We start from the raw sequence: 57,671 nt of genomic DNA on the forward strand, positions 1-57,671 counted from the left end.
TTCAGACATCCTGTTTCACAGCCTCAATAACCGCCTGAACGATATGTCCATCGTGCTGGCAGGCTGTGAGCGTATCGCCAATACGCCAGTCCCGTTTGCCTATACGCTGATCCTGCACCGGACGGTGTATTTGTTCTGCATCATGCTGCCGTTTGCGCTGGTTGTTGATCTGCATTACATGACGCCCTTTGTCTCTGCGCTGATTTCCTACACTTTTATCTCGCTTGATACGCTGGCGGAAGAGCTGGAAGATCCGTTTGGGACGGAAGATAACGATCTGCCGCTGGACGCCATCTGCAACATGATGGAGCGCGATCTGTTGCAGATGAACGATGAAGAGAACATCCCTGAAAGGCTAATGCCGGATAAGCATTATCAGCTGACCTGACGGGCATTCCACTCGTCGCGGGTGATTTCCCACAGCTCCGAATCCAGCAGGCCGCTGACATAGGCTTTCTTCTCTGTCCTGATGAGTCGCATGCCGCTGCTGTCTGAAATACGTCGGGAGCGGCTGTTGGCCGCCGCTTTCGGCGCGCGTAACACCGCTTTGTTAAGCGTATTGAACCAGTAATCCGTTGCCGCGATACTCGCCTCACGCATAAATCCCTGTCCCTGAAATTCCGGCGCGAGCCAGAAGCCCCGGTTGTTGTCTTCGACGTCGTACAGGCAAATTAACCCCATCAGTTCATCAGGCGCTTCACGGCTGCGAATCGTCCAGAACCACGCAATCCCTTTGGCCATATCGGGCAGTGCAACGTTGTTGACATAATTTTCTGCACCGTTTTCCGGGTAGGGCCAGGGGACTGAAGCCACCATATAGCGGACAATCTCCCAGCGCGGATAGCGTTGCTGGATCTGGACGGCATCTTCTGCAATCAGGGGGCGTAATATCAGGCGCTCGGTGGTAAGCGTGGGTATGGTCATCCGCTGATCTCCATAATTAAGCGTTATGCTTTTGTTTGGGTTCTGGTATTTTCATCTTAATAACATTCTGTTGCGATGTACTGTACTAAAACGATGTTGAGTTAACGTAATCAACCTGCTTGAAAAGGAGAAGGGTATGGTTTTACCTGGGATAAACCTTGATAAAAACTTACCGGGCTACGATTTTGCGAAAATGTCGGGAGTTGGGGCTGCGGATTTCGATTTTAAAGCGCTTGGTGCCGCCATGGACTGTCATCGTGAATTTGCTCACGCGGGTATCATTTACTCTGACGGCCCCCAACGCTTCCTGGTGCGACCCGGCAAAAGACATCCTCAAGGGCAAAGTGGAATAGTAACGCATGTTATCGTGACCAAAGCCTCCTCGTTTCCGTCTGCTTCCACAGCAGGAAAAGTATTGAGTGATGCAGTTTCATCTACTTCCATGGGAACTGAAATTGCCTCAACCGTTCTGTCATGTGGCGCGATGATCATAACTGGCGGAGTGATGCTCGCTGGAACAGCAGCAACTCCCCTTACCGCAGGCGGGGGAAGCGTACTGGTCGCTATTGGCTACGCCGGAACGGCTGCCACCGGTCTGCAATGTGTGAATGGCCTTTATCGAATTTATGATTTGGTTGAAAATGACGGTGCCAATGTCGCCTGGCTGGATACTCAGGACTGGTATGTCGCGACATCCACTTCCTTAGATGTCATTTCTCTGGCAAGCGCAGGCGGTGCACTTAAAGAGGCTGTTACTACCTGGCGCGCTATGAAATCCGTTTCGTCCTTGAAAGCAACCGAGTGGCTAAAAAGTTATCCTCGTCAGGACCGTGCTCGACTGACTGAATTAATTATTCGCGCTCAAAACCCCGGTATAAGCAATAAAGAAGTCAAAGCGCTTATTCGAGCAGGCTTTTATCCAAAACGATTCCCATCGGGTCCTGTTCAGGTTGAGCTCACCAGGCAATTAAGTCAAGTTGTAACGAGTGCCGCGGCGCTTGCAGGAAGCGCTGTAAGCGGAGTTATTGCCGCTCCGGGGAACATACCTCGCACCAGTAAATACATTATCGGTACTATCCAGTCACTGGCGGTTTTCTGATGAAAATTCTGCACTTGTTAACCGGACACGTTTCTTACGAGCTCCTGCAACACGGAAAACGGATTGAGGACGCTATTGCCCGTCATGACAATGATTTATTAAACCATTCCACACCCGAACTGGAGCGGTATTTTTCACGCCCGCTTAGTGAGCTGCCACGGCAAAATGCTTATCCGGTAGCGATATTATTACCGCTATTTCTGGTGATTTTTGCGTTTAATTTGCTGCCATTTCTCCAGACAATATCCAGTATGCCGCCAACGCTACATGCACTCAGTTTTTTTGTCCCATCGCTAGCGATACTTATCTTCCTGATGCTCGCGAGTGCCTTCCTTGCCCGGGGATACACTTCAGGACTAACAGGGTTTTTAGCGCTTTTCATCATCCTGCTGACATTAACGGTACTGCAATGGCTTCACTATCTGACCATTTCTGACGGCAGTAGCTGGCAGCTGATCATTGCAACGATCGCTTTGGTAATTAGCCGTATGGTGTTAAACAGTCGAGGCTTTGTGCTGTTCACGCTATATTGTCGTTCGAAGCGTCTTGCCACGCTGGCTCGCATCATGCGCCTGAAGAGCAGTAAGGATAATGTGAGGAACACATGACACTCATCGTACGCCCGTTACAGGCAGAAGATTACCCACAATGGCGACCGCTGTGGGATGGCTATACCCATTTTTATGAGTGCTACCTTGACGAGTCCGTTACCGCGGCCACCTGGGACAGGGCGCTCGCAGATTCATCACCCCTGATTTGCCGGGTCGTGGAGAAAGACGGCAGCGTCATCGGCTTCGCCATGTGTGTCCTGCATGAAGGGACCTGGTCAACCGAGCCCGTTTGCTATCTGGAAGATCTATTTGTTGACGCTGCCGAACGTGGCGCAGGGGCGGGTAAAGCGCTTATCGACGCCCTGATCGATGAGGGTAAGCGGGAAGGGTGGTCAAAACTCTACTGGGTAACCCGCATGCACAATCCGGCGCGTAAGCTGTATGACCACTATGGTGAAGCCGACGATTACGTCCGGTACCGAATCACCCCTTAACCGGGTTTGTATCACACTGTATCTGCGTCTGTGATACATACACAGGTATGCAATAAAACCGCATCCGCACACATCCTTTATACAAACGCATGGTGTTATATCTCCGTCAACTGAACTCACCCGGAGATAACATCATGTTTAACAAACTCGCATACTCAGCAGTCGCCCTGACCGTTTCGCTTGGCACCGTGATGTCCTGTCAGGCGGAAGCGATGGGCAAGGATTACGCGTCGGCCTTCAACCAGGTAAAACAGATTAACGCTGGCGATCTTAACGTCGGTTATGTCGATATCGGGCCGAAAGAGGGGCAACCGGTGATCCTGCTGCATGGCTGGCCGTACGACATTCACAGCTACGCTGAAGTGGCCCCCGCGCTGGCCGCGAAAGGGTATCGTGTCATTGTGCCGTCCCTGCGCGGGTACGGCACCACGCGCTTTATTTCTGATAAAACGCCGCGAAACGGCCAGCCTTCGGCAATGGCGAAAGACATCGTCAACCTGATGGACGCCCTGGATATCAAACAGGCGGTGTTTGCCGGTTATGACTGGGGTGCACGTACGGCGGATATCGTTGCGGCGCTCTGGCCGGAACGGGTGAAATCGCTGGTCTCGGTAAGTGGCTACCTGATCAGCAGCCAGGCGATTGGCAAACAGCCTTTACCGCCGAAGGCAGAAGTTCAGTGGTGGTATCAGTTCTACTTCGCCACGCCGCGCGGGGCGGAAGGCTATGCTAAAAATACGCACGATTTTGCCCGGCTGATCTGGTCCCAGGCTTCGCCGGACTGGAAATTCAGCGATGCCACCTTCAATGCCAGCGCCAAATCCCTCGATAACCCGGACCACGTTGCCGTCACGCTCAGTAATTACCGCTGGCGTCTGGGTCTGGAAAAAGGGGAGCCTAAATATGACGCCTATGAACAAAAACTGGCGACGCTGCCGAACATTACGGTGCCGACCATCACCATCGAAGGCGGTAATAACGGGGCGCCACACCCTGCACCTGCGGCCTATGCCGGGAAATTTACCGGAAAATATGAGCACCGTACTTTCGGCGCAACGGTGGGCCACAACCCGCCGCAAGAAGATCCGCAGGACTTTGTTAAAGCAGTTGTCGACGCGGATAAGCTCTGATATGTGCTATTTTCAATCCGTTACCTCTTAATCAGGAGCCTGCGGTGGAGCATATTGATCACATCCTTGTCGTCGATGACGACAGGGATATTCGTGAACTGATTGTCGATTACCTCGCGAAATCCGGCTATCACGCCTCTGGTGCGGCGAACGGAAAAGAGATGCGCATGGTGCTCGACAAACAGCATATCGACCTGGTGGTGCTGGACGTGATGATGCCCGGTGATGATGGCCTGAGGGTGTGTCGACAGCTGCGCAGCAGCAGGCATAAGGATCTGCCGATCCTGATGCTCACCGCGCGCAACGAGGACATGGACCGGATCCTGGGGCTGGAGTTGGGCGCCGACGATTATGTGGTAAAACCGTTTGTGGCCCGCGAACTGCTGGCGCGTATCAAAACTATCCTGCGCCGTTTTCGTACTATGCCGCCTAATCTTCAGGTGACCGAGGCAGGGCGCCTGGTGGTGTTCGGTGAATGGCAGCTGGATACCGTGGCGCGTCATCTGATTGATAACGAGGGGATGGTTGTGGCGCTCAGCGGGGCGGAATATCGCCTTCTGCGTGTATTTCTCGATCATCCTCAACGGGTGCTGACCCGCGATCACCTGCTGAACCTGACGCAGGGACGTGATGCCGAGCTGTTTGAGCGTTCGATTGATCTCCTGGTGAGCCGCGTGCGACAGCGCCTGAATGAAGATGCCCGCTCGCCAGCCTACATTAAAACCGTTCGCAGCGAAGGCTACGTTTTTACTATGCCGGTGACCATCGTCGAGGCCAATGAATGACGCTGTGGCCCCGCACCTTACTGGCCCGGCTGCTGATCATTGTGCTGCTTGGACTCTTGCTGGCTAACGCGCTCAGCCTGACGCTGGTCATGGTTGAGCGAATGCACAGCGCGCGCACGGTTATGCTGGGCAATCTTGAGAATGACGTGGCGACCAGCGTGGCCATTCTCGACCGGCTTCCGGCCAAAGAGCGGCCAGAGTGGCTGGAACGGCTCGGTCGCGGTAATTATCGTTATATCCTTGGTCCCGGCGAGGCAGGCGCTGCGCCAACGGACAAGCGCTCGCGGGATGCGATTCGCACCCTGAAAGAGACGCTTTCAGCCCAATATCCGCTCCAGTTTACGGCGGTGCCAGGGCCGATCTCCCATATTCAGGCCCATCTGACGCTCCGCGACGGCGCACCGCTCACTATCGATCTGATCCCGCGCATGCCGCCTGTCGCCAGCTGGTTACCCGTGGTGCTGGTTCTTCAGTTGTTACTTGTCGCGCTCTGCTCCTGGATTGCCGTACGCCAGGTTGTCCGGCCTTTCCTGCAATTCACGCGTGCGGTTGATTCCCTCGATCCTGCGGCCCATTCACCGATGACTGAAAAAGGACCGGTTGAAGTGCGCCAGGCTGCACACGCTTTTAATGAGATGCAGTCGCGGATACAAACGTATCTGCGTGAACGCGCGCAGATTCTGGCGTCCATTTCTCACGATCTCCAGACGCCCATTACGCGCATGAAGCTGCGGATCGAAATGGCAGATCAGCCCGAACTCCACGATAAGTTGCTGAGCGACCTGGATAATATGTCGCGCCTGGTACGGGAGGGGATTGCCTATGCCCGGTCATCAGAATCACTGGAAGAGACCACGCTGAAGCTGGAGCTGAACGCGTGGGTTAACAGCATCGCCAGTGATTATCAGGACATTGGTAAAAACGTGCAGTTTCATGCGCGCAATGCGCGTCTGCCGATCGTTACTCGTCCACAGGCATTACGCAGGGTAATGACCAACCTGCTGGATAATGCGCTGAAGTTTGGCGATAGCGCGGTAATAGAGATTGATGAAGATGAAAGGCAGGTCGCGATCCACATTATGGATAACGGCCCCGGCATCCCGGAGGCAGAACTGGAGGCGGTGTTACAGCCGTTCTACCGGGTTGAAACGTCGCGCAACCGCGAAACGGGCGGCACCGGGTTAGGCCTCGCCATTGCCGCGCAGCTCACCGCCCAGCTTGACGGGAAATTGCATCTTGCAAACCGGGCAGAGGGCGGGCTGGCCGTAAGCGTGACTCTTCCGCGCGTTTAATTGTACGCCTGTGTATCTGCGCGCCGTGCGGATACGAAGGCAGACAAAATTCAGTTTTTTGCACACGGCCTGAACACATTCGCAGGGTGAAATGACCTCACTGCACCTTCGCAGCAACTGTATCGTGAGGTCGTTATGTTTCTGATAATCGCTTTTTTAGGCGGCATGATTAGCCTGCTCAGTCCGTGCACGCTTCCCGTTATTCCTCTGCTGTTCGCCGGCTTTCAGGGGCAGCGCAAACACATTCTGGCGCTTCTGGCGGGAATGATAGTGATGTTCACGTTGGTGGCGATGGTAGTAACGGTTGCCAGCGAGTGGATCGCTGACGCCACCGTTATCGGTCGCTGGATTGCGCTGCTGATACTGAGCATTGCCGCCCTGGCCCTGATCTTCCCGCAGTTCGCTCAGTGCATTGCCCGCCCGGCGGTCAGCGCGGGAAATGTTCTCAACACCCACAGCATGCAGCGACACGGCCTGGTTTCGGCTTTTCTGGCAGGGCTGGCCGTTGGGCTGCTGTGGTCCCCCTGTGCCGGACCGATTCTCGGGGCGATCTTCGGCATTAACATTACTGGCCACTCGGCCATCGCAACCGGAGCGCTGTTAGCCGCTTACGGCAGTGGGTGCGCGTTGATGCTGGGGCTGCTTGTCGCGGGGGGCCGTAAGCTGATAACCCCTCTGAGAGCCAAATCCGCATTGATGGAGCGTCTGCGTCAGGGCGCAGGGGTGATGATGTTAGCCGCCGTGGCTTTCAACGCCTCAGGAATGACGTCGGTCCTGAAAGGCGCCAGCGGTATTACCGACCAGCTGGAAAACGCTCTCTTGAGCCTTGCGCAACCAACCTCCACGCAGGTGAAACTGCGACCGATCGCTGACGCAATGCCGAGCAGCCAGCTACCGACATTAAGCGGCGGTACGGGCTGGGTAAACGGTGACCCTGTCACGTCTAAGGCCTTGCGGGGGAAAGTTGTGCTTATCGATTTCTGGACCTGGGACTGTATCAACTGCCAGCATACCCTTCCGCATGTTCGAGACTGGGCGAAGAAATATGAGTCACAAGGTCTGGTGGTGATTGGCGTCCACACCCCTGAATACCCCTGGGAAAAGCCGTTATCATCGGTGAAAAACGCGGTCAACGAATGGCAGTTGCCGTACCGCGTAGTGACGGATAATAACTACAAAATCTGGAGCGCGTTCGGTAATCAGTACTGGCCAGCACATTACTATTTCGATGCGAAAGGGCAACTGCGTTACACCTCGTTTGGCGAAGGCAACTACGATAAGCAGGAGGCTGTAATTCAGCATTTGCTCAAGGAAGCGCGTTCCTGATTCGGCTTACGGAACCCGCTGAGCAACCATAAACAGGCGCGGAAAAGCCAGCAGTATCTGCCCGTTCTCCTGGAGCGGATACTGCTCTTCCAGCAGCTCGAGGTAGCGTTTCAGAAAGTTTTGCTGCTCGCTCTCGTTGAGATCCTGTAGCCACGGCCGTAAACCCGTCGCGCTGACCCAGTCAATAATCGCCTGATGAGAGCTCATCTGATGAAAGTAGGTGGTGCGCCAGATATCCACGTCGCATCCCGCGTCCGTCAGAATATCATAGTAGGCATGAATACCCGGCAGCTGCTCGCGGCCACGATCGGGGTAGCCCTGTTCCCAGGCAACTTCACGCATCAGGGCGTGCGTCGGCTCAAGCCAGTTGTCAGGCATTTGTATCGCCAGCACGCCGTTTAACTGGAGCAGTGAAACCAGATGCGGCAGAAGGTGGTAATGGTCCGGGATCCATTGCAGGGAAGCGTTGGCGTAGATCAGGCTGAGAGGCTGGTCAGGTTTGTAGTGACGGATATCCGATTCAACAAAGTGGCAGTCTGGCAGGGCCTGTCGGGCTTCCTCCAGCATCGCCGGGGAGTTATCCACACCGGCTATCTGCGCTGAAGGCCAGCGTTGTTTCAGCAGCGCGGTGCTGTTGCCTGGCCCGCAGCCCAAATCCACGCCAGAGGTTATGTCAGCAAGCGGCACCTGGGCCAGTAACTCAGCGGCGGGACGTGTGCGTTCTGCGCTGTATTGTAGATACAGAGAAGGATCCCAGTCGGCCATTTTCGCATCTCCATGTTGAGGTGTTCAGCAAGAATAGCACAGGCAAATACCTGCGCAGGGGCAGGTATCCGGATAAACGTGATATTATAAAATGCCTTTCAGGGCCACGTGATAAAGCAGCATGATGGTTTTACCGTCGACGATCTGGCCATTCTCGATGCCACGAAGCGCGTCGTCCAGCGTCATTTCCAGCACGTCGATATCTTCCCCCTCTGCTTTAACGCCGCCGCCCGCACTGGTCCGATCCTGCGGGTGATATTCCGCCAGATAGAAGTAGAGTTTTTCGGTAACGGAGCCCGGGCTCATATAGGCCTCAAAAATTTTCTCTATGCGCGTCACCTTATACCCGGTTTCCTCTTCCGCTTCGGCCTTAATCCGGCTTTCCGGGTCAAGGTTATCGAGCAACCCGGCAGCCGCCTCAATGAGATCCTCTTCGTGACCATTGATAAACACAGGGAAACGAAACTGACGTGTAAGAATGACTGTTTTGCTGTCGCGATTATAGAGCAGGATCGTCGCGCCATTCCCGCGGTCATACACTTCACGCTCTTGCCGCTGCCAGTCACCATCGCTGCGCTGGAGGTCAAAAGTGTATTTTTTCAGGTTATACCAGTTGTCGGACAACGTTTCGCTGTTGATGATGCGTATATCTGCACGTTTTGATTGCACGTTTGGCTCTCCTCTCGTAGAGTATGCATCATAAACAGCATTTTCGTGTAATTACAATAATTATCGTGCAACATCAGGAATAATTCATGCTCACAAGTCAGCGTAAACAGTTGATTCTGGAAAAGCTGGAGGCGGAAGGCCAGGTCCAGTCAACTGCGCTCAGCCTCTTTTTCTCGGTGTCTGAGGACACTATCCGCCGGGATCTACGTGAACTGGCGGCAGAAGGGCGTTTGCAGCGTGTCCACGGCGGCGCGCTTCCGGCATCTTCAGCGATTGCGCCTTTTGCCGAGCGTCAGTCCGTTAAAATGGATGCAAAAAAACGCGTGGCACGTCGGGGCGCGCAGCTCATTTCACCGGGGCAGGTGGTGATCATTGATGGCGGGACGACCACCTCAGAACTTATTACGTTCTTACCACCCGATTTACGGGTAACCGTGGTGACGCACAGCCCGGGTATCGCTTTGGGGCTGGTCGACCATCCATGCATAGAGGTGATCCTGATTGGTGGTCGTTTGTATAAACACTCCATCGTCACGGTCGGCGCGGCCGCTATTGAAGGCATCAATAATATTCATGCGGATCTGTTCTTCATGGGGGTCACCGGCGTCCATCCTGAGGCCGGGCTGACCACCGGAGATTATGAAGAAGCATGCATCAAACGTGCATTTTCCGGCAGAGCGGCGGAAACGGTGGTATTGGCCTCACCGGAAAAGATCAACACGGCCTCGGCGTTTGTGATTGGCGACGTGTCGCTGGTGAATACGCTGGTTGTTGAAAACACGACGGATGAACGCTGGGTGAGCGCTCTGAAAGAAAAGGGCGTTGCGGTGATCGCAAGCCAGTAAATATCTGCTTTTTTGCCAGCCTGACCGCGTGGCTGTCAAACAGACAAAGGTTATCCATCACGCGGATTCCTAGACTAAGGCTTTCATCTGTTTAAGGAAAAGCCATGAAAGCGATCTCCATTCTGGCGTATGGCGCGGACCCAAGCGCGCAACGCCTGGCAACGTCCGCCATTCAGCAGGCCATAAATAGTGCTCAACAGAACGATGTCATCGTTATTCCGCAAGGCCGTTTTCTGACCGGAGCGTTGTTTCTGAAAAGCGGTGTTTCACTTCGACTGGACGCTGGCGCACAGCTCGTTGGAAGCCAGGATCTGGCTGATTATCCCCTGATAAATACCCGGGTGGCCGGCATTGATATGCGCTGGCCGGCAGGCATTATTAATATCATCGATTGTGAAAACGTCAGCATTACCGGTACAGGCACGATAGACGGGCAGGGTGCAATTTGGTGGCAACGCTACTGGGGCGATGACGAGCGCAGCGGCATGGTTGGCGATTACAGCGCAAGAGGATTGCGCTGGGTTGTTGATTATGACTGTCAGCGCCCGCGCAATATCCTGGTCTTTGAAAGCCAGAGCATTCTGCTGCGTGATTTTACCAGTCGTGAGTCCGGATTCTGGAACATGCACCTCTGTTATTCGCGCCATATCGCGGTTGAGGGCGTGCAAATCAGCAATTCTGCGGGGCCGAGCACCGACGGGATTGACGTCGACTCCTGCGAACAGGTGCGGATTGAACGCTGCATAGTGTCCTGCAATGACGACAATATCTGCATCAAATCAGGACGAGGACGCGAAGCGGCGCAAAAAGCTCGTGCCGCGCGGGATATAGTGATTCGAGGATGTACGCTGAATAAGGGATCCGGGATCACACTGGGGAGTGAAACTTCAGGTGGCATTGAACGCGTCCTGATAGAAGATAACGCGTTTAACGGAACGGGCGTCGGGTTTCGCATTAAATCTGCTCGCAACCGGGGCGGATTTATCCGTGATATCACCGTACAAAATCTACGGCTTACGGACGTGCGTTTTCCGGTGCTGATCCAGCTGAACTGGTTTCCGCAGTATAGCTATGGCGACCAGAACAATTTATCTGATAAACCAGAACACTGGCGCAAACTGGCTGAAGGTGTTGAGGACGAAACCGGTCTTACTGCGGTCAGTGGACTGACAATTAAAAAAATGACGGCGCGTCGATCAGACAGCAAATGCTTTTCGCGGGCATTTTTCATCGAGGGATATCCGGAGCGTCCTGTGGTCGGGTTAACGCTGGAGGGTATTTTGATTGACGCGTCAGAGTTCGGGAAAATTTCTGGTGTGGATGGGCTGCGCTTTAAGGATGTACAGGTGACTGCCGTGGAGATCACGCAAGACCGTAACGACAGTTATGAACGTTGATGGCATAGAACAGAGGGACATGATGCGCGGAATGAGCAGAACAAGGATGGGTCTGAACTGGCTGGATTTACTCGTATTCAATCTAAGTGCGCATAATGTATATTATGTTAAATGCTGTGGGTTTATTCTTTAGTTCATAAGTTCCTCTCTTTCAGGAACTTACCGATGAATCAGTCGATTGCCTAAATTTAGTTGTGGACTTACGATGACTTCATAACGCAAAAATTACGGGGCATCCGCAAAGTTCATGGCATATTCCATCTAACATTTATCGAGGAACAACCAGAGAACTCATCTCATAGTTGATGATGTGACTACCCTACCGGTTATGTTCGCCACAATTTATGGAATGAATGAACTGAGCAAGAAACATCTGGGGATTCAAGAAAACATTCTGTGTTCGCTGCGTTTCTTTTACGTCTATTACTATAAGAAGCACATACGAACATTTGACTACGATTTCTATCGGTCAGGCTACAATATCTCCTGTTTTATCACGCAGCTTGATGGCTTCTTTACCTACCTGCTCGGGAAGCAGCACTTTGTTGATGGCAAGAAAACTGAAGACGTGAAGTCATGGCGCGCAACTGCAGTATTTGAGCCTGGCAGGCTAATGACTTCTCGTCCTGACGACACATAAGGAATATGTAATGGATATCGCGCTTTTTCCCGGACAAAGTCGGCGTCAGTGGGCTGATACGATGATCAATCTGGAAGCCCGGAAGCTTGTTAATACCGCAAATATGGTCGCGGCCATGCATCTCAGCGATTCACTGACCCGACTGAAATTCGTGGATGAAATAAGACAGGTTGTAATGCAACAGTTTGACGTGGCGAGGCGAGCAAGGAACGATGAAGAATGCATTATCTGCCTGAAAAACCTTAGAGCTGAGAATGAGTACCTGCTTGAACAGTCGCGCATGCTGAAAACAGGCTATGCCCGGATCTACGCTGATATTCAGTATGTAACAGAGCAGAATAAAATAGTCGGGTATTTCATATCCGGAATTAAGGTCGTTCTTGCCGGCGTTCAGGCAGTGTTTGGCGGTGTTATGATCGCCACCATGACGCCTGCTGGTATGCTTGCCGGTGCCGTTCTGGTCGGTGATGCTCTTAATACGGTATCACGGGAGGCAGCCCGTCAGTTCCTGAATGAACCGGCTTCTGAGGGGATAATAGCGGACGGCGCTATGTCCATAGCGGAATTTATGGGGTTCAGTCGCGATGTTGGCCTGGGGATCTTTAATGCAACCACGCTTGCAGCCAGCGTTTATGGGGTGTTTGGTATGACTGGTAAAGCTGAGGCCTGGCGTCTTTTCCGTTATCTTCCCGGAGACTATTACCGCAAGGTGGAAACCATGTCTCCGGGCAAACTGACGATGAAGGTTATGGGATGGGGGGTCAGCGCGAAGGTGGTACTGGAACTCCTTACCCGTGATGACCGGAGTCGCTGATCTGTGTTCTCATCAGCTTCCATGATTTATAGCCAAGTCTGACCGGCATCACCAGAAGCAGAACAATTAGCAAAAAGACGACGGCAACCACACAGGAGATAACATGGCTGGCGCTGCCAAAGATCGCGGTGACCAAGGTAATGATGGCCATCCCGCCGGTGATCCAGGCTACCGACAGAAAATAACCGGCCAGATCCTTCAGAACCTTTTCCTGCGATTCCCCCGTCGCCTGGTGACGTTTGATTCGCTCGATATCCTTACTGGTGAATCCTGCCGCTATAAGTTCCTGGTTTTTCACTGTCATTCACGTCTCCTTTAACCTGATAAAAAGAATACACTATTTAAAAGATCGGTTCCTTGCTGCTTTTGTTTTAAACTTTCCGGATTGTTGTACTGGGGGGCAGTTTGGATCTAGAAAATAAACGCCGAGTATTCAAATGTTTAAAGTTTTAACCCGTCGCCTGCAATATTGTAATGAGGTGTCCGCCAGCATAAAAAATGCCGCCCCGATACAGTTGCAGCAGCTGAAGACGCAGTTGGCTGATGATATGGTGAAGCCCGTGGGGCTTCATACCATGGGTATTCCGGCAGCGGTTAGTACGCTCGGGGTGATTGTCAGTGTCGCCATTCCGCAACTGTGGCTGGGGTATGGCGTACTCACCGCGCTCGGCCAGCCAGCAGAGCGCGTTTTCGTGTGGGTTGTGCTGATCGCCCTGCTCTTTGCCGGCATCAACGGAGTGACGATGTTTATGATTGGCAAAGGTAGCATGCGCGCCGTGCGGTTACATCTTACGCTGGCGGTGCTAAGCCTGGTATTAACGGCAGCCTATCTGCTGGCTGCGCTGAGCGGTACTTCTTCTCCGGGCGTCAGCCTGACCGCGGCACTGGTAAGTATTGTCATGCTTGGGCTTAGCGGCAGCTGTATCCTCTCTACCGCTTTCTATAAGATGCTGCTATTTACTTTGCATAACAGAGTCTGGCGCAAGCTTATCAGCCAGACGGGCTGAACATTCATTCCATAAAATCCCGCCGCTACTGAGGGAGCCTGAGAAACAGTGTCCGTTCCTGAGTCTGCGATGCTTTAAAACCATGGTGGATATAAAACGCTTTGGCGTCCTCAGTGAGTGCATGAACCATGATCGCCCGCACCCCAATATTCTCTGCTACCCGATAACAGCGTAAAACCGCATCCTGGAGTAAATCGGCTCCCAACCCATTTCCGCGTATTGAGACATCAACAGCCAGACGGGCAAGTATAATCACGGGAATGGGATCCGGCATGTTACGCCGCAGATTACCTGTCGCTTCCGTATGGTTAACGCTGCCGGTAGCCAGAGAGTAAAATCCCGCGACCTGCTTTGTGCCCGTTTTACAAACGACAAACGTTCGGGCTGCGCCAAGCGCCTGGTTTTTCAGACCTCTTTGTTTTAACCATTCGTCAAGTACGGCCTCTCCACTGACGAACTCCGCCAGTTGATGGACGCTGGATAAGGGCTCTGGGGGGGTTACACGTCCCACTGAGGTTTCCTTGCCAGCAGTTTTTCTATGGCAGGATCGTCGGCGACCGGGGCATCAAGCATATCAATGAACTCTGCATACTGTTCATCGTTAAAATTGAATACACGCCGATCGAGGATCACATTTTCGGCTGCCTGACAGGCCATCTCCAGAATGAAGTCAGTACGTGATTTATGGAGGATCTCTGCGGCGGCATCGATAAGCGCCCGCTGGGATTCTTTGGCTCTAAGATTGAGTTGAACATCTGATTTCATGGGTATACCTCTTGTATAGCAATTGCTTTACAAGCATAGCATAAGCGGCGCGTATAGCAATCGCTATACAGGTCCCTTAATCATGTCTGACCTCTTCACTCTGCATATCGCGAGAATTTGTTCTCTCAGCCAGCGGTGCGCGGGATCGCGTTCCATTCTTGGGTGCCACATCTGTGATACCGTAATTTGACGGCTTTTGAACGGCAGCTCGAAAACGTGTACCTGGTCCGTTACCTGCTGATTGAGTAAATAGAGCGCGGGTATCATGGCGATAAGATCCGATGCCACCGCCACGGACAGCGCCGTCGGAAATCCCGGTACGACGCTCGCGATTTTACGTTTTGTTCCGAGTTCGGCCAGCGCATCGTCAACGGATCCGTGCAGTGCACCCTCGGGTGACGCTACCACATGGCCCCAGGCGACATAATCCTTCACCCCTATTTCTGCCTGCTTAGCCAGCGGATGCCCCTTACGCACGATGCCCACAAACCGATCCTCAAACAGTCGTTGCAGCCGTATTTCAGGCCCCATATTACTCTGGACGCCAATCTCCAGATCAACCAGCCCTTCCCGAAGATAGCGCGACGTTTTTTCCGGCTTAGGCGCAAAGCGTATACAGACGTCCGGCGCGGCGTCGGCCACAGCCGCTATAAGCGCAGGCCCAAACGCCACCACAAAACCATCGTTTGCCCTGATGGTAAAAAGTCGCGCCAGACTTCGCGCGCTGAACGTTTCAGTTGAGGGCTGTAATACCGCCCTGGCCTCGTGCACTGCACGCCTGGCACGGTCCCGGGTCGCTTCGGCCCACGGGGTCAGTACCATGTTACGTCCGGCGCGCACCAGAATCGGATCGCCAGTGACGTCGCGTAACCTGCTTAATGTCCGGCTCATTGCCGAGGTGCTGAGGTTCAGACGACGTGCCGCGCCTGCCACGCTCGCTTCGCTCAGCAATATGTCGAGTGCTATCAGCAAATTAAAATCGGGTTCGGACATCTCCTTCCTCCCTGCATATTCAGATAAGGCGTTTCATGCAACGATAAAGTGTAAATGGTGCGCCTTCCGCCCTGCAAAAGCCATCTTTATAGTTTTGTCATCCACACACTCTTCTCTAAGGACAACAAGATGATGCTTTTTTCCAGCCAACCCGGGGACGATGGACTGCCTGGCCCGACGCGCGCACGGGTGATGGCCGCGATAATGACCACCACGTTAATGGGCGTGTTTGATGGCACCATGATCAATATTGCCCTGCCCTCCATGGCTCAGGAGATGCAGGTGCCAGCCAGTTATGCCATCTGGTTCGCCAATGGGTATCTGCTGGCGGCTGCAATGACGCTGGCGATATTCGCGGCGCTTGCGGCCCGCCAGGGTTATCGCCCCGTATTTCTGGCAGGCCTGACGACCTTTACCCTGACATCGCTGGGTTGCGCGCTGGCGAAAACGCCCGAAGTGCTTATCGGTATGCGCGTGCTTCAGGGGATCGGCGGCGCAGCGACGCTGAGTATTGCTCCCGCGATACTGCGGTCCGTATTTCCCGGACGATTGCTTGGCCGCATTCTGGGTTTGCACGCCCTGCTCATCGCCTCCAGCTCCGCTATCGGCCCGGTATTGGGCGGTACGATCCTTCACACCCTGAGCTGGCAATGGCTTTTTGCGATAAACGTTCTTCCCGGCACCCTCGCCTTGCTGCTGGCGGTCAAAGCGCTGCCGCGGGATGCGGTTCGAAAGCAAGCGCCCTTTGACACCCTGGGCGCCATATTGTCGGCGCTGCTGTTGGGTTCGACGATCATGGCGGCGAACAGCCTCCAGGATGCTACTTATCACACAGGTAGTCTTTGCTGGACGGTTCTCGCTGCGCTGAGCGGCATGGCTTTTATCTGGCAGATCCGCCGCACGGATAACCCCTTACTGCCGCCAGCCATATTCAAAAATGAACGTTTTACCCTCGCGGCCTTAACGTCGATGATTGCTTTTGTCAGCCAGGGTATCACCTTTATTGCGCTACCCTTCCTGTTTCAGAGCGAATACGGCTACAGTCCGGTGATTTCTGCCCTGCTATTTACGCCGTGGCCGCTCGGGATCGTGCTGATTGCGCCGCATGCAGGCCGGTGGGCGGACACGATTTCAGCCCCGGTGATTTCAACCCTGGGGCTGATGATTTTTGTCGTCGGTTTGATTCTGCTGGCAACGTTACCCGCCAGCCCTTCGATGTGGGATATCTGCCTGCGAAACCTGGTTTGCGGGATGGGATTTGGCTGCTTTCAAAGTCCCAATAACCGGGAAATGCTCTCAAACGTTAGTCGTGACTATGCGAGCTATGCATCCGGTGTGTTATCCATTATGCGCACGTTCGGGCAGTGTCTGGGGGCCGCCGCTGTGGGCGTACTGCTGGCGACAAATGAGAGAGCAATTCATGCTGCACTGTGGATCGCTGCGGCGGCTTCTGCGATAGCGGTCATCGTCAGCGCGAGCCGACTGCGTAAAATCACTCATCCTGCGGAAACAGGTTGAGCGAGCAAAAGCTCCCGGGTCGCATCTTCAAAATTAGGGCGCGGCCCGTACACCACTTTTACATGCTGTAATTCATTAATGATTTCATTACTGATGTCGTGACCATAATCCACTGTAGAGGCGCTATCTTTATTGAAAACGACCGAATAGTGATGATCTATTCTGTATTTTTCAACGGTATCAGATATGACTCGCTGGCTTATATGCCGCAGGCGACCCTGCTCTGCCCGCAGTTGCGTGTTTTTACTCATATCATCGATCGCTTTCATTTCACGGCGCAAGGGTTCTGGCAGAGCGTAATATTTTTTCTCAACTTCAAGCGCGGATTTTTTAGCTAATGCGAGAAGTATTTCGTTCTGCTTTTTTTCCTGTGCCAGTAACGGTGATTCACGCAGGATCCGCTTGTAAGAAATACATGCAACCCCTTTTTGTCCGGCGTGAGGCTTAAGGTGACCGTTAAAAGAATATAATCCTACAAGACACACAAAAATTAACAGAATGAATGAAAAGCGTGGCTCAGACCGTTTAGTAATCATTGTCAGTTCCACCGAATAAATAGGGTCGCAGAGGAAATGTACACGACAGAAACACATAACGGTAGCGCAGAGGTGTACAAAAATAAACCGCAGCGCTACCCCCTGTCATGATCAAAGGTATCAATTATATTTAAGTGTGATTGTCCCGGTGGCATTTGCTTGCCCTGGCGTGACAACGTCACTGGTTTTGTAATACCACGCTTTAAAACGTAAGGTTTCAGACTCTCCGGCTCCGCCTGCATTTGCCGGATCGCTATAGGTTGTTGCGGAGCCGATATCAGCAATCGCGGTACCATCGGCAGCCAGCCCACTGCCTTGTGATGCGGCTTTTACACGACTGGAATTAAAAGCTTGCACCTCCTGACCAATGGCCCAGTAGGTAAAACTGCGTAGCGCCGGTTGATAGGCTGATATCACGACCCCCACACCGGTCGCCGTCGTACCCGATTCAGACTGGTCTAAGGCAATCACCGAGCCATTATCATTGTCGCCCTCGGCAAGCGGCCCGTTGATGGTCATGGTCACGTTGGTGCCTGGCTGACAGCTCAGACCAACATCCTGTTCGGGTCCTTCCACCATCTTAAGATTATCAAACGCAGAGGTATCCACATCGCCCATATTAAACAGCAGGGAAGAAACGGATGCTGAGCATCCCATCGCATAGACTTCTATCTGCGTATTTGACAAATAGACTTCTGACGCATTATCACCGTTATCCGAACTGCTTTGCCCTTCACGAAATTCCACCGTCGCCAGTTTGCCGCTCTCAAGGGCCAGATTACCGCCCGGGATTGTACCCCCCGTCGCAATCAACTGCACACGATAGGCCGAGCCCGCCAGCGTATGGCTGCTCTCGCCATCGCCGGACTGCCATGAGTTATCAACCGCACGTTCATAATCATACGGACCGGCCTGGTTAAGCGTGTAGGTCTTAATGCCGATACCCGGTATCGTGGTCGGGTAGATATTATCTCCCACCGGCGACGCCGATGCTAAATGAGTCGGGTTATAATGAAATCCTACGTAATAATCCCTGCTACAGTTTTTAATCGTGACATCCCCATCCGTCCCGCTGATATATCCAGAATCGTATAACACTTCGCCAAAGGTATAATTTTTCGCACTGACCAACAGTTTCGAGGGTAATGGGATCGTTGTAACGGTAACATCATCGCCGTTATCCCGGTTACAGGCTGCATGACTTAATAGTGGGACTGTCCCCAGCAATAACACCAGATAATATAAATATTTTGACATGAAATTAGTCTGCTCACTTAAGCTCAGTTATAAACAACATTCAATGTAATCGCACTGCTGAATGCACCCGGTGTTGGGGTCCCATGTGGGGTATACATTCGGGCAGTAAAAGTCATCGCGCCGGTTTGGTTTTCGAGCGCAACCGGGTAGCTCACGCCGTTGGCCAGCGCGACACCGCTGATGGGATGTTCGTGGTCACGGATAAACAACTGAAGGCCGACATCGGTCGCGCCGCCTGCATCTGCCGCCACCTGATTGGCGTAAATGACAGAAGCATAAGCCGGATCTTCAGCGTAAGGTGCGCCTGTAAAGGTAACCGTTGCCTGGCTTAACCCTGCGGTGCAACTGTCAAACGCGATGGTCACTGGCACATTTCCTGTGTTCCCCCCCGCTACGGCAAAGTCTTTCCAGTAATATTTCCCGAGGTCGACTGCCTCCGGTTTGGTGACGTTACATGAGCCATCAATAATGTTTCCGGTGACATGGAACTCAATATCATTGCGATCGGTGTACGCCATTGCCGGCGACACGCTCAGCATGAATACCATTCCCGGGCCGATGAGCGATTTAAGGCCGGAACGGAGAATAATGAAGCGTGACATTAATTTGCTCCCGATACGGGATGGCAAACCCCGTTGATGAATAAAATATCGGCCTCTGTTTTAGCGCCGGCAAGTGTGTAATCAACGGCGCACTGCTTGTTCGCCGTCTCCCCCCACTTAACAATTAACCGCCCTTTCCCGGCGAGCCCGACGAGATACACTTCCCCGCCGTCGCCAACAATACTGCTGCGCGTGTCATCCGACTCGCCGCTGGTTTGTGTTACTACTGCGCCAAACGGCACCGGTTTACCGTTGTAGGTCAGCGTCATCATCGCCTTTTGTCCAATCCAGGTGTTGTACTTCACGCGTACTACCGCCCCTTTGGTCGGCACCACGGTTTTGGCGATGTTATCAATGGCCGCAGAAGTATCGCTGGCATCCACTGTGTTGAGTGAGATCGAATTGCTGTGATACGGACGAACGTACGGCACAATGGCGTTACCGAAATAATCGGTATGAACGTTCGTCTGCCCGTTGATCGGCATACCGGAAACACCCGGTGTTTCAACCAGCGCTACGCTATCGTTGAGCTGACGCGCCAGGGTGATACCGTCGCGATGCAGCACCATGCCCCCGCGCAGGCTGTAATTCACTCGTCGGCTGTAATCGTCGTAGCTATAGCCTGCGGACATATCGGCATAAGTACTTTGATAACCCACAGTGACATTGCCGTTAGTAGCTTCAGAATCGGCGTTATAGCCTTCTGAAACCTGCCAGTTCAGCTGGTTTTCCTGCATCGCGGTACCGGAAATTCCGATGTTGTGCGTGGTATCGCCGTTTTTACTACTGTTCATCGAATAGTTAGCCGAAACAGACCGGGCCGCTTCACTGTGGCTGAAGGCGCTGAACGGTACGCTCAGGTTAAGCGAGAAGACGTTATCGTCGTCGTAGTTATCGGAATCGTTATTGTAACCGCCATTGACGTTTTTAGAGTGGGCATAGTTCAGCGAGTACGACACCGGTCCAAGCGTGCTGCTGAAGCCCAGGTTCATGGAGTCCGCATGTTCACTGTTCCAATAAGAGGCGTCGTACATGCTCAGTGACAGGGTGCCGAAAGGCAACGTCTGTGAGATTGTCACATCAAAACGGTTTCGCTCGCGGCCATTATCAATAGTGCTATTGCCCGGATCCCAGTCATTGAGGAAGTCCTGAAACGAAAGATAACCCCGGGTTGAAAATTTATAACCGGCGACGGCAATATCGGTGTTGGTCTGCTGAAGCGTCTTACTGTAGCGCACGCGATACGACTGGCCGCTATGGTGTTCCTGTTGTCGCATGTTGTCCGGCTGCGGGATATCCGCCCACGACTGGGAAATATCAAATGAGAGCGCTCCGGCGCTGCCCATATTAAAACCGGTTCCGGCAATCAGGTTGGAATAATTGTCTTCCGCCTGAATATAGCCGCCGTAAAGCGTGATCCCTTTTCCGACGCCCCAGGCCGCTGATCCCTGAATAAAGTTAAAATCCTCTGCACGTGAACCCGACCCGTCCTGACGGGTTTTGCCCGCCACCAGGCCATACTGCACCTGACCTTCACGTTGCAATACCGGCAGCGTGGCGTAAGGCACAATAAAGCTACTTTGCGTACCGTCGGACTCTTTGATCACCACCTGCAGATCGCCGGAGCTGCCGGTCGGATACATATCGCTGAATTCAAACGGTCCCGGCGGCACGGTAGCCTTATAAATGCTGTGACCGTTCTGGTATACCGTCACTTCGGCATTGCTGCGGGCTATACCGCGTATTACCGGGGCGAAGCCTTGCATGCTGTCCGGCTTCATATCGTTATCCGAGTACATCTGCACCCCGGTGAAACCGACGCTATCAAAAATGCCGCCGCGCGTGGTTCCTTGTCCCAGCACCAGCTGGCTTTTAAGAGATTTAATATCCCGTGAGGCGTAGGTATACACGGAATCCCAGTCATTTTCGGATTCGGAATGGGTATAGGTGGAATAGTTGCGAAAGCGCCAGGCGCCTACGTTCAGCCCCGGTTGCAGGCTAAGAAACTGATTACTGCTGTCGGTGCCGTTGCGTTGATGCAGATCCTGTTGACCTGAGACGCTGTAATTAAGTAAACCCGCCGTGATCCCTTCATCCCAGCGCTCCGGTGAAACATAACCCCTTGCGGTGTTAAATAAAGCAACCTGCGGCAGGATCAGGTCGAAACGCTGCTGCGCCAGATCGATTTTTTCGTCCGCGCCGGGGATGGTAAACAGATCCACACATTCGCTGGCTTTTTCCTGTTCGCCAAAATAGTTATCGACACGAACGTTCCAGGCTTTCAGCTGAGTGACGTTTAAGCATGCCCCTGTGCGGTCTGACGTAGGGGCACTTTTCAACCGTCGAAAAGAGAGGGTTTTACTGTCTACCAGATTGCCGTTGATAAAAATGTCGACGTTATAGTCCCCGGGCGGCACCTCATCTTTGGCAAACAGACTGAGATCCATTGCTGGCACTTCTGCGCTGTCTGTTTCCAAAAGATGAGGGTTGAAATGTTCCTGCGCAGGTGCGCTGAAAGAACTAAAGACAACACTGAGCCCGAGCCCTAAAGAAAGGACGTAGGTTTGTTTCACTTTTTCCATTGTAACCCTGTATCCGTGCGGGAGACTTACGGTGTCGATTAATATGAGGTGACTTTGTCCGGGCCTTTCACGCCATAATCATTAATAAGCGACCAGGTTACTTTGCCGTGAGGTGACATAACACCTTCAGAAATACTCAACGTGGAGAATGGCGCGACAAAATACTGTCCGCTTAACGCCTGGTGATTAATTTCAATTCGTGAGAAGTTCATATAAAAAGGTGTCGGGTTATCGACCTGTAAACCCTTCGCGGTCAGGTTCCACTTAAGCTTTTCCGCACTGGATTCTGGCGTCTGCCCCTGTAATGCTGCCGGACGGTAGATCAGCTTAATCTTTGAGTTGATGGCAATTAGCATCGTATTTTTACCTTCACTACCGTCGGTAGCGGGGATCCCTTTCACGTTCAGCCATAACAGCGATTCACGATCTTCCGGAACAGGTAAACCTGAACGCACAATACGAATTGACGCTTTTTTCCCGGCTTCCAGACGGAATAGCGGTGGCGTAATAATCATATTTTCTTTTTTTAACGGGCTGCCTTTAGCCGGGCTAATCCACGACTGTACCAGGTTAGTAACCTTGTCAGAGTTTTCAACGGACAAAGAGGCGGCCTGGCGGGAGCCGTCAAAAATAACCCGCGTACTCCCGGTAACAATACTGGCGGACGCGTTCAGGCTGGCGGCGCTGGCCACGCAAAAAATAACAGCGGCGATGGGTTTCATAATGCACTCACAAACTAAAAAGGAGGGTTTCCCCTCCTGCGGAATCAGTTATAACGGACGTTATAGGTAATAACAGCGTTAACATCGCCGGCAACGGCCTGCCCGGTGGCAATCATCTGCGCGGTATAGGTTTGACTCGCTGTGCCATCGGTGAAAGTAATAGGATCGTTATCTGCATTATTTTTGACGATGGTACCATTTGAGCCGCCCTGCTTGAGCTGAACGGCCACGTTGGTTGCCGCACCCAGCGTAGCAGTGTTTGCAAAATAGGATGGATCGGCTGCAACAGCATCAACAGGGCCTGAGAAGACAATATTTGCAGTCGTGCTGGTTGGGCAGTTATTCAGGTCGAACACAAACTGTTTTGGCGCGCCAAGGTCGCCTTTTGTAGCGAGGTCGGTTGCCGCCGTTGAGCCCAGATCAACGGTCGCATTTGCCGTGCCGCCATCAACGGCAATATCACAACCCTGATCGAGCACCGTTCCATTAAATGTGATAGTGTTAGAAGCCGTCGCCGCGCTCGCGCCACAGAAAGTCAGAATAAGCGTCGCACCAATTTTAGTCAGTTTCATTCGTTGATATCCCAATAGAAATAATAAATATCTTCATTTTTATTCCTGCCAGGACGAGACAATAACAAAGTAGCTCCACTGAGCTCACAATGAATAATGCACCGTTTGTGACAAGGCAAATATAAACCCTCAGGCAGGAATTAGATTCGCAACATCAATAAACGACATCAGCAAACCCGAAGTAAGGTTACAAGAAAGTTACGGAGTTTCGTAAAATAAAGTAATTTAATTTTAGACAACCTTTTGTTATGGCCTGGATTGGCATTTTGTTAGCATTCGCGCTGTTTTTTCTGAGCAATAACGCCACCGGCAGTGTTGCTAGCGGCATATCCAGACTGACATATTTGAGCGAATGAGAACAATAGGCATGATCAACAAAAAAAACATGATCGCATTAACCCTTTGTGGCCTGATGATGGCAAGTGGCAGTGCGCTGGCGGGCCTTCCTTCTGGTGACAGCGACAATAATATTAATACCAACCCAGAGAACGATGCGGGGACTCAGGGCACGGGCGGCGTAGTCCATTTTACCGGTAAGATTACCGATGCATCCTGTAATATCACCACCGACTCAGCAGGGCAAACCGTTGAATTAGGCACCTGGGCTGCAAGCTACTTTGCCACCCAAAAAGAGACCCCGCGCACGCCTTTCCAGATTTCAGTTGAAGGTTGCCCGGATTCCGTTAAAACCGTTGCCGTGTTGTTTGATGGTAACAAAGATGCGAATGATAATACCCTGCTGGGTTTAAATTCCTCCGTGGACAGCGATGGCAATACTGCGACTGGCGTTGCCGTTAAACTCTATGAAAGCGACCGTAACACGCAGATTAAAATTGGTGATATTTCTCAGAGTATCGACCTTGCCGAAGGGGAAGATTCAAAAACACTCAATTTCTACGCTAATTATAATGCCACCACCGATGTCGTCAGCACCGGAGAAGCCGACGCAGATGCCAATTTCCTGATGGTTTATAACTGATCGACTGATGATAAGCAGAGCTTTCTCTGCTTATCTTTTTCCTCTACGGGGATCTGAAAATGAAGAAACTCACCGCGGCCCTGTTCTTTTATTCGCTCGGCATGAGTCTGTCAGCACACGCGGGGGTTGTGATGGGCGGTACGCGTGTTGTTTACCTTGAGGGGCAAAGAGAAGTGGCATTTTCCATTACCAATATGGAAAAAGAAACCCCTTATCTTATTCAGTCGTGGATTGAAAATATTGACAGTAAGAATAAAACCGCTCCGCCCTTTATCGTGACGCCTACGTTATTTCGTTTAGATGCGGAACAGAAAAACTCGCTGCGCATCAATTATCTTGGAACGCCATTACCCACTGACCGGGAATCTGTTTTTTGGCTTAACATCAAAAATATTGCCCCGAGCAAAAAAGCAAACAGCAACAAATTGCAGATTAACGTGAAGTCAAAATTCAAGTTATTTTTCCGTCCCGCAGGGTTGAAAGGCAATGCCGAACTTGCCTACAAAAAATTAAAATTTACCTGTCGTAATAATACGCTTAGCGCACACAACCCCTCGCCCTGGTTTGTATCGTTTTACAAGGTCAGCGTTGGGAACACCGACGTTGAAATGCCGGGAATGATTGACCCCTTTTCCGATCGTCAATGGCACATTCCCTGCTCGGGGACCATTCGCTGGCAGGCGATCAACGATTACGGCGGGCTGACGAGAGTCGCCACGCAATCCTGACGCTGTGACAACACGCCTTTGGCGAATGTAGCCAACGACCGCACATGCATTCTCTCGGCCCACGCAATTTACCCCGCATTTATACGCTCGCGATGCTTGCGGGTGCGGTCACGTCTGGCATTCATGTGCGCCGGGCACAGGCCGATGAGTACTTCGATCCTCAGGCACTGGAGATCACAGCAGATCAACAGCAGGCTAGCGACTTAAGCTATTTTTCCCGACAAGGCGGTCAGCAGCCGGGACGTTATCGTGTCGCGGTTGTTGTTAACCAGACGCAGCGGGATGAGCGCGAAATTGCATTCGTTGATACCGGGGGAACGCTCTCACCAGTCCTCAACCTGGCGTACCTCAAGAGACTTGGGGTAAACATCGCGGCCTTCTCTTCGTTCGATGCGCTGCATGACGAGGAGACATTTACGGACATCGGCAAATATATTCCCGATGCGTCGACGCATCTTGACTTCACCCATCATCAACTGGTTTTCAGCATTCCGCAGGCAGCCATGTTGCAAAAAAGTGCCGATTATATTCCTCCCGAACAGTGGGACGACGGCATCCCCGCTGCTTTTGTCGATTACAATCTTACGGGCTCGACAACCAACATCGACAATATTCATGACAACAGCAGCTATCTGAGCCTGCGATCCGGTATCAACCTGGGGGCGTGGCGTTTACGCAATTACGCCACGTTTGAATATGGTAATACCCATCACTGGCAGTCTCAGGGAACATCACTCCAGCGGGCCATTACGCCGCTGAAGAGCGCGTTAACAATAGGGAATGCCTACACGTCTGGCGAGGTTTTTGACAGTTTTCAGTTTACGGGGCTTCAGCTTGCCTCGGATGATAATATGCTGCCGGACAGCCAGCGCGGTTTCGCGCCCACGATCCGCGGGGTCGCTCACAGCAATGCCCGCGTCAGCGTTCGCCAGCACGGTTACACCATCTATGAAACCTATGTTGCGCCTGGCGCATTTGTCATTAGCGATATCTTCCCCACTTCGCAAAGCGGCGATCTTGAGATCACGGTCCATGAAAGTGATGGCAGCGAACGCACGTTCACCCAACCCTACTCCTCGGTGGCCTTTATGCTACGGGAGAAACGACTGAAATTCAGCGCCAGCACCGGACGGTATAACAGCCCTGACGCCGAGGGCGACACCCCGCCGTTTGTTCAGGCCTCCGCCTTTTACGGATTGTCTTCAAGCCTGACGCTGTACGGCGGAGCGGAGCTTTCCGGCCACTATCAGGCTCTCGCGCTGGGATTAGGTAAAGATTTTGGCCGGTTTGGGGCACTGGGTGTGGACACCGTTGCGGCGAAAGCACACCTCAGTGATGACAGGCTTGCCCTCGGGCAGCAAATACGCGCTCAGTACCAAAAAAATCTCGCTGAGACGAACACGTCGCTCACCCTTTCGACCAGCCATTACACGACGCATGACTTTTACAGTTTCAGTGAAGCAAATGATGACAGCGACCCAGACCAGCACGTGCATAACCGGCGTAACCGCACACAGTTCAGTTTGACGCAGGATCTCGGTGCGCTGGGCAATATCAGCGCATCCTTTTACCGTCAGGATTACTGGAACGCCTCGGCGGTCGATCAAACCGTCCATCTTGGCTATTACGCAAACTACAAAGGGGTGTCGTTGAGTGTTGGGTATTATCTCACCCGCTCAAGCGCTGATGATAGCGACAACGAACGGGCGATAAACCTTAGCATCAGCGTCCCACTCAGCCGCTGGTTACCCGGCGCAACAACCAGCTACAGCCTCAACAATAACCTTGATGGCCATACTACCCGGCAGGTTTCGCTGTATGGTACGGCCCTGGCCCACGATCGCCTGAACTATAACCTCCAGCAGGGCTTCGACAACCAGGCCAATACCGCGAACAGCAACCTTGCGCTGGCTTATCACGGCGGTTATGGCAGCGCCAGTCTCGGGTACAGCCACGATCGCTATAGCAACCGCGTGAACTACGGCGCGGCAGGCGGCATTGTGGCAACACAGTATGGGGTGACGTTGAGCCAAAGCCTTGGGGATACCCTGGCGCTGATCCGCGCTGACGAGGCGTCGGACGTTCAGGTTGAAGGGGCGACCAATGTTCACACCGACTCCCGAGGTTATGCCGTGATGCCAACCTTATCGGCGTATCACAAAAACACCATTTCGCTGGATACCGAAACGCTGGCAGAAAATGTCGATCTGGACCAGAACAGCAGAACGATTGTGCCGACCAGCGGCGCGGTCGTCCTGGTGAATTACCATACCCACGTGGGCATCAGAACGCTCATCACCCTTACGGCACACGGGCGCCCGCTTCCATTCGGCGCCAGCGCGTATGTCTCGAACGGGACGTCTGCGAAATCAAGCGTCGGCATCGTTGGCGAAGCAGGACAGGTCTATCTCAGCGGCGTGCCGCTACGCGGGACCTTGCATGCCAGCTGGCGGCAGAAAGGCCAGGATATGCGCTGTAGCGCCCCATTACGCCTTCCGGATACCGCTGGCCGCACTCCGGTCACGCTTATGAACCTTCAGTGCCAATAACTTACTGAGACACCTGTGAACAATATCAACCGTTTAATCAATCTCCTGATGCTCGCTTTTTTGCTGATTCACGCTACGGCAAGGGCGTCTCAGACCTGCCCGCCGACCATGGGCGATGCGGTCATTAACTTTCAAAACTACTCGATCACTGATAACCCATCGATCCCTCCGGGGTCGATGCTTTCAGGCGCTATCCTGGGCCAGGAAAACCGCTCGTTTTATAACTGTCCTGAGGGAACCGGCCCGGTAACGATGCGCTTTGTGGCCAATAACGCCTTAACCGTAGCGCCCGTCAGCGGCGTGGCGCCGAACGGTACGGGCGCCCCGGCCTCCGTTTATGACGTGCCAGATATTCCCGGCGTCGGGTTTGCGGTGGGCATTCGCGAAACCACGCACTGTGCAGCCGAACCCGTGCATTACATCGCCTCGGGGGATGACAGCGTTGCGATTTGCAGCACAAACGATCCCTCGCAAATGGCGACCCAGTTCTTCGTCGTGTTTTATAAAACCGCGCAGGAGATTGTCTATGAACAGCCGAACAGCGGGCAAATTCGCGCAGGAACGCTGATTCTGGAGGATACTAACGGCGCGGTGATATCTGAAGCTGGCGTGACGGTGGAAGTCGCTGCCGCCGACCTGAAAGTGCATAAATCGAGCTGTTATATCTCGGATAACAACATCACCGTCAATATGGGACAAAGTAGCGTAAGCGATCTCAACAAAGGAATGGATGGGGATAAACACCGCTTCATCATCCCTCTGGTCTGTGACGCATCCCAAACGGCAGCGGTGAAGATCGGGTTCTTTGGTCCGACTGAAAAAGACGCGCAGAATCACGATGTGCTGGCGCTAAGTCAACAGGAGAGCGCCGCTACCGGCGTGGGGATCCGCATTCTGTATGGCGATAACTACGGTGCCGCCAGAGGTACAACCGTTCCTCTCAACAGCACCGGTGTCGAACCTTTTGCCAACGCTGCCCGGCAGACCGCGTTTTCCCTGGATTACGACGCACAATATGTGCGCACCGAAACCCAGGCCACCGCGGGGCTGGCAGACAGCCTGGCGACATTTAGTCTGATATACAACTAAGCGCTACTCCAGTGCCAGCAGCGCAAAACTCGCCAGCCAGTGCCCGCCGCTGTAGTGACTGCCGACAACATGTTCCACGCTCGCCGAGAGATGGCGCGCAACGGCATCGCGTAATGGCTTCCGGGCGTGATGATTTTCCGGTAGGGCGCGGGCAATGTGCTTCGTACACCAGGCACGGCTGAGGTTGAGACCGTCCAGATGCGCGATTTTCGGGTCGGTGCGATCGCTCACCTCAGCCGGGTTCATGAGCGCAGAAATGGCGCCCACTTCAGGCAGAAACGCATCGAACCAGGCCGGGAAATCCTCCACCACCTTACTCATCAGCAGGGCCTCGGTCAGCGCTCCGGAGATATACTCGTCGCCACCCGGCTCATAATGCGCAGGATAATGCGTGTCCGCGAGGTAAAACCGCGTTGCCGCGTCCAGGATGGCGCGCTCAAGCGTGTCATCGTTCACCGCCCGGGCATAATCCAGCCCCAGCGCGAGTGCAAACGCCGTGTTGTAGTGCGTCCCGACGCGGATCGGATAGGTAAGCTTGCTGAGGTAATCCACCAGCCGCTGGCGAATATCCCGCGTTAACGGTTGCAGCGTCTGGTACCAGCGCTCCGCCTGCGGCAGTGACGATTGTTTCAGCTCCTGGGCCAGCGCCAGCAGCCAGCCGTAGCCATAAGGTCGCTCAAACGACGCGCGGAACGGCGCGGTAAAATAGGCCAGCTCCTTCGCCACCTTCTCGTCGGTCAGGTGTTCTTCGAAGAGAGTGATGATCTCTTCCCGACACGGCAGTTCGGGCCAGAGACGCAGGCAGCGCAGCAGCAGCCAGTAGCCGTGCACCGCAGAGTGCCAGTCAAAACAGCCGTAAAAGATCGGGTGCAGCTCGCGAGGCGGCAGAACGTCGCCGTCATCGTTGAGCAGATGCATAATGTGGTTCGGATATTCCTGACGTAAATAGGTCAACGGCATTCTGGCGAAGGCGTCAGCCTGATGTTGCGTTAATTCCATTGCAGCTCCTTAGCGAAACACGAGGAAATACATTAAGAACACGTTCACCACCAGCAAGGTTAACGCGGTCGGGATCTGGATCTTGATAACCTGATATTTGTCTTTTAGCTCAAGCAGCGCGGCGGGCACAATGTTGAAGTTGGCGGCCATCGGCGTCATCAGCGTGCCGCAATAGCCTGCGTACATGCCGATAGCCAGCAATGGTGCCGGGTTACCGTGATGGACGTTAATCAGGAATGGCAGAGCGATACCGGCGCTTAACACCGGGAAGGCAGCGAAGGCGTTGCCCATAATCATGGTAAACAGCGCCATCCCCACGCAATAAATGACCACCAGCATGAAGCGGCTGTCCGGGTTCACAAACAGGCTGACCACCTTTTGTACCGATTCGCCGGTATTCGCCACCACAAACACCCCGCCGAGCATCGCGAGCATCTGCGGCAGGATCACCGCCCAACCAATGGTATCGACCAGCCGACGCGACTGACGAACCGCATGCAGCGGCGTACCTTTTGTCAGCCACCAGCCGGTGAGGATAGCCGCCACACAGGCCACGCACAGCGCCGCCAGCGTAAGCTGCTTCTGGTCGAGCAGATAGACACCGCCAATCGACACGCCTTTCAGAAACAGCGTCCCGATGACCGTCACCACCGGGATCATCAGCGCGGGCAAGAATAGCCAGTTTTTCAGCCGGTGTGATGAGGCAACCCGCTCCTCCTCGGTGGACATTTTATAATGCCCCTTCCCGACCAGCCCGAAACCGGCCAGTAGCGCAATCACGATAACGGCGCCGCCAATAATGCGATACGCCAGCGACTTACCCAGCTCCTGCACCATCAGATCGCCAAACAGGAAGATCCCGCCAAACAGAAACCAGAACAGCGCGGTGGTATAGCGTTTCGGGTTAGCGCGATCGCGAAGGGTCATCACAACCAGCAGCATCACGACAAAGCCGATCAGGTAGTACACGCGGTTAATGGTGATAAGGGTCATCATGGTGCGATCTCCTGCGTACCCTGCTCTGCTCTCCAGGCCATCACGTCGCGACGAATGCTGGCGTCGAGGCGCAGCAGACGCGTCATATGGATGAACAGTGCCGCAATAGCGGTCGGAATGGCCCACAGGCCGATATGCAGCGGTTCGATCCCCTCGATACCGTTCTCTTTCAGGAACGCATCAATCAGCAGTACCGCGCCAAAGGCAATAAAGATATCTTCCCCAAAGAAAACCGCGATATTGTCACAGGCGGCGGCATGGGCTTTGATTTTGTCGCGGATAGTCTGCGGCAGTTCGCCGTATTCATTCAGGGCCGCCCCTTCCGCCATCGGCGCCAGTAGCGGACGCACCGTTTGCGCGTGGCCGCCAAGGGACATCAGGCCCAGCGCAGCCGTCCCTTCGCGGGCAACAAAGTAGAGCATCAGGATACGCGCCGAGGTGGCGCTGGCGATCTTCGCGACCCAGGCCTGGGCGCGCTCTTTCAGCCCGTAATACTCCAGCAGGCCAATCACCGGCAGGATCAGAATGAAGGTGGCAAGCGATCGGCTATTCACGAACTTTTCGCCAAAGGTTTCCAGCAGCATACCGAAATCCATGCCAACCAGCAGGCCCGTTGCCAGCCCCGCCACCACGACAACCAGCAGCGGGTTGAAACGCAGTGCAAAACCAATAACCACCACCGGAATCCCGATAAGTGGCAACAGTGTAGAACTGTCCATAAACGTTACCCTATCCAAAGTGAGCGTTGCGCGCCGACGGCTATTTTTTATACTTCGCAGCAGAGCGAAGCCGGTGCATTACGGCGCGCGATGTTGTGTGTTGCGTGAGGCTCCACAGAACCTGCACTAAAAAGCTATATCTGAACGTCAAAAACATGTAAACAATTTATCAATAAAATGTTCTTATTTTATCGACGGGTTTACATTCTGGAGAAAGGATCGGTATGACGACAAAGAAAACGAAAACAGCGTTAAACCACGACGATATTGCGGACGGGCGTATCGTCTCCTCCCGCCATCTCGTCTCAGAGCGGTGTGCTGAATTATCAGAGCTGGAATATGCGCTGATCATGACCAGCAATGCGTTTAACAAATGGATGGTGCGCTGCATGACCGCAGCAGGTGAACCGGATATGGGCGCTTTCGACGTCTCGCTTTTGCACCACGTAAACCACCGCAACCGCAAGAAAAAGCTGGCCGACATCTGCTTTGTGCTGAACGTGGAAGATACCCACGTGGTGACGTATGCGCTGAAAAAGCTGGTAAAGGCGGGTTACGTCACCAGTGAAAAAGCGGGGAAAGAGCTCTTTTTCTCTACGACGGAGGAAGGCAAAGCGCTGTGCATGAAGTACCGGGAGGTACGGGAAGCCTGCCTGATCAACATTCATGCGGAAAGCGGCATTCCGGGCGCGTCGATTGGCGAGACCGCGCAATTACTCCGCGCGATCTCCTCCCTGTATGATACCGCCGCACGCGCGGCGGCCTCGCTTTAAGGACGGCGGAAAAGCGTTATGCTCCGCCCGGCCAGTTCATAATCGACGGATTCCGTGATGATTTCCCCTGTAGGGGCATCATCCGCCGTCGAAAGCTCCAGCACCCAGCCCCCTTCGCCAAACTGCGGGATCTGGAATGGCACCGTGCCTTCAAACGGGTTAAACAGCATCAGCACGTCGTGCCAGATGCCCTCTTCCTGCTCAAGATCCGGACGGCTGATGGCAAGACCAAGGGTGGAACCCTCGTCCCACTGTTCCGACTGCTGCGGTCCGCCACCGGCGTTAAACCAGCGGATCTCAAGCCCGTCGCGCCAGTTTTCACGGCGCAGCAGCGGCTGCTCAGCGCGCAGAGCAATCAACCGACGGGTAAAGTCGCGCAGCTTCTCGTCGTTTTCAGAGAGTCCTTCCCAGTTTATCCAGGAGATCTCGCTGTCCTGGCAATAGCCGTTATTATTGCCCTTTTGCGTCCGGCCAAACTCATCACCTGCCAGCAGCATCGGCGTGCCGTGGGAGAAGAAGAGCGTGGTGAGGAAGTTGCGCTTTTGCCGCTCGCGGGTGGCGATAATATCCGGATTCTCCGTCGGCCCTTCTTCACCGTAGTTATACGACCGGTTATCGTTATGTCCGTCGTTATTATCTTCCCCGTTATCGGCGTTATGCTTCTCGTTGTAGGACACCAGGTCGTTCAGCGTAAAGCCGTCATGCGCGGTGATAAAATTGACGCTGGCCCACGGACGACGTCCTCGCAGATCGTACAAATCACCGGACCCTAACAGACGGGCGGCAAAATCGTTAGAAACGTTATCTCCCTTCCAGTATTCACGTACCGTGTCGCGGTATTTGTCGTTCCACTCGCCCCAGCCTGGCGGGAAGCCCCCCACCTGATATCCCCCTGGGCCGATATCCCACGGTTCACCGATAAGCTTCAGCTTCGACAGCACCGGATCCTGGGTCACGGCATCAAAGAAGCCGCCGCGCGGGTCAAATCCCTCCGGCTCGCGTCCGAGAATGGTTCCGAGGTCAAAGCGGAAACCGTCAATCTGCATCGATTCCGCCCAGTAACGCAGGGAGTCCATGACCATCTGCAACACGCGCGGGTGCGAGGTGTTAACGGTGTTCCCGGTGCCGGTGTCATTAATGTAATACCGGTGCTGATCCGGCATGGTGCGGTAATAGCAGAAGTTATCAATCCCCTTAAACGACAGGGTTGGTCCCAGCTCGTTGCCCTCCGCCGTGTGGTTATAGACCACGTCGAGGATCACCTCGATGCCCGCGTCATGATAAGCACGCACCATGTCGCGGAAACCCTGGATCCCCGCCGGGCCGTAATAGCGGGACGCTGGCGCAAAGAAACCGAGCGAGTTATAGCCCCAGAAGTTTTTCAGGCCGCGATCGAGCAGGTGCTGATCGTCCGGGAACCAGTGAACCGGTAGCAGCTCGACCGAGGTAATGCCGAGGCTTTTGATGTACTCCACCGAGGCTTTATGCCCCATCCCCTCAAACGTACCGCGCAGTTCAGGCGGAATAGCCGGGTTAAGCTGGGTAAAGCCTTTTACGTGGCTTTCATAGACCACGGTATGCGGCCACGGGATATCGGGCCGGCGTGAGTCCTGCCAGTCAACGGCATTGGGGTCGATGACCTTACATTTGGGCGTAAACGACGCGCTGTCTCGCGTGTCAAAACTGAGATCCAGCTCGTCGTGTCCCAGCTCATAGCCGAAGTGGGCATCGTTCCACTCAATTTCACCTACCAGTTCACGGGCATAGGGGTCAATAAGCAGCTTATTGGGGTTGAAGCGGTGACCGCTCTCCGGATCGTAGGGGCCGTAAACGCGGTAGCCATACAGCGCCCCCGGTTTCAGGTCCGGCACATAGCCGTGCCAGACCTCATGGGTATATTCCGGCAGTTCCAGACGGGCGATTTCTGTTTTTCCCGAAGGATCAAACAGACACAACTCCACCCGCTCAGCGTGGGCGGAAAACAGGGCGAAGTTCACCCCTTTCCCGTCATAATTTGCGCCCAACTGCTGGCCATGACCGGCCCGAATTTCAAACGTTGTATCCTTTGGCATTTTTGTTCTCCTCGATTATTCGCAGGTAAGCAGAACCAACAAACATCCCTTTTCAGACGTTAAATCCAGCGTCTCTGGCAGAAGGCGACGCTCACCGGTAAACAGATCCCGGTAGTGCTTCCCGGCCAGCGCCTGGGGTATGGCCACGGTAGTATTGGCCCACAGCATCGCATTATCGGTGACGTCAAACACCAGGCGCGGCACGGCGACGATCAGCGCCTCGTCATCTTTGATGCGGGCATAAACGATCAGATTCTCCTCCCGCTCGCCGGTTACCTTCAGCGGCAGCCAGTCGCCGTAGCGGAAAAGCGCGGGGTAATGTGGCCGAAGCCGTAACAGCGTGGCGGTGACGTACTGCTTCACGCTGCCGTCTCGCCAGCGTTGCGCATCGTTAAAAACGGTGCCATCCGCTACGCTGAGGTTTTCCGCCAGTGCGGCGAAATCCGGTTCGCGGCGGTTATCCGGGTCGACGAGGCTGAAGTTAAGCCCCTCGCTGCCCTGGTAGATGTCCGGTACGCCAGGCGCAGTCAGTTTGATCACCGTCTGGCTCAGGCTGTTCATTAACCCAGCCCGAATAAACGGCTGGAGTGCGGCACTGAAATCACGCAGGAACAGGGTGTTATCCGGGGAAAGCAGATGGCGCACGTAGTCCAGGACCACGCTCTCGTAACCTTCGTTGCTGTCGATCCAGTCGGTACGCTGCTTGGCCTCGCGCAGGGCTTTCTCGATAAAGCCGAGGAAACGCTCTTCCAGTGACTTAAGGCCATCACGATCCTCAGGCGACAGGGTTGCTGGCCAGACGCCCGCCAGCGCCTGGAAGATCATCCAGGTGTCGGCGGCGTTCGGCGCGGTGCCATCGTTGAGGAATCGGACTTGTGTCTGGTTCATTTGCCGCCAGCGCGCCAGATTTTCTCCCCACAGATCTGGCGCTTCCGTCAGCGTATACAGACGAGCTCGTGCATCCTCGCCGCGTTTGGTGTCGTGGGTGGAGGTTCCCAGCAGCGCATCGGGCTGGCGGGCAAGTCGAATGCGCATCTCCTGATGAAAACGGGAAAGTGAAAACGCGCGCGGCGTCGGGTCGGCGCCGACTTCGTTCAGGGCCAGCTCCAGGTTATGGCGGAAGAACAGCGTATCCTCTACCGATTTCGCCATCAGCGGCCCGGTCAGCTGCTGAAAACGGGTGCGGAAAAGCGAGGCCAGTGCGTGGTCATGCGCCGGCAGATCGCCGGAAAGAATACGCACGATAAGGCTCAGAGCGGGTTCAGAGGTGTTGACGCTGGCGACCACGCGGCTGAGCAGCGCCACATCCGGTGACGTCAGCCCCTGTGCGGTGCCGTAGGTGCGATACACCGGAAACGCGATAAGCAGCTCGCGCAGGGCATGGCGGATATCCTCATGCTCCACTTCGGCACCGTTATGCCCGGCCAGCTCGCTGGCTATTTTGAGCAGCGTGGTAAATTCACCTTCAAAATTACGATCGGTCATCAGGCCTTTGGCGTTGCGAAGTTCCGCCTGCCTGTCCACGGTCGTACCCAGCGTCTCGTCGTAGAGCGTCTCCAGTCGCGAGAGGTTGGTATCATCCACCAGCACTTCCGCCAGGGAGGCGATAAACTCATAGCCCGTAGTACCTGAGATGGGCCACTCCGGAGGAAGCTGTTCCCCTTTGGCGAGGATCTTCTCTACCGTGATGTAGCAATCCGGTCCGGTCGCCGCACGCAGTCGCTGCAAATAGCCCAGCGGATCGGCAAGCCCGTCCACATGGTCAATGCGCAGGCCGTCGACAACCCCGGCGTGGACAAGCTCAAGGATCAGGCGGTGCGTGTCTGCGAATACCGCCTCATCCTCTACCCGCACGCCGACCAGCCCGGTGATTTCAAAAAAGCGCCGCCATGAAAGCTGTTTCGGCGCTTCCCGCCAGGACATCAGCCGCCAGCTTTGCGCCTCGTGGATCTCAGCGATGCTCTTGCCTTCGGCATACGTGCCGGGATTAAGCGGATAGGCGGTATCATAGTAAACCAACGCCGCGCTGTCGGTGACACTGTCACGTTTCAGGGTGATAGCCCCCCGCTCCAGCTCGGCTTCAAAGGTGTCGCCAAGAAACGGCAACGTCAGCGGTCGGGACCAGTCGATATCAAAATATGCCGCATAGCGGCTCTGCCGACCATGCTCGATAACATCGCGCCACCAGCGGTTTTCCAGCGAGGTCGACATATGGTTAGGAACGATATCCAGAATCAGCCCCATCCCCGCCTGTTTCAGCGCTGCCGCCATGCGGTCAAACCCTTCCCGCCCGCCAATCGCCGGGTCGATTTCGTTGGGGGCGGTCACGTCATAGCCGTGGGTGGAATCCGTGGTTGCGGTGAAAACAGGCGACGCGTAAAGATGGCTAATTCCGAGGTCTTTCATATACGGAATCAGGTCTACCACGCGATCGAAGGTCATGCCGTTGCGAAACTGAATTCGGTAAGTAGAGGAAGGGATCATAGCGCTGCTTCTCCATCAGCAAAGCGAACAACAATGCTGTTCGGCGGCAGGTTTTCGACTGCCTCCGGCCAGCTAAAGATCGTTTTTCCGGGCAGGTCCGCTAAGGCGAGGGGCTTTTTGCCGATATTCAGCGCCAGCGACAGCGTACCGGACGGAAAACGCCAGCTCACGGCAACCATGCCGAGCGCCGTTTGCAGGACGTTACCCTCCACGGCGCCTCGCTGTTTCAGTAACGGGACGATAAAGCGTTGACGCAGCGCAATCAGTTCGCGCGTACCGTGCAGCCACGCCCTACCTTCCTCCGTGTCTGCCTTGTTCCAGTCAAGCTTCGACCTCATAAAGGTATTTACGTCATTGGGATCCGGTACGGTTTCATCGTGCCCGGCATGGCCTGTAAACTCTTTCGCGCGCCCCTCCCGCACGGCTTTCGCCAGGTCGCCGTGGAAGTCGGTGAAAAAGAGGAACGGATGCGTTTCGCCATACTCCTCACCCATAAACAGCAGCGGGATATGTGGCGACAGGAGCAGCGCCGCGAACAGCACGCGCGTTTTCTCCGCCCCAGCCAGAGAGATAAGCCTCTCCCCCTGGGCACGGTTACCGACCTGGTCGTGATTCTGAATAAAATCGACAAAAAACTGCGGTGGTTGCTCGCGACACTCTACCCCGCGCGATTTCCCGGTCTGAAGCGAGATTTCCCCCTGGTAGACAAAGCCCTCTGCCAGCGCCCGCGCCAGCTTTTTCTCCGGCTCAAAGGCAAAATCCTGATAATAGGCGTGTGATTCCCCGGTCGCGAAGACATGCGCGGCGTTGTGAAAATCATCATTCCATTCGGCGGTGAAAAGCGGCGTCTGACCATGCTCATCGCGCGGATGCAGGAAAATCACGTTGCGACTGTCTTCGGTGGTCAGATGGATATGCCGATCCGGAAAGGCGTCGCGGATCCGTTGCGCTATCTCGGGAAGAATATGGGTCTCAGCGTTGTCATGGATCTGGTCGATGGCGTCGAAGCGCAGACCGTCAAGATGATACTCCGAGAGCCAGAATAACGGCGCCTCAGCGATGTATTGCCGGACGGCTTCAACCTCATAGGCTATACCGTTGCCCCACGGGGTCATACGATCCTGATGGAAAAACGCCGGCGAGAGCAACGGCAGGTAGTTCCCTTCCGGGCCAAAGTGGTTGAGTACAATATCCAGCACCACGGAAAGCCCGAGCGCGTGGGCGGCATCGATGAAGGCATGAAAATCATCCGGTGTGCCATAAGCTGAGTGCGGGGCATACAGCAGTACGCCATCATACCCCCATCCGCGCGCGCCCCCGAACTGGGACACGGGCATCACTTCCAGTTGCGTAATACCCAGTTCGGCCAGATAAGGCAATTTATCGATGGCCGCCCTGAAGGTTCCTTCCCCGGTGAAGGTGCCGATATGCATCTCGTAGATCACCGTCTCTTCCCAAGGCCGCCCTTGCCATTCCCGCTGTGCGGGCAGGTTGTGACGCGGGTCGATTACCACCGACGGGCCGTTGACGTCAGCCTGTTGCGCGCGCGAGGCCGGATCCGGCACCGCCATTCCATCCTGTAAAACAAACTGATACGGCGTACCGTGTCTGACGCCGGGCACGTCAACCTGAAACCAGCCGTCGCCCACCGCCGCCATCGGAATGTCGGTGTCGGTTAAACGCAACGTGAGATCTTTCTGCCCTTCTGCCCAGACGCGAAAACGTACAACGTCATCGGAAATAAACTCAGCACCCCAGTGCCTGCGACATGTTCTGAATTCCATTCATTGTCCTCGAATGACCACATTTTACGCGGAACGAAATACAAGCTTAGACCAGGATGAACAGAGTGTTATGCCAGCAGGGTATGCCGCTTCGTCTATTATCTATTTATAACTCCCACTTAAGGAATACTATGCATATTCGAAAAGGATTAAGCACCGACCTCGCCCGTCTTGAATGTTGTGATTTTTCTTTTACGGTCGATGAGATTGCCAGAGAACCTTTTCTCAATGGTGATTTGCATATCGAGGCGCTAACCGATCCTTATCATAAAACCTATGAACTGGATCTCCAGACGCTGGAAAATCATTGCGTTAATCCTGATTCAATATTTCTTATCGCCGAAACGGATGACGGTGAAATCGCCGGTTTTATAACCGCGTCCTGCAACTGGAATAAATTTATTTCGGTGGATTACATTGCCGTGGAGCGTTCAAAACGCCGAACGGGCGCGGCGCACAAGCTGATGTCTGCCACCCACGTTTGGGCGCGAAGCCTCAATGCGCCCGGCTTACGGCTGGAGACGCAGAACGTTAATGTTTCTGCCTGCCTTTTCTATCGTCACTATGGGTTTATTCTGGGCGGTTACGATCGTTACCTTTACAACGCTCTGCCGGAAAAAGATGAGGTCGCCCTTTTCTGGTATTACATGCTGGCTTGAGAAAATATTTTATATCCGCCACTGGAATATAGATTTGTCTGAATTTGTCAATTTTGCCCGCTTACGTTTAATTAACGACTAATCTTTGAGTTCACTATTAAGGAGGCCGGTATGTCTACAGGAAATAATCACACGCTGCATTACCCTCGTCCACCGTTTGCAGAACAACCGCAAAGGGCGCCCGGGCTGGCATCGGAAATGAAGCCAATACCGGATCATGGTGAAACAAGTTATATCGGGTCAGGAAAACTGGCAGGAAAAAAAGCGCTGATTACCGGCGGTGATTCCGGCATTGGTCGCGCGGTAGCCATCGCCTATGCCCGTGAAGGTGCAGATGTCGCTATTGGCTATCTGCCGGAAGAGGAGTCCGATGCGGCATCGGTCATTGCGCTGATTCAGGCCGAAGGCCGTAAAGCGGTCGCCATTCCCGGCGACATTCGCGTGGAGTCCTTCTGCGACACGCTGGTGGAAAAAGCCGTTGCCGAACTGGGCGGCCTGGATATCCTGGTGAATAACGCCGGACGCCAGCAGTACTGTGAATCTATCGACGATCTCACCACGGCAGATTTTGACGCGACGTTTAAGACCAACGTCTATGCCCCCTTCTGGATCACCAAAGCTGCGCTGCGCCATTTGCAGGAAGGTGCCGTGATCATCAACACCACTTCCGTTCAGGCGTTTAAACCGAGCGCGATCCTGGTGGACTATGCGCAGACCAAAGCCTGTAACGTGGCCTTTACCAAGTCTCTGGCCCAGCAGCTGGGACCGCGTGGTATTCGGGTAAATGCCGTCGCGCCAGGTCCATACTGGACGCCTCTTCAGTCCAGCGGCGGTCAGCCGCAGTCCAAAGTTCAGAAGTTCGGGGAAGATACGCCCCTGGGCCGACCGGGCCAGCCGGTTGAAATCGCACCGCTGTATGTGTTGTTTGCCTCCGATTCCTGCTCATACGCTTCCGGGCAAGTGTGGTGCTCTGATGGCGGTACCGGCGTGCTGTAAAGCATCCTCTCAGACCTATCCATTTCATGGATAGGTCACATTCACTCCCCTGCTGTTCTCAAAAATCGCAGTTGAACTATGATGAACTTACTATTAAGGAGCCCATCATGTTTACTGTGAAAAAACTTGCGATATCAACCCTGTTGACCGGTTCAGTTTTATTCTTTCCAGCGATCCACGCGGTGGCCAGCGTTCCGCAGCATGTGGTGAAACAGCAGGCTGGCGGCTACAGCGTTCAGGTTGGCGACACGATTATCACCGCCTTTACGGACGGCAGCGTGCCGCAGGATCTTCACGCCTTACTGCGCCGGACGACGGCGGAAAATACCGATGCGTTACTGGCCAAAAACTTCCAGGCCAATCCGGTGGAAGCATCGATTAACGCGTTTTATATCGCCTTGCCCGGGCACAAAATCCTGGTGGATACCGGTTCCGGTCAGCTCTTTGGCCCCGGCAAAGGCGGGCGGCTGATTGAAAGCCTGGCGACCCAGGGCATCAAACCCGAAGATATTACCGATGTTCTAATCACCCATGCGCACTCCGATCACGCCGGTGGTCTGGTCAAAGACGGTCAGCGCGTGTTTACCCACGCGCAGGTCTATGTCGGCAAACCGGATATCGATTTCTTCTTTAACGACGAGAACCAGAAAAAATCGGGCTATGACCAGAACTACTTCGATGTCGCGCACAAGACATTAAAGCCTTATCTGGATGCCGGAAAAGTGAAGACTTTCTCAGGCACCGAACAGCTTCTGCCGGGCATCAGCGGTACGGTTCACCCGGGCCACACCCCAGGTTCCGCGTTTTACACGCTGGAGAGCAAAGGTGAAAAAATTACCTTTGTCGGCGACATCATCCACGTCGCCGCAGTTCAGTTCCCGCAGCCCAACGTGACGATTGCTTACGATGAGGATCAGGACGGCGCCGCCCGGGTGCGCAACGCAGCTTTCGCTGAGTTTGTGAAAAACAAAGATCTGATTGCGGCGCCACATCTGCCTTTCCCCGGGATCGGCTATGTGACGAAAGGTGAGCGGGAAGGCTACGCGTGGGTCCCGGTGACCTATACCAACCGTGCCGCAAAATAAGATGTCCCCCTCCGATATGGATATGGACCTGATCCTGACGCTGGATGCGTTACTCAGGGACCAGAATATCACCCATGCGGCCGCGCGGCTGGGCATCAGCCAGCCAGCAATGTCTGCCCGCCTGGCACGCCTGCGCGTGTTGTTTGGTGAGCCGCTGTTTGTCCCTTCCCCACACGGACGTGGGGTGTTACCGACGCCGCGCGCCGAAGCGTTAAGGCCGCAAGTCGCGACGGTTTTGCAGGGCATAGCGGCGATGCTTGAACCCACCACGTTCAACGCGCAGAACAGCAACCGCACCTTTGTTATTGCCCTGCACGAAAACCCGGCGCTAATGCTGGGGGCAGAGTTGCAGAATCAGATTAGCAGTGCGGCACCAGGTATCCGCCTGCGTTTTGCGCTCCCGGAAACCCAGCTGCTGTCAGCGCAGATGGAAAATGGCGATGTGGATATTTATATCGGCGTTAACGCGGGGGCGCACGATGCATGGGTGAGACGCAAACTGTTTGACGATGAATATGCCACAGCCCAGCGGAAAGGCCATCCGCGCGGTACGGGGCCGGTGGATCTGGAAAGCTATTGTAGTCTTTCACACCTGGTGGTTTCATCCGAGGGCGACCCGTTCGCGGGCTTTGTCGATCAGCATCTGGCGGGGCTTGGCCACCAGCGTAACGTGGTGATGTCGACGCAAAGCTATGCGATGGCGCCTGCGATTGTTGCCGGTACCGATTTGCTCTGCACCCTACCCAGACGCATGTTGCTACGCTTTACGCAAACGCTTGATATTTTTCCGCCACCGCTGGATCTCCCGCCGATCGTCATCGGTATGTACTGGCACCCGAAAAACAGTCAGGATCCGGCTAATCGCTGGCTGCGAGAACAGCTTCTTCAGGCCGCCGGACGTCAGGTATGATCGAGGATACTCAGCAATTTTTTCAGGACCTCAGAGCGAATAATCCGGTGGCAAACCAGCGTCAGCTCGCTCTCCCGGAGTCGGTCAAGAATATCCACAAAGACGACATTTTGTACGCATATCGCCTTCGCTGAAGCTGGCAGCATGGCGATACCAAACCCTGCCGAGACATGGCTTATCACCGTGGGGACATCGGTGGCATTTTGCACAACGTCAGGCTGTATGCCAGCGCTGTGGCAGGCATCATAGAAATATTGCTCCAGCCCCATCCCCTCCGGGTCGCGCAGGGCGATCCACTTCTCCTCTTTCACCGACGCAAGCGTCAGCGCGGCGGAGCCCGCCAGACTGTGTTGACGAGGTAAGGCCAGCACGGCTTTTTCCGTTGTAAAAGGACGGCTTTGCAGATCGTCAGGCAGCAGCGGTAACGGGGCACGAATAATGGCCACATCCAGCTGGTTGCTTTGCACGCCGGTATAAAGGGTTTGCACGTTTCCCGTCATCATGGAAAGGCTGATGGCTGGCCATTTCTCATGTAAAAGCCGCAGCGCGTCGGGCAGCTTACTGTCGAATATCGCGCTTGAAACGCATCCGAGATTCAGCACGCCCTGTTCCCCTCTGGCCGTCTGTCTGGCATCCAGAATCGCCTGATCGGTCATAAAAATCGCCACTCTGGCTTTACTGAGAAACGCCTCACCGGCTGGCGTCAGCGTCAGGCGACGATTCGCCCGGCTAAAGAGCACTACCCCCAGACGATCTTCAAGCGTTTTGATTTGCTGGCTTAGTGCCGGTTGCGCCATGTTAAGGCGCTCCGCCGCACGATGCATGTGAAGCTCTTCCGCCACCACGATAAAATTGCGCATCAGTCGAAACTGCATACTGTGCCTTCATTATTGATAATAAAATTCATATTAAAATAGCACAAATGATGCAATTGATAGCCTTCTTCGTCCGGTTAAGAATGGATGCAATCATCCGAGGGGGAAAATATGGAAAACCACATCAACGATCTCAGAAGTGCTATCGAACTGCTCAAACGCCATGAAGGTCAATACCTTGAAACCAACCATCCGGTCGATCCTGACGCGGAGCTGGCGGGTGTGTACCGGCATATTGGTGCTGGCGGCACGGTAAAACGTCCGACGCGCATCGGCCCGGCCATGATGTTTAACGCTATTAAGGGGTATCCCGACTCCCGTATTCTGGTCGGTATGCACGCCAGCCGCGAGCGGGCGGCGCTCCTGTTGGGCTGCGAGCCCTCTGAACTGGCAAAACATGTCGGCCAGGCGGTGAAAAACCCGATTGCTCCCGTTGTCGTCCCGGCGGCCCAGGCGCCGTGTCAGGAGCAGGTGTTTTATGCCGACGATCCGGACTTCGATCTGCGTAAATTGCTTCCGGCACCGACCAACACGCCGATAGATGCCGGTCCGTTCTTCTGTCTGGGGCTGGTGCTGGCAAGCGATCCGGAAGACGCCTCGCTGACCGATGTCACTATTCACCGTCTTTGCGTTCAGGAGCGCGATGAGCTCTCCATGTTCCTTGCCGCGGGCCGCCATATTGAAGTGTTCCGTAAGAAAGCCGAAGAGGCGGGCAAACCCTTGCCGGTCACGATCAATATGGGTCTCGATCCCGCTATCTATATTGGCGCCTGTTTCGAAGCCCCTACCACGCCCTTCGGCTACAACGAGCTGGGTGTCGCCGGCGCGTTACGTCAGGCCCCCGTCGAGCTGGTGCAGGGTGTGGCCGTACAGGAAAAAGCGATTGCGCGTGCGGAAATAATCATCGAAGGCGAACTGCTGCCGGGCGTGCGCGTAGAAGAAGATCAGCATACCCACACCGGGCACGCGATGCCGGAATTTCCTGGCTACTGTGGGGAGGCTAACCCCTCCTTACCGGTAATCAAAGTGAAGGCCGTCACGATGCGTCATCAGGCGATCCTGCAAACCCTGGTAGGACCGGGCGAAGAGCACACCACGCTGGCCGGTTTGCCAACGGAGGCCAGCATCCGGAATGCGGTGGAAGAAGCCATCCCCGGTTTCCTGCAAAACGTCTATGCGCATACCGCTGGCGGGGGCAAATTCCTTGGGGTATTGCAGGTTAAAAAACGGCAGCTTTCTGACGAAGGGCGTCAGGGTCAGGCGGCCCTCATCGCGTTAGCCACCTATTCCGAGCTTAAAAATATTATTCTCGTCGACGAAGACGTGGATATTTTCGACAGCGACGACATTTTGTGGGCGATGACGACCCGTATGCAGGGCGATGTCAGTATCACCCATCTGCCGGGGATCCGCGGTCACCAGCTCGATCCGTCTCAGGCGCCGGACTACAGTCCCTCCATTCGTGGCAACGGGATCACCTGCAAAACGATTTTCGACTGTACGGTGCCCTGGGCGCTGAAGTCCCGCTTTGAGCGTGCACCCTTTATGGAGGTAGACCCGACGCCGTGGGCACCTGAACTGTTTAAAAAATAGTATTAACCGGAAATCCTCTTCACCCTTTACGGGTGAAGAACCTCACGCTGAAATTGCCGCGTCCCCTGCTTTCTTGTAACCTTTGAGCGTTTATCACATCCCCATAAAAAATGAGACTACCGGACGCCTATGACAGCACATATTTCCAACGATCCTTTGCATGGCGTAACGCTTGAAATGCAGGTTAACGCGCTGGTTGCGCGATATGGCTGGAATGAACTGGGCAACCGAATCAAAATCAACTGTTTTCGCAAGGACCCGAGTGTTAAATCGAGTCTGAAGTTCCTGCGCCGGACCCCATGGGCGCGGGCGGAAGTTGAAGCCCTCTACCTCGACTCCCTTCACGATGACGGTAACGAGGAACAGGACGAACCGGCGTTTAATCCCTGGACGGATGGCCGGACACCCAGGAGCTAACACGCAAATGATGCGACACGTAAAACGGACTGGCGCGCTGCTTGGCTGCGCGCTTTTACTGGTAAGTTGCACTTCCAAACCACCCAAATCACTCGTTACCCCGCTGCCGCAGGCGAAACCTGTACAGCAGACTAACGAACCCATGCGCGGGATCTGGCTGGCGACCGTCTCCCGTCTCGACTGGCCCCCCGTGTCATCAGTGAATGGCCGCAGCGCGGACCAGCGTATCGCCCAGCAACAGAAGGCGCTGACGGACAAGCTCGATAAGCTGAAAAAGCTTGGGATCAACACCGTCTTCTTTCAGGTAAAACCGGACAGTACGGCGCTGTGGGCCTCTGAAATACTGCCGTGGTCAGATACCCTGACCGGGACTATCGGGGAAGACCCCGGTTACGATCCGCTCCAGTTTATGCTGGATGAAGCGCACAAGCGCGGGATGAAGGTTCACGCCTGGTTCAACCCTTACCGCGTCTCCACCAACACGAAGCCGTCGACCATCGCCGCGCTTAACCGTACCTCGTCGCTTCATCCCTCCAGCGTCTATGTCCAGCATCCGGAGTGGATCCGCACCTCGGGGGATCGTTTTGTTCTCGACCCGGGCATTCCCGAGGTGCGGGACTGGATAACCCAGGTGGTGATGGAAGTGGTGAATCGCTACCCTGTCGACGGCGTTCAGTTCGATGACTATTTTTACACCGAGACGCCGGGCTCAACCCTGAACGATGCCTGGACCTTCAGGCGCTACGGCGAGGGATTTGCGTCGAAAGCTGACTGGCGTCGGCACAATACGCAGCAGCTGATTGTGCAGGTATCAAGGGCGATCAAGCAGGCAAAGCCTGAGGTTGAATTTGGCGTCAGCCCTGCGGGTGTATGGCGCAACCGCTCCTTCGACCCGGCAGGATCGGACACGCGCGGTGCCGCAGCCTACGATGAATCCTACGCTGACACGCGAAAATGGGTACAGCAGGGTTTACTGGATTACATTGCGCCGCAGATCTACTGGCCCTTCGCCCGCGACGCGGCACGATACGATGTGCTGACAAAATGGTGGGCTGACGTGGTGAAACCGACCCATACCCGCCTGTATATCGGGATCGCGTTCTACAAAGTGGGCGCGCCTTCCAGAAACGAACCGGACTGGACGGTGAACGGCGGCGTACCGGAGCTGAAAAAACAGCTCGACCTCAACGATTCACTGCCAGACGTAAAAGGCACCATCCTGTTCCGTGAAGACTATCTTAACCAGCCGCAGACGCAGGAAGCCGTAAATTACCTCCGGGGGCGCTGGGGTAGTTGACTGAAAAAAGGCAGAAACGCCTTGTTTCTGCCTTTCTTTTTACGGCTTCGGCCCGAACATCGCCTCAAGCTGTTTTGCGTCTGGCATGCCCACGACCTGCTGCAGTTCGTTTTGCTCATTCAGGTAATAAATAGCTGGTGTGGCATTCGCGCCGAGACTGTCCATAAGCGTCTGGTGATTTTGCAGGATCTCAACGGTTTCCCGTGAAGCCGCCCCTTCAGGTTTAGGAAGCTTTTTACCGCCGGACAGCTCGTACTCTTTCCAGGCCGACACCGGATCTTTGGCATTCAGGATCGCAGAGGCGTTACGCCCGCTGTTCGGGTTAAGAAACGCAACCAGCAGCGTGTTGAGCTGGACCTTGCCGGCCTTCACCCACGGCTGCGCTTCAGCCCAGAACTGCTTGCAGTACGGGCAGAACGGGTCGGCAAAAACAAAGACTTTGCGCGGGGCGCTCTCCGCGCCCTCTTTCAGCGGATGCGCCGCATTGAGCTTTTTCCACATCTCGCGGCCCATCGGGGCGTAGATCTCTTTCTGGAAAAAGGCCTCGCTGAGGTTGGTTCCCTTCTCATCATACAGATAGCCAGACACCACGTGCTTTCCGTCAGGGGTCAGAAAGAGCGTCACGCCCATGTCCTGATACTGCCCCAGCCACGCTGGCGCGCCGCCAGGGGCATCAATTTTCTTAATGATTTTGATATCCTGCTGCTCACTGAAGTGCTTTACCACATCCGGAAGCGACTCCTCTGCCCTGACCAGCCCTGAAAACAGCAGAGCAGAGAGTAACAGCATCTTTTTCTTTGCTAACAGTTGAAGCATAACGACCCCTCTAAGATATTGTTTTTCAGAGTGGTCGAACTTTATTGCCCTGTCAACGCTTCATAAATATCCTTGAGGCGATTACGCAAAAATCGCACGGCTTTGTGTTTGCGGGATAATAACGCCTGCACGCTGTCGCCCGTTTCCTCCGCCAGCGCCTTCATGGTGTATCCCTCAAATTCCGTTTTTTCAAACACCTCGCGCTGTGGTGGCGGCAGTTCCGACAGGGCTTGCCCCAACTCTTCCCACAGCAGCATGTTGAGATACTCCTCCTCCGGCGTTTGCGGTACGCCGAATAACGTTTCTGCAATCTCCTGCTCCGGAAAGTCCTCATCATCTGCCGTCAGGTACCCCGGTAGTGAAACCTCATGCTTTTTTCGCGCCCGGTCGATCATCTCATTCCGCGCGGCGCGAAACAGCCAGGCGGCGACGTTCTCCACCGGTTGTTCCACTTTCATCAACTGCCAGGTCACTTCCTGAAGAATATCATCGACATCATCACGAACCGCAGTCCGTCCGCGAATGAAGGCTTTTAGCCGTGCGCGGCAGGCATTGAGTGCCGAGATCAGTAATGATTCCCCCGCGTCACCGGCTTTCATATCGCTCACTCGGCTTCCGGCGCTTTCGCAGCGTTATCATCTCGCTTCTCATCCCGGTCATCGTGCCACCGGCAATGACCATGACGCCCAAATCCTGCCCGACGCTGCTGAATGAAGGCCTCACGTTGTTCGGGGGTCATATTCATCCATTGTGCGTGCATACGACGGTGTGCACCGAACCTGCCTGGACGAAAACCCAGCCCACCGAAAAGAATGCGGCTCAGCAGCAGGATCCCCAGCGCCTGCCAGAAGCCAATGGCTTTAACCCCCAGGATGGCCGGGAGTAACGCGTTCCACAGGGACATGACCAGCAGGCCAAGCACCACGAACAGGACTGCGCCTATCACGATGCCCTTGTACATACGATGGCGGCCCAAACCACGTCCGTGACCTTTTCCGTGCATATCAAAATTTCTCATGTGTACCTCGTTTATGTTGAATGATTATGGTCTCTGATGAGGTAGACGGATGAGGAACAGAAATATTGCCGGGGAAAGATAAAATTTATGTGATAGCGGCTTTGTACGGATAACAGTAATGGCTGAAGGAGATTGTGCAGCGGCTGAATGCAGACATTAAAAAGGCTCCAACAGGAGCCTTCCTCATTTAATCACGCAATTGCCGGCAGACGAAAACTCGAAATACTCTGCGACAGCTGCTGCGCCTGCTCCTCGAGCGAGGCCGCGGCTGCGGCGGATTGCTGCACCAGCGCCGCGTTCTGCTGGGTCACACCGTCCATCTCCGTTACGGCCTGCCCAACCTGACCAATTCCACGGCTCTGCTCTTCTGAGGCAACCGAAATCTGTTCCATCAGCGTATGCACTTTATTCACAGAGCTGATAATAGAATCAATCACCTCTCCCGAACGATTCACCAGTTCCGCACCGTTTTTCACGCTGGAAACAGACTGGGCGATAAGGCTTTCGATATCCTTCGCCGCCACCGCGCTTTTCTGGGCCAGGGTGCGCACTTCACTTGCCACCACGGCAAATCCTCGCCCCTGCGTACCGGCACGCGCCGCTTCAACGGCCGCGTTCAGCGCCAGAATATTAGTCTGGAAAGCAATACTGTTGATGACACTGGTGATGTCCTCAATACGCTTCGAGTTGGACGCGATAGTATTCATCGTTTCGATGACTTCACGGGTTACCGCTTCACCGGTATGGGCATTTTTCACGGCATCCTGCACCAGCTTACCGGCCTGGAACACGTTATCGGTGTTATTCGCCACCGTCGCGCTCAGCTCTTCCATGCTGGCGGCCGTCTGGGTCAGGGCAGAAGCCTGTTGCTCGGTACGGGAGGCCAGGTCGATATTGCCGGAAGCAATTTCCTGCGCCGCATGCGTTACGGTGTGGCTGGCATCGCGCACCTGAGAAATGGTGGAGAGCAGCGCCTGGCGCATCTGCTCCATCGAGGACATCAGGTGATCGATTTCATTCCCGGAATCACGCTTGATCGGTACCGGTACGTCCAGCTTCCCGGCCGCAATCTGTCGACAGTGCTCGCGCGCCAGGTTCACTGGCGCAAAGACCACGCGTTTCATCAGCAGGCTGACGACGAGGATCACCACCACGAACAGCACCGCAATGCAGGCGATAATAACCAGACCCGACACAAAATTATGGCTCGCATCCTCGTTCAGCGTTTTGGCGTACTTCTGGTGTACGGAGAGAACCTGATCGAGCACAATTTCATATTGGCGATCAAGTTGAGACACCACGGGAATAAGAGCGTTGAACCGCGACACATCGTGAGCGGCGGCAGCGGCAATCAGCGGTGCCAGTCCCTGGTTACGGTAATTTTGCCACGCCTGCTGGTAGGCAGTGACCAGCGGGGCTTCGTCCGGCAAACGCGGCGAGGCCATAAACGCCGAAAATGCACTATCGGCTTTGGTCAGCGCCTCTTTAACCGAGGCCAGTTTCGCAGACGAGTCGGTGGCGTCCCCCGCTTCCACCATTTTCACATACTCCATAACCCTGACGCGCAGGGTTCGGCTATGGTTAATGGGATCAATAATGGACAGGACCACCTGAATTTCTTTGTTCACATTATCCAGCGAAGTATTACTTTTAATGATGAGCCCAACGCTGGTGATGGTGCTGGCCACAAAGAAGAAAAGCAGAGAAAACAGGATAATCAGGGATGATTTTTTCAACGACATAACACACCTCAGGGATTTAATTTCCCTTTGGTTATCGGCTGAATCCGATCTTTAATTAATTAAAGTTATTGATATATCCGTCAGACTTTACCCTGTCACTCCACGGCCTTGTACCGCCGTTGCAGTGTGGCATCCAGTTTACGCTGGATCGGCTCCGGCGTTTCCCCTTCAATCAGTTTGCCAATCAGATCAAAGCAGTGCCAGGCGAGCTGACGGTTATCCTGACGAACGGTATCGACAGGAATGGTCAGAGAATCATAGAGATAGTGATCGTCAAAGCTGGCCAGACGCATATCGCTTTGCAGCAGATTATGTTGCCCCATATAGCGCAACACCCCTTCCAGCAGACCGCAGGCGGCGGTAAAAAGGGCTTTTGGCGGGCGGCCCAGGCGCGCGCAAAGTTCGGCAAACATTTCGTAGCCGGAGCTCGGATGGTAATTACCATGAATAATCCACTCCGGACGTAGCTCGACGCCAGCGTCACGCAGCCCCTGCTTAAACCCTTCCAGACGGTCACGCGTCGGGGAAAGCCGCGGCTGGCCGCCGAGGAAGTAGAACTCATCCGGATGCTGGCGCGCAATGTCGGCCACCAGCGTGGCGGTCGGGGTAATTGAATCGGTGAGGACCAGCGGCAGAGAACTGTCGTTCATATGACGGTCAAAGAGCACAACGGGCAACTGCTCGCTCAGCTTTTGATAATCCGCGTCGTTGAGCATGCTGGAGGCGACAATCAGCCCGTCCACCTGGCGGGCCACCATGTTATTGACCACCACCGTCTCCTGGCCCGGATTTTCATCGCTACAGGAGATCAGCAGCTGAACACCCGCCTCGCGGCAGAGGGTCTCCAGCTCATGAGAAAAAACGGCAAACCCGTAGTTGGTGATTTCCGGCACCACCAGACCAATGGTGTGGCTGCGGTTGTCCCGCAGCGAACGGGCGTGAATACTGGGCTGATAATGATGTTCTTTGGCAATCGCCAGCACACGCTCGCGTGTCTCCTCCGCCACCCGAAGCTCTTTGCTGCGGCCGTTCAGAACCAGACTGGCGGTGGCTTTTGATACCCCCGCCAGCTCCGCGATATCTTTAATGGTGACGCGTTTTGTTTTTCTCACAACGACTTAGATCCGGCTGCCAAAACCCCTATTCTATCATGCAGCTGCGCAGCGACCAGTAGCGTAATGTGATGTCGGACGCACCTTCGAAGCGAACCTGGGCCGGATGGTCAGGAAAATAGCGGCTGCTCATGACGCCTTCACCATGATTGATGAAAATTTCGACGCTGGAACGGTCACACAGCACGCGTAAATGATGAACAGTGCCCTGCCAGTAGCGGTTCAACGTCTCTCCGGTTACCAGGCTGGCGCGTTCCAGATGGATCCCCGCATCATCCATAATCAGCCGCAACGCGCCGGCAAAATCCACATTAACGCGCGAGGCGCTCAGTTCGAACTCAAGACGCGTTCCCTCCAGCACCGGGGCATCGCTGGCGCGTCCCTGCCAGTGATGTTCATCCTCGCGCAGCGTTTCCAGCTCACGGACCGGCGTTTGCCAGAGCTTACCGTCGCGGTAGCGCAGCTCGCGCGGACAGGTCATCTGGTGGATCCAGCCGTGCACCCGTGTAGGCTGGAGCATCTCTTCGCCGTCCGGCACGCCCATCCAGCCGATGAGGATGCGGCGGCGGCCTTCTGCCACCGTGGTTTGCGGCGCGTAAAATTCGAAACCGGCATCAAGCTCATGCAATTCGTCGTGCGCAAATGCAGGCGTTTGATAATCAAATGCCCCACTCATCCAGACGGCCGGATAGGTGTTGAGATAGCGATGCGGTTCGCGCGCCAGCCCCTGTGGGCAGCAGATCAAGACGTGTGTGCCATCAAGCGCAAACAGATCCGGGCACTCCCACATATAGCCCGCGTCCGTGAGTCCATTGACGCCGTGACCAGCGATTTCGCCGCAGGACGCCCAGGTGTGCAAATCGGCTGACGTAAACAGCAGCACCTTGCCGCGCTTATGCTGATCCTGCGCCCCGAGCACCATGTACCACTGCCCGTCATGGCGCCACACTTTCGGGTCGCGGACGTGCCCGGTATACCCGTCCGGCAGGGGCAACACCGGTCCCAGTTTGGCAAACGTGCCGTCGTCATTTTGCACCGCCAGACACTGCCAGGCGGTGCGGCCGCCATCGTCAAACTTAACGTTGCCGGTATAGCACAGGGTCAGCACGCCGTTGTTATCCACGGCGCTGCCGGAGTAACAGCCATTGCGGTCATACTCTTCGTCAGGCATCAGCGCCATTGGCTCGTGCTGCCAGTGCACCAGATCTGCTGAGCTCCAGTGTCCCCAGCACTTGTAGCGATGATCGCAGCCCAGCGGGTTCCACTGATAAAACAGATGGTAACGTCCGGCAAACCAGATAAAGCCGTTCGGATCGTTCATCAGCCCCGTCACCGGCGCAGGATGCCACTGCGGATAGTGGCTGTCCGCTTGCGCACGCGGCTGGCCTTGCATAACGGCCTGCAACACGGCAGGCCAGCGGGAAGGTAAGGTCATTATTCAGAGTCCGTCTTATATTTCAGCAGCAGAGAGACGGTGAACGCCACGCCAAAGGCAATCACCATGCCGATAATATAGTTGAGCAGCGAGCTGGCCTGAACGATCGCCATACCGGGAAGCGCCGTCAGCCCAACGGCGGTCATGTAGACATGCACCGACACTACCCAGGCCCCGCCCGCTGCGCCACCGATCAGGGCCGCGATAAACGGCTTCACGAAACGCAGGTTGATGCCAAAAATTGCCGCTTCGGTGATGCCCAGCATCGCGGAAAACGCCGACGGTAAGGTAATGGCTTTGATTTTGGCATCACGGGTTTTGAACCACACCGCCAGACATGCCCCGCCCTGCGCCACGTTCGCCATCGCCCAGATCGGCAGCAGGAAGTTCACGCCAATCGACGGGTTACCCAGCAGTCCGGCCTCAATAGCGTGGAAGCTGTGGTGAATGCCGGTAATGACAATCACCGAATAGAGCCCACCAAACAACAGCCCGGCCAGCCAGCCCGCGTGGGCAATCAGGGTGCTAAGAATAAAGGAGATCCCGTCGCCCAGCGCGCGTCCCGCCGGGCCAATAATCAACAGCGCGATAAAGCCGGAGATAATGACGGTCAGGAACGGCGTCAGGATCAGATCTAACGCATCCGGGATCGCCCGGCGAAGCTGTTTTTCCACAATGCTCATAAACCACACCGCCAGCAGTACCGGGAAGACGGTTCCCTGATAGCCAATCATGGCGATTTCAAGACCGAAGAAGTTCATGGTGTGGAAGCCGGACGCTACGCCCCAGGCGTTGGTCAGCGCCGGATGAGTCAGGATGCCGCCGAGCGTTGCGCCCAGATACGGGTTGCCGCCAAACTCCCGCGCGGCGGTGAAGCCAATCAGGATCGGCAGAATAATAAACGCCGCCGAGCTGCACATATCCAGCATGATATAGAGCGCGTTATCCGGATTAACCCAGCCGTAGGTTTTAACCATCCCGAGCAGGCCCATCAGCAGACCCGAGGCCACGATCGCCGGAATAATCGGCACGAAGATGTTGGAGAGCAGACGCGCGATGCGCTGGAACGGGTTCAGCTTGCGGGCTGCAATATCCGCCGCTTCCGATTTACTGGACTCGCTAATCCCTGCCGCCTGAATAAACGCGGCGTAAACCTTATTCACCACCCCGGTGCCGAAGATCACCTGCATCTGCCCGGCGTTTCGAAAACAGCCTTTTACACCTTCAACCTTGCCGATAGCCTGCTGGTCGGCAAGCGCATCATCGACCAGCACCAGACGAAGGCGCGTGGCGCAATGTGCCGCGCTGGCAATGTTCTCTTTGCCACCGAGCAGCGGAATAAGCTCGCGCGCAATATGATTAAAATCCATAGATACCTCTTCCTGACCTCTTTTTATGGTGTTCGAAACGCCCCCGCGATGCGGGAGCGTGAAGGGTTAAAACCAGGTTTCCATCTGCACCCCAAAGTTCCATTCCCCACCCGCATTGAAGCCGCTGCTGCCAAAGGCGTCATCGCTGGCGTAGTTATCCAGCTTGCTGCTCCAGTCCATCCAGGTGGCGAACAGGCGCAGCTCCGGACGGCTGAAGAAATCGCCAATCTTGCCCGCCTTTAACGTCGGGGCGAAGGTCAGCTTGTAGAAGCTACCGTTAACCGCATTGCGATCCTTGTAGCCTTCCGGGTTTAAATCCATGTACTGATAGCTGCCCTCGAACGCGAGGGCGAAATTCTGGGTCACCTCTTTGATCAGACGCGTATTGAGCGTGACCCACTCATAGCTGTCGCCCTTCACGTAGCGGTCCTTACTGCTTTGCGCGAGTACGGCGGGCGCAATGTGCCAGCCACCGCCCAGCGGCGTGACACCGTAACTTGCAAAACGCCAGGTATCGGCTTCTGACAGCAATGCGCCGTCTGCACCAATGCTTTTCACCTCGGCCCCCAGACCGTGGCCGTAAAGCAGCGCCGTTTTGGCGGAACCTTCCCGCAGGCCGTAGAAGCTCTCGTTATGCAGACCCACCAACGCATGCACCCCGTTATTCGCCGCATCGGTTTTAATCGGATCGCCGTTGCTGTCCTTACGGTCGTCATTATCTTTTGCCCGTAAGCCGCTGACCATCAACTGCACCGGCCCGGCGAAGTGGTTCATGCTTAAGATGTAGTTCTGGACGTTGTTGTCGATCTCCTCTTCGCTGCCGAAATTACGGCCATAAAGGGAGAAGTTACTGCGCAGCGTATCGTTCCACTTCACGTCGTAGACGCCGCCGCCGGTCCCGGCGAGAAATACCACGTCGGAATCCAGCCAGTGAATGTCGAAGTTGTCGCGGTCAAAACGCTTACCCGCCCAGAAGGTGCTGCCTTTCAGCGCGCCGGTAACGTCCGGCAAATTGCCCAGCTCGGCAAAGGCCTGACGAATGTTCAGGTCGCTGCTGTCTGCCGACCAGTCGTTATAGGTTTTCTGACCGTCGGCCAGCATCGCCTTAAAGCGCGTCGTCGCGCCATTTTCCAGCGTCTGTTTGTGCTCAACATTCAGCTCAACGTAGGTATCCGCTTCGTTCCCCAGACGCCCGATGGCCCCACCCGTTTCCCCTGCGGGTGTCAGATAAGGACCGCTTTTGCTGCTGGAGGCAGCGTCGTTCATCAGCAGCCCGGAACGGGCGTAACCGTGAAACTCAAAACCGCCTGTCCGATCGGCTTTCTCTTCCAGCGCCGTGGTACGTTGCGCCACCGCCTGTGTGGAGGTTTGCGCTTCCTGCTGCGCAGCCACCAGTTGCTGCGTTTTCTGTTCCGCTGCCGTGGCGCGTTTTTCAGCAACCTGCGCACGGGTTTCCGCCTCCTGCAAACGCTGCTCCAGCGCTGCCAGGCGCGCTTCGATACGGGTCATATCCGTCTGGGCAAAAACAGAGGTACTGCCGGCCAGCATGCCTATCATCACGGCAAGTCTGCGTTTTTTATACATTTTGTCGCATCCCTAATAACTATCGGTAAAAGTGCTAAATTGCTAAACCGGTTTAGGTGAGTGATACTAAACCGTTGAATTTTGAATCGGCAACGTTTTTTGCTAAACCGTTTTAGTAAGTGTGATCGAGGCGACAATTCAGGCCCCCGACCGGAGGCCTGGCGATGTGAATTACAGTTCGTGATGATAAGGCAGCGCGGTCATTGCCCCTTTTGCGGTTGTCGCCAGCGCTCCGCAGCGCTGCGCTAACGTGATGACCTCTGAGAGACAGGCCTGGCCATGACGTGCCAGACCGAACAGCAGCCCGGCGACGAAAGCATCCCCCGCACCGGTGGTATCAATGCATTCTACGGGTGATGCAGGATAGTGCGTCAACGCGCCTCCCTGCCAGGCGGTCACGCCCTCTTTTCCCTGCGTCACCAGCACCAGCCTGGCCGGACAGGTGCGCATTAGCTCCGCCAGCCCCTCATGGACCTGCGCATTTCCGGTCAAGAACGCCAGCTCTTCCACCGAGAATTTCACCACATCTGCACAGGCTAATGCCCGCTCAAGACACTGGCGCAGCTCGACTTCATCGTGCCAGAGATCGGCGCGGATATTGGGGTCAAGGCTGACGAAACCGCCCGCCTGTCTGATAGCGGCCATCGCCTGAAACGTCGCGGAACGGCTGGGTTCGGCGCTAAGCGCGATAGAGCAGACGTGCAGCCACTCCCCGGCGCGGAATGGCGGGATATCGGCGGCGTCGAGGAACAGATCAGCACTCGGGCGAACCATAAAGGTAAAGGAACGTTCCCCGTCGTCATCGAGATCCACCACCACCGTGGAGGTGCGATGCCGCGGATCCCGTCTCAGCCATTCTGTATTAACCTGCTCATCCGCAAGCGTTTTTTGCATAAAGCGCCCGAAGGGGTCGTCGCCCACCCGGCCTATAAAGGCGCTTCTGCCGCCCAGACGCGCAATCCCAACCGCGACGTTGGCCGGTGCGCCGCCCGGACATTGCAGCAGTTTGCCCTCTCCGTCGGGCAACAGATCCACCACTGCATCGCCAAGTACCCAGATCGTCTCCATATCACCTTCTTAGCTAAATCATGTTAAACCGGTTTAGCTATTTAAGCACAGGCAGGGTGTCGGGGAAATATGGCGAGGGACAATTTGCTTAACCCACCCGATGGGGCCAGTGAATATCACCCACGCCATTGAGCTGCGGGCGGGCAAACAAAAAGCCCTGGAAGCGGCGAATACCGGCGGATTCAAGCCAGCACCACTCTTCTATCTTCTCAATGCCTTCTGCGACCAGCGTAATCTCCAGATCGGTGCAGCAGCTGATTATCGACTTCACAATCGCCTGCTTGGGCCCGCTCAGATGGATATCGCTGACGATCTCTCTGTCGATTTTGAGCTTATCCGGCTGGAACCGCGTGAGCAGTGAAAGACCAGCATAGCCGGAACCAAAATCATCTATCGCCAGCCCAACCCCTTCCGCGCGCAGCTGTTTAATGGCGCTGTTAAACTGGTTGAAGCCAGAGATCATCTCGTTCTCAGTGACTTCAATGATCACCTGCTCTGGCTGTAGATTGTGCTTTTTGATCTGCGTTACCAGGAACTCTACCGCGCCCGGCACGTTAACCAGCGACATTGGCAGCAGGTTCACCGCCAGTTTGTGGCTGCAGATGCCCAGCTTTTGCGCCAGCGCAAAGGTCCAGGCTTTGGTATGCAGATCGACTTCGTATATCTTTTCACGATCGAGACTACGGAAAAAATGCTCCGGGCTGCCGCCGTCGTTTCCGCGTATAAGCGCTTCGAGAGAACTGATTTTGCCTTCGGACGGCTCGACAATGGGTTGCAGCGCAAACTGGCAGGGCTGTCCCGCCAGCAGACCTAACCCTTTACCAAACGGCGCGCGCTCTCGCGAAAGCGTCCATTTATCAGGCTCATAGTCCAAAGCGGGTGGGATAGCGGTTTTGCCGGCGATAAAGGTCTGAATAAATTTGAAGACCCGATCCTCAGAAGTCAGGTAGCTTTCCAGCTTGCTGTAATGCAGAACCGATGCCAGAACCGCTTTCGGGGTCTGAACGTCCATGTTAAACAGCAGCATTCCCACGTCTTCGAAACGTCGGCGCGGACCGTAATCGCGCATCAGCTCCACCACGCCGGTATGCCGGTTGTCCGCACGGATGATGTTAAAAAGCGCGACGACGCTCTGTTCCGTGCCTTCGAGAATTTGCAGAACGTCACGTCCACTGGAGAGAAGAATGCCTGAGATGCCCTGCTCCGTATTACGGATCCTGGCCTTTTCAACCAGCGA

General features: G+C 54.8%; 56 protein-coding genes (2 of these 56 only partly in view). 26 read left to right on the plus strand and 30 right to left on the minus strand.

The genetic code is table 11. The features are described 5' to 3' along the window. Positions 1-388, plus strand: partial view of a bestrophin family protein gene (locus tag BFV65_RS10205; protein ID WP_003857155.1) — the 3' portion only. The gene continues 527 nt to the left of window position 1, outside the view; 388 of the gene's 915 nt are visible here — the last part of the coding sequence; the start codon falls outside the window, past its left edge; it ends in the stop codon at positions 386-388. Here the strand turns inward: BFV65_RS10205 and BFV65_RS10210 are convergent. Continuing rightward, entirely contained in the window at positions 376-924 is a 549-nt protein-coding gene (locus BFV65_RS10210; protein WP_069596559.1) for a GNAT family N-acetyltransferase, read from the minus strand. The two genes, BFV65_RS10205 and BFV65_RS10210, sit on opposite strands and share 13 nt — an antisense overlap. 136 nt (positions 925-1,060) lie before the next feature. On the opposite strand from BFV65_RS10210, the gene BFV65_RS10215 reads away from it, so the two are divergent. From BFV65_RS10215 to BFV65_RS10245, 7 genes are all read left to right on the plus strand, one after another. Then, positions 1,061-2,023, plus strand: a complete 963-nt coding sequence (locus tag BFV65_RS10215) for an Ssp4 family T6SS effector (RefSeq protein ID WP_069596560.1) — start codon at positions 1,061-1,063, stop codon at positions 2,021-2,023. Beyond that, a complete protein-coding gene (locus BFV65_RS10220; protein WP_033487946.1) occupies positions 2,023-2,631 on the plus strand; it encodes a hypothetical protein in 609 nt (202 codons plus the stop codon). Before BFV65_RS10215 ends, BFV65_RS10220 begins: the two co-directional genes overlap by 1 nt. Next, positions 2,628-3,068, plus strand: a complete 441-nt coding sequence (locus BFV65_RS10225) for a GNAT family N-acetyltransferase (protein WP_069596561.1) — start codon at positions 2,628-2,630, stop codon at positions 3,066-3,068. The genes BFV65_RS10220 and BFV65_RS10225 overlap by 4 nt, the downstream gene beginning before the upstream one ends. A 134-nt stretch (positions 3,069-3,202) precedes the next feature. Further along, the gene (locus tag BFV65_RS10230) at positions 3,203-4,198 is read left to right on the plus strand and encodes an alpha/beta fold hydrolase (protein ID WP_038416060.1); all 996 of its coding nucleotides are present in this window, start codon (positions 3,203-3,205) and stop codon (positions 4,196-4,198) included. Positions 4,199-4,242: 44 nt separating this feature from the next. Beyond that, a complete protein-coding gene (locus tag BFV65_RS10235; protein ID WP_069596562.1) occupies positions 4,243-4,983 on the plus strand; it encodes a response regulator in 741 nt (246 codons plus the stop codon). Next, positions 4,980-6,275: an ATP-binding protein gene (locus BFV65_RS10240; protein ID WP_069596563.1), complete on the plus strand. Its 1,296-nt coding sequence runs from the start codon at positions 4,980-4,982 to the stop codon at positions 6,273-6,275. Before BFV65_RS10235 ends, BFV65_RS10240 begins: the two co-directional genes overlap by 4 nt. Before the next feature lie 135 nt (positions 6,276-6,410). Beyond that, a complete protein-coding gene (locus BFV65_RS10245; protein WP_069596564.1) occupies positions 6,411-7,601 on the plus strand; it encodes a cytochrome c biogenesis protein/redoxin in 1,191 nt (396 codons plus the stop codon). 6 nt (positions 7,602-7,607) lie between these two features. Here the strand turns inward: BFV65_RS10245 and tam are convergent, their stop codons facing one another. Together tam and BFV65_RS10255 are read right to left on the minus strand one after the other, a co-directional pair. Continuing rightward, complete coding sequence (tam, locus tag BFV65_RS10250) at positions 7,608-8,366, minus strand: trans-aconitate 2-methyltransferase (protein ID WP_069596565.1); 759 nt, start codon at positions 8,364-8,366, stop codon at positions 7,608-7,610. Between the two features lie 84 nt (positions 8,367-8,450). Then, positions 8,451-9,035, minus strand: coding sequence for an NUDIX hydrolase (locus tag BFV65_RS10255; RefSeq protein ID WP_058676643.1), 585 nt, complete (start codon positions 9,033-9,035; stop codon positions 8,451-8,453). A gap of 86 nt (positions 9,036-9,121) precedes the next feature. On the opposite strand from BFV65_RS10255, the gene BFV65_RS10260 reads away from it, so the two are divergent. The 4 genes from BFV65_RS10260 (at position 9,122) to BFV65_RS10275 (ending at position 12,731) form a co-directional block, all read left to right on the plus strand. After that, entirely contained in the window at positions 9,122-9,880 is a 759-nt protein-coding gene (locus BFV65_RS10260) for a DeoR/GlpR family DNA-binding transcription regulator (RefSeq protein ID WP_069596566.1), read from the plus strand. A 104-nt stretch (positions 9,881-9,984) separates the two neighbouring features. Continuing rightward, a complete protein-coding gene (locus tag BFV65_RS10265; protein WP_069596567.1) occupies positions 9,985-11,277 on the plus strand; it encodes a glycoside hydrolase family 28 protein in 1,293 nt (430 codons plus the stop codon). Positions 11,278-11,626: 349 nt separating this feature from the next. After that, a complete protein-coding gene (locus BFV65_RS10270) occupies positions 11,627-11,917 on the plus strand; it encodes a hypothetical protein (RefSeq protein WP_232934494.1) in 291 nt (96 codons plus the stop codon). A gap of 10 nt (positions 11,918-11,927) precedes the next feature. Further along, entirely contained in the window at positions 11,928-12,731 is an 804-nt protein-coding gene (locus BFV65_RS10275; RefSeq protein WP_063849047.1) for a DUF4225 domain-containing protein, read from the plus strand. Here the strand turns inward: BFV65_RS10275 and BFV65_RS10280 are convergent. Further along, positions 12,706-13,035 carry a hypothetical protein gene (locus BFV65_RS10280; protein ID WP_063849048.1) on the minus strand — a complete coding sequence of 110 codons (330 nt, stop codon included), beginning with the start codon at positions 13,033-13,035 and terminating at the stop codon, positions 12,706-12,708. The genes BFV65_RS10275 and BFV65_RS10280 overlap by 26 nt on opposite strands. Before the next feature lie 133 nt (positions 13,036-13,168). On the opposite strand from BFV65_RS10280, the gene BFV65_RS10285 reads away from it, so the two are divergent. Beyond that, the gene (locus tag BFV65_RS10285; RefSeq protein WP_063849049.1) at positions 13,169-13,738 is read left to right on the plus strand and encodes a hypothetical protein; all 570 of its coding nucleotides are present in this window, start codon (positions 13,169-13,171) and stop codon (positions 13,736-13,738) included. A 25-nt stretch (positions 13,739-13,763) separates the two neighbouring features. On the opposite strand, the gene BFV65_RS10290 is transcribed toward BFV65_RS10285, so the two are convergent. From BFV65_RS10290 to BFV65_RS10300, 3 genes are all read right to left on the minus strand, one after another. Beyond that, complete coding sequence (locus tag BFV65_RS10290; RefSeq protein WP_063139083.1) at positions 13,764-14,249, minus strand: GNAT family N-acetyltransferase; 486 nt, start codon at positions 14,247-14,249, stop codon at positions 13,764-13,766. Continuing rightward, the gene (locus BFV65_RS10295) at positions 14,237-14,503 is read right to left on the minus strand and encodes a type II toxin-antitoxin system TacA family antitoxin (protein ID WP_003857131.1); all 267 of its coding nucleotides are present in this window, start codon (positions 14,501-14,503) and stop codon (positions 14,237-14,239) included. Before BFV65_RS10295 ends, BFV65_RS10290 begins: the two co-directional genes overlap by 13 nt. A 63-nt stretch (positions 14,504-14,566) precedes the next feature. After that, positions 14,567-15,496 (minus strand): LysR family transcriptional regulator, encoded by a 930-nt coding sequence (locus BFV65_RS10300; protein WP_069596568.1) that lies wholly within the window; start codon positions 15,494-15,496, stop codon positions 14,567-14,569. Positions 15,497-15,625: 129 nt separating this feature from the next. Here BFV65_RS10300 and BFV65_RS10305 point away from each other — a divergent pair, with 129 nt between their 5' ends. Then, positions 15,626-17,014 carry an MFS transporter gene (locus BFV65_RS10305; protein WP_069596569.1) on the plus strand — a complete coding sequence of 463 codons (1,389 nt, stop codon included), beginning with the start codon at positions 15,626-15,628 and terminating at the stop codon, positions 17,012-17,014. Here BFV65_RS10305 and BFV65_RS10310 read toward each other — a convergent pair. The 6 genes from BFV65_RS10310 to BFV65_RS10335 all read right to left on the minus strand — a co-directional run bounded on the left by BFV65_RS10310 (position 16,993) and on the right by BFV65_RS10335 (position 23,285). Next, a complete protein-coding gene (locus BFV65_RS10310; RefSeq protein WP_023300131.1) occupies positions 16,993-17,550 on the minus strand; it encodes an OmpH family outer membrane protein in 558 nt (185 codons plus the stop codon). The two genes, BFV65_RS10305 and BFV65_RS10310, sit on opposite strands and share 22 nt — an antisense overlap. 120 nt (positions 17,551-17,670) lie before the next feature. Next, positions 17,671-18,807 carry a type 1 fimbrial protein gene (locus BFV65_RS10315; RefSeq protein WP_022648145.1) on the minus strand — a complete coding sequence of 379 codons (1,137 nt, stop codon included), beginning with the start codon at positions 18,805-18,807 and terminating at the stop codon, positions 17,671-17,673. A gap of 23 nt (positions 18,808-18,830) precedes the next feature. After that, entirely contained in the window at positions 18,831-19,409 is a 579-nt protein-coding gene (locus BFV65_RS10320) for a fimbrial protein (RefSeq protein WP_022648146.1), read from the minus strand. Next, a complete protein-coding gene (locus BFV65_RS10325) occupies positions 19,409-21,991 on the minus strand; it encodes a fimbria/pilus outer membrane usher protein (RefSeq protein WP_069596570.1) in 2,583 nt (860 codons plus the stop codon). The genes BFV65_RS10320 and BFV65_RS10325 overlap by 1 nt, the downstream gene beginning before the upstream one ends. A gap of 38 nt (positions 21,992-22,029) precedes the next feature. Next, entirely contained in the window at positions 22,030-22,713 is a 684-nt protein-coding gene (locus tag BFV65_RS10330) for a fimbria/pilus periplasmic chaperone (RefSeq protein ID WP_069596571.1), read from the minus strand. Between the two features lie 44 nt (positions 22,714-22,757). Then, complete coding sequence (locus BFV65_RS10335; RefSeq protein WP_022648149.1) at positions 22,758-23,285, minus strand: fimbrial protein; 528 nt, start codon at positions 23,283-23,285, stop codon at positions 22,758-22,760. A 367-nt stretch (positions 23,286-23,652) separates the two neighbouring features. Between BFV65_RS10335 and BFV65_RS10340 the strand changes: the two genes are divergently transcribed. The 4 genes from BFV65_RS10340 to BFV65_RS10355 are packed head-to-tail and all read left to right on the plus strand — an operon-like array spanning position 23,653 to position 28,630. Then, a complete protein-coding gene (locus tag BFV65_RS10340; protein WP_069596572.1) occupies positions 23,653-24,264 on the plus strand; it encodes a fimbrial protein in 612 nt (203 codons plus the stop codon). Between the two features lie 59 nt (positions 24,265-24,323). Then, complete coding sequence (locus BFV65_RS10345) at positions 24,324-24,992, plus strand: fimbrial biogenesis chaperone (protein WP_023300135.1); 669 nt, start codon at positions 24,324-24,326, stop codon at positions 24,990-24,992. Positions 24,993-25,036: 44 nt separating this feature from the next. Next, positions 25,037-27,541, plus strand: coding sequence for a fimbria/pilus outer membrane usher protein (locus BFV65_RS10350; protein ID WP_236724049.1), 2,505 nt, complete (start codon positions 25,037-25,039; stop codon positions 27,539-27,541). A 15-nt stretch (positions 27,542-27,556) separates the two neighbouring features. After that, positions 27,557-28,630 carry a fimbrial protein gene (locus BFV65_RS10355; RefSeq protein ID WP_023306219.1) on the plus strand — a complete coding sequence of 358 codons (1,074 nt, stop codon included), beginning with the start codon at positions 27,557-27,559 and terminating at the stop codon, positions 28,628-28,630. A 3-nt stretch (positions 28,631-28,633) separates the two neighbouring features. Here BFV65_RS10355 and BFV65_RS10360 read toward each other — a convergent pair whose 3' ends face one another. The 3 genes from BFV65_RS10360 to BFV65_RS10370 are packed head-to-tail and all read right to left on the minus strand — an operon-like array spanning position 28,634 to position 31,344. Further along, a complete protein-coding gene (locus BFV65_RS10360; protein ID WP_069596573.1) occupies positions 28,634-29,629 on the minus strand; it encodes a DUF2891 domain-containing protein in 996 nt (331 codons plus the stop codon). Positions 29,630-29,638: 9 nt separating this feature from the next. Then, entirely contained in the window at positions 29,639-30,625 is a 987-nt protein-coding gene (locus tag BFV65_RS10365) for a DUF979 domain-containing protein (RefSeq protein WP_063137760.1), read from the minus strand. Beyond that, the gene (locus tag BFV65_RS10370; protein ID WP_063152201.1) at positions 30,622-31,344 is read right to left on the minus strand and encodes a DUF969 domain-containing protein; all 723 of its coding nucleotides are present in this window, start codon (positions 31,342-31,344) and stop codon (positions 30,622-30,624) included. Before BFV65_RS10370 ends, BFV65_RS10365 begins: the two co-directional genes overlap by 4 nt. A gap of 224 nt (positions 31,345-31,568) precedes the next feature. On the opposite strand from BFV65_RS10370, the gene BFV65_RS10375 reads away from it, so the two are divergent. Next, positions 31,569-32,117, plus strand: coding sequence for a winged helix DNA-binding protein (locus BFV65_RS10375; protein WP_022648157.1), 549 nt, complete (start codon positions 31,569-31,571; stop codon positions 32,115-32,117). Here BFV65_RS10375 and glgX read toward each other — a convergent pair. The 3 genes from glgX to treZ are packed head-to-tail and all read right to left on the minus strand — an operon-like array spanning position 32,114 to position 38,457. Next, complete coding sequence (glgX, locus tag BFV65_RS10380) at positions 32,114-34,189, minus strand: glycogen debranching protein GlgX (protein WP_069596574.1); 2,076 nt, start codon at positions 34,187-34,189, stop codon at positions 32,114-32,116. The genes BFV65_RS10375 and glgX overlap by 4 nt on opposite strands. Before the next feature lie 15 nt (positions 34,190-34,204). Continuing rightward, entirely contained in the window at positions 34,205-36,673 is a 2,469-nt protein-coding gene (gene treY / locus BFV65_RS10385; protein WP_069596575.1) for a malto-oligosyltrehalose synthase, read from the minus strand. Continuing rightward, entirely contained in the window at positions 36,670-38,457 is a 1,788-nt protein-coding gene (gene treZ / locus BFV65_RS10390) for a malto-oligosyltrehalose trehalohydrolase (RefSeq protein WP_058677853.1), read from the minus strand. The genes treY and treZ overlap by 4 nt, the downstream gene beginning before the upstream one ends. Before the next feature lie 131 nt (positions 38,458-38,588). Between treZ and BFV65_RS10395 the strand changes: the two genes are divergently transcribed. The 4 genes from BFV65_RS10395 to BFV65_RS10410 all read left to right on the plus strand — a co-directional run bounded on the left by BFV65_RS10395 (position 38,589) and on the right by BFV65_RS10410 (position 42,107). Then, positions 38,589-39,116, plus strand: coding sequence for a GNAT family N-acetyltransferase (locus BFV65_RS10395; protein WP_022648161.1), 528 nt, complete (start codon positions 38,589-38,591; stop codon positions 39,114-39,116). A 111-nt stretch (positions 39,117-39,227) separates the two neighbouring features. After that, a complete protein-coding gene (locus BFV65_RS10400; RefSeq protein ID WP_022648162.1) occupies positions 39,228-40,112 on the plus strand; it encodes an SDR family oxidoreductase in 885 nt (294 codons plus the stop codon). Between the two features lie 107 nt (positions 40,113-40,219). After that, complete coding sequence (locus BFV65_RS10405) at positions 40,220-41,197, plus strand: MBL fold metallo-hydrolase (protein ID WP_069596576.1); 978 nt, start codon at positions 40,220-40,222, stop codon at positions 41,195-41,197. A 1-nt stretch (position 41,198) separates the two neighbouring features. After that, entirely contained in the window at positions 41,199-42,107 is a 909-nt protein-coding gene (locus tag BFV65_RS10410; RefSeq protein WP_045622684.1) for a LysR family transcriptional regulator, read from the plus strand. Here BFV65_RS10410 and BFV65_RS10415 read toward each other — a convergent pair. Beyond that, positions 42,098-42,982 (minus strand): LysR substrate-binding domain-containing protein, encoded by an 885-nt coding sequence (locus BFV65_RS10415; RefSeq protein WP_069596577.1) that lies wholly within the window; start codon positions 42,980-42,982, stop codon positions 42,098-42,100. The genes BFV65_RS10410 and BFV65_RS10415 overlap by 10 nt on opposite strands. A gap of 111 nt (positions 42,983-43,093) precedes the next feature. Between BFV65_RS10415 and BFV65_RS10420 the strand changes: the two genes are divergently transcribed. From BFV65_RS10420 to BFV65_RS10430, 3 genes are all read left to right on the plus strand, one after another. Then, positions 43,094-44,575, plus strand: coding sequence for a UbiD family decarboxylase (locus BFV65_RS10420; RefSeq protein WP_069596578.1), 1,482 nt, complete (start codon positions 43,094-43,096; stop codon positions 44,573-44,575). 129 nt (positions 44,576-44,704) lie between these two features. Beyond that, on the plus strand, positions 44,705-44,992 hold the full coding sequence (locus BFV65_RS10425; RefSeq protein WP_023300148.1) for a VF530 family protein: 288 nt from the start codon (positions 44,705-44,707) through the stop codon (positions 44,990-44,992). 7 nt (positions 44,993-44,999) lie between these two features. Continuing rightward, positions 45,000-46,289, plus strand: coding sequence for a glycoside hydrolase family 10-like protein (locus tag BFV65_RS10430; RefSeq protein ID WP_022648168.1), 1,290 nt, complete (start codon positions 45,000-45,002; stop codon positions 46,287-46,289). 39 nt (positions 46,290-46,328) lie between these two features. Here the strand turns inward: BFV65_RS10430 and dsbG are convergent, their stop codons facing one another. The 10 genes from dsbG to BFV65_RS10480 form a co-directional block, all read right to left on the minus strand. Beyond that, positions 46,329-47,105, minus strand: coding sequence for a thiol:disulfide interchange protein DsbG (gene dsbG / locus BFV65_RS10435; protein WP_022648169.1), 777 nt, complete (start codon positions 47,103-47,105; stop codon positions 46,329-46,331). A 41-nt stretch (positions 47,106-47,146) separates the two neighbouring features. Further along, entirely contained in the window at positions 47,147-47,704 is a 558-nt protein-coding gene (locus BFV65_RS10440) for an RNA polymerase sigma factor (protein ID WP_180246287.1), read from the minus strand. A gap of 5 nt (positions 47,705-47,709) precedes the next feature. Beyond that, positions 47,710-48,123: a hypothetical protein gene (locus BFV65_RS10445; RefSeq protein ID WP_063148904.1), complete on the minus strand. Its 414-nt coding sequence runs from the start codon at positions 48,121-48,123 to the stop codon at positions 47,710-47,712. A 191-nt stretch (positions 48,124-48,314) separates the two neighbouring features. Further along, the gene (locus BFV65_RS10450) at positions 48,315-49,865 is read right to left on the minus strand and encodes a methyl-accepting chemotaxis protein (RefSeq protein ID WP_069596580.1); all 1,551 of its coding nucleotides are present in this window, start codon (positions 49,863-49,865) and stop codon (positions 48,315-48,317) included. Positions 49,866-49,960: 95 nt separating this feature from the next. Beyond that, complete coding sequence (locus tag BFV65_RS10455; RefSeq protein WP_017693400.1) at positions 49,961-50,977, minus strand: LacI family DNA-binding transcriptional regulator; 1,017 nt, start codon at positions 50,975-50,977, stop codon at positions 49,961-49,963. 28 nt (positions 50,978-51,005) lie between these two features. Beyond that, a complete protein-coding gene (locus BFV65_RS10460) occupies positions 51,006-52,412 on the minus strand; it encodes a sucrose-6-phosphate hydrolase (RefSeq protein ID WP_069596581.1) in 1,407 nt (468 codons plus the stop codon). Further along, the gene (locus BFV65_RS10465; protein ID WP_003857085.1) at positions 52,412-53,782 is read right to left on the minus strand and encodes a sucrose-specific PTS transporter subunit IIBC; all 1,371 of its coding nucleotides are present in this window, start codon (positions 53,780-53,782) and stop codon (positions 52,412-52,414) included. The genes BFV65_RS10460 and BFV65_RS10465 overlap by 1 nt, the downstream gene beginning before the upstream one ends. A gap of 66 nt (positions 53,783-53,848) precedes the next feature. Further along, the gene (locus BFV65_RS10470) at positions 53,849-55,366 is read right to left on the minus strand and encodes a carbohydrate porin (protein WP_069596582.1); all 1,518 of its coding nucleotides are present in this window, start codon (positions 55,364-55,366) and stop codon (positions 53,849-53,851) included. A gap of 171 nt (positions 55,367-55,537) precedes the next feature. Continuing rightward, a complete protein-coding gene (locus tag BFV65_RS10475; protein WP_069596583.1) occupies positions 55,538-56,434 on the minus strand; it encodes a fructokinase in 897 nt (298 codons plus the stop codon). 88 nt (positions 56,435-56,522) lie between these two features. Then, on the minus strand, positions 56,523-57,671 hold the 3' portion of the coding sequence (locus BFV65_RS10480; protein WP_069596584.1) for a diguanylate phosphodiesterase. The gene runs 63 nt beyond the window's last position; only the last 1,149 of its 1,212 coding nucleotides appear in the window; the start codon falls outside the window, past its right edge; the stop codon is at positions 56,523-56,525.

Origin of the sequence: Enterobacter hormaechei subsp. hoffmannii, assembly GCF_001729745.1 — a bacterium.
In the GTDB taxonomy this organism is placed as follows: domain Bacteria; phylum Pseudomonadota; class Gammaproteobacteria; order Enterobacterales; family Enterobacteriaceae; genus Enterobacter; species Enterobacter intestinihominis.

Bases quoted from the DNA above. Each gene is read 5' to 3' on its own strand.
- BFV65_RS10375 (WP_022648157.1), top strand. From the start codon at position 31,569: ATGACGACAAAGAAAACGAAAACAGCGTTAAACCACGACGATATTGCG.
- BFV65_RS10425 (WP_023300148.1), top strand. From the start codon at position 44,705: ATGACAGCACATATTTCCAACGATCCTTTGCATGGCGTAACGCTTGAA.
- BFV65_RS10420 (WP_069596578.1), top strand. From the start codon at position 43,094: ATGGAAAACCACATCAACGATCTCAGAAGTGCTATCGAACTGCTCAAA.
- BFV65_RS10245 (WP_069596564.1), top strand. From the start codon at position 6,411: ATGTTTCTGATAATCGCTTTTTTAGGCGGCATGATTAGCCTGCTCAGT.
- BFV65_RS10350 (WP_236724049.1), top strand. From the start codon at position 25,037: ATGCATTCTCTCGGCCCACGCAATTTACCCCGCATTTATACGCTCGCG.
- BFV65_RS10465 (WP_003857085.1), bottom strand. From the start codon at position 53,782: ATGGATTTTAATCATATTGCGCGCGAGCTTATTCCGCTGCTCGGTGGC.
- BFV65_RS10225 (WP_069596561.1), top strand. From the start codon at position 2,628: ATGACACTCATCGTACGCCCGTTACAGGCAGAAGATTACCCACAATGG.
- BFV65_RS10335 (WP_022648149.1), bottom strand. From the start codon at position 23,285: ATGAAACTGACTAAAATTGGTGCGACGCTTATTCTGACTTTCTGTGGC.
- tam (WP_069596565.1), bottom strand. From the start codon at position 8,366: ATGGCCGACTGGGATCCTTCTCTGTATCTACAATACAGCGCAGAACGC.
- BFV65_RS10210 (WP_069596559.1), bottom strand. From the start codon at position 924: ATGACCATACCCACGCTTACCACCGAGCGCCTGATATTACGCCCCCTG.
- BFV65_RS10305 (WP_069596569.1), top strand. From the start codon at position 15,626: ATGATGCTTTTTTCCAGCCAACCCGGGGACGATGGACTGCCTGGCCCG.
- BFV65_RS10260 (WP_069596566.1), top strand. From the start codon at position 9,122: ATGCTCACAAGTCAGCGTAAACAGTTGATTCTGGAAAAGCTGGAGGCG.
- BFV65_RS10460 (WP_069596581.1), bottom strand. From the start codon at position 52,412: ATGACCTTACCTTCCCGCTGGCCTGCCGTGTTGCAGGCCGTTATGCAA.
- BFV65_RS10275 (WP_063849047.1), top strand. From the start codon at position 11,928: ATGGATATCGCGCTTTTTCCCGGACAAAGTCGGCGTCAGTGGGCTGAT.
- BFV65_RS10310 (WP_023300131.1), bottom strand. From the start codon at position 17,550: ATGATTACTAAACGGTCTGAGCCACGCTTTTCATTCATTCTGTTAATT.
- BFV65_RS10300 (WP_069596568.1), bottom strand. From the start codon at position 15,496: ATGTCCGAACCCGATTTTAATTTGCTGATAGCACTCGACATATTGCTG.
- BFV65_RS10360 (WP_069596573.1), bottom strand. From the start codon at position 29,629: ATGGAATTAACGCAACATCAGGCTGACGCCTTCGCCAGAATGCCGTTG.
- BFV65_RS10285 (WP_063849049.1), top strand. From the start codon at position 13,169: ATGTTTAAAGTTTTAACCCGTCGCCTGCAATATTGTAATGAGGTGTCC.
- BFV65_RS10445 (WP_063148904.1), bottom strand. From the start codon at position 48,123: ATGAGAAATTTTGATATGCACGGAAAAGGTCACGGACGTGGTTTGGGC.
- BFV65_RS10295 (WP_003857131.1), bottom strand. From the start codon at position 14,503: ATGAAATCAGATGTTCAACTCAATCTTAGAGCCAAAGAATCCCAGCGG.
- glgX (WP_069596574.1), bottom strand. From the start codon at position 34,189: ATGCCAAAGGATACAACGTTTGAAATTCGGGCCGGTCATGGCCAGCAG.
- BFV65_RS10340 (WP_069596572.1), top strand. From the start codon at position 23,653: ATGATCAACAAAAAAAACATGATCGCATTAACCCTTTGTGGCCTGATG.
- BFV65_RS10215 (WP_069596560.1), top strand. From the start codon at position 1,061: ATGGTTTTACCTGGGATAAACCTTGATAAAAACTTACCGGGCTACGAT.
- BFV65_RS10265 (WP_069596567.1), top strand. From the start codon at position 9,985: ATGAAAGCGATCTCCATTCTGGCGTATGGCGCGGACCCAAGCGCGCAA.
- BFV65_RS10240 (WP_069596563.1), top strand. From the start codon at position 4,980: ATGACGCTGTGGCCCCGCACCTTACTGGCCCGGCTGCTGATCATTGTG.
- BFV65_RS10280 (WP_063849048.1), bottom strand. From the start codon at position 13,035: ATGACAGTGAAAAACCAGGAACTTATAGCGGCAGGATTCACCAGTAAG.
- BFV65_RS10440 (WP_180246287.1), bottom strand. From the start codon at position 47,704: ATGAAAGCCGGTGACGCGGGGGAATCATTACTGATCTCGGCACTCAAT.
- BFV65_RS10345 (WP_023300135.1), top strand. From the start codon at position 24,324: ATGAAGAAACTCACCGCGGCCCTGTTCTTTTATTCGCTCGGCATGAGT.
- BFV65_RS10410 (WP_045622684.1), top strand. From the start codon at position 41,199: ATGTCCCCCTCCGATATGGATATGGACCTGATCCTGACGCTGGATGCG.
- BFV65_RS10395 (WP_022648161.1), top strand. From the start codon at position 38,589: ATGCATATTCGAAAAGGATTAAGCACCGACCTCGCCCGTCTTGAATGT.
- BFV65_RS10370 (WP_063152201.1), bottom strand. From the start codon at position 31,344: ATGGACAGTTCTACACTGTTGCCACTTATCGGGATTCCGGTGGTGGTT.
- BFV65_RS10270 (WP_232934494.1), top strand. From the start codon at position 11,627: ATGAATGAACTGAGCAAGAAACATCTGGGGATTCAAGAAAACATTCTG.
- treY (WP_069596575.1), bottom strand. From the start codon at position 36,673: ATGATCCCTTCCTCTACTTACCGAATTCAGTTTCGCAACGGCATGACC.
- BFV65_RS10470 (WP_069596582.1), bottom strand. From the start codon at position 55,366: ATGTATAAAAAACGCAGACTTGCCGTGATGATAGGCATGCTGGCCGGC.
- BFV65_RS10330 (WP_069596571.1), bottom strand. From the start codon at position 22,713: ATGAAACCCATCGCCGCTGTTATTTTTTGCGTGGCCAGCGCCGCCAGC.
- BFV65_RS10415 (WP_069596577.1), bottom strand. From the start codon at position 42,982: ATGCAGTTTCGACTGATGCGCAATTTTATCGTGGTGGCGGAAGAGCTT.
- BFV65_RS10430 (WP_022648168.1), top strand. From the start codon at position 45,000: ATGATGCGACACGTAAAACGGACTGGCGCGCTGCTTGGCTGCGCGCTT.
- BFV65_RS10320 (WP_022648146.1), bottom strand. From the start codon at position 19,409: ATGTCACGCTTCATTATTCTCCGTTCCGGCCTTAAATCGCTCATCGGC.
- BFV65_RS10325 (WP_069596570.1), bottom strand. From the start codon at position 21,991: ATGGAAAAAGTGAAACAAACCTACGTCCTTTCTTTAGGGCTCGGGCTC.
- BFV65_RS10450 (WP_069596580.1), bottom strand. From the start codon at position 49,865: ATGTCGTTGAAAAAATCATCCCTGATTATCCTGTTTTCTCTGCTTTTC.
- BFV65_RS10220 (WP_033487946.1), top strand. From the start codon at position 2,023: ATGAAAATTCTGCACTTGTTAACCGGACACGTTTCTTACGAGCTCCTG.
- BFV65_RS10315 (WP_022648145.1), bottom strand. From the start codon at position 18,807: ATGTCAAAATATTTATATTATCTGGTGTTATTGCTGGGGACAGTCCCA.
- BFV65_RS10365 (WP_063137760.1), bottom strand. From the start codon at position 30,625: ATGATGACCCTTATCACCATTAACCGCGTGTACTACCTGATCGGCTTT.
- BFV65_RS10405 (WP_069596576.1), top strand. From the start codon at position 40,220: ATGTTTACTGTGAAAAAACTTGCGATATCAACCCTGTTGACCGGTTCA.
- BFV65_RS10230 (WP_038416060.1), top strand. From the start codon at position 3,203: ATGTTTAACAAACTCGCATACTCAGCAGTCGCCCTGACCGTTTCGCTT.
- BFV65_RS10400 (WP_022648162.1), top strand. From the start codon at position 39,228: ATGTCTACAGGAAATAATCACACGCTGCATTACCCTCGTCCACCGTTT.
- treZ (WP_058677853.1), bottom strand. From the start codon at position 38,457: ATGGAATTCAGAACATGTCGCAGGCACTGGGGTGCTGAGTTTATTTCC.
- BFV65_RS10475 (WP_069596583.1), bottom strand. From the start codon at position 56,434: ATGGAGACGATCTGGGTACTTGGCGATGCAGTGGTGGATCTGTTGCCC.
- dsbG (WP_022648169.1), bottom strand. From the start codon at position 47,105: ATGCTTCAACTGTTAGCAAAGAAAAAGATGCTGTTACTCTCTGCTCTG.